At 66.3% G+C, this 57,671-nt stretch carries 48 protein-coding genes and 1 pseudogene (1 of these 49 running past the window's edge); 24 read left to right on the forward strand and 25 right to left on the reverse strand.

Annotated features, from left to right (window positions below; genetic code table 11):
* Window positions 1-214, reverse strand: the 5' end (the start) of a protein-coding gene (locus WI26_RS19965) for a LysR family transcriptional regulator (protein WP_069226931.1). It extends 710 nt beyond the left edge of the window; 214 of the gene's 924 nt are visible here — the first part of the coding sequence; it begins with the start codon at window positions 212-214; its stop codon lies beyond the left edge, outside the window.
* A gap of 74 nt (window positions 215-288) precedes the next feature.
* Between WI26_RS19965 and WI26_RS19970 the strand changes: the two genes are divergently transcribed.
* Together WI26_RS19970 and WI26_RS19975 are read left to right on the forward strand one after the other, a co-directional pair.
* A complete protein-coding gene (locus WI26_RS19970; RefSeq protein ID WP_059466179.1) occupies window positions 289-855 on the forward strand; it encodes a cysteine dioxygenase in 567 nt (188 codons plus the stop codon).
* A gap of 109 nt (window positions 856-964) precedes the next feature.
* The gene (locus tag WI26_RS19975) at window positions 965-2,590 is read left to right on the forward strand and encodes a rhodanese-related sulfurtransferase (RefSeq protein ID WP_069226932.1); all 1,626 of its coding nucleotides are present in this window, start codon (window positions 965-967) and stop codon (window positions 2,588-2,590) included.
* Window positions 2,591-2,647: 57 nt separating this feature from the next.
* Here WI26_RS19975 and WI26_RS31495 read toward each other — a convergent pair.
* Window positions 2,648-3,147, reverse strand: a pseudogene (locus WI26_RS31495) (glycerophosphodiester phosphodiesterase family protein); the annotation flags it as partial.
* Between the two features lie 210 nt (window positions 3,148-3,357).
* On the opposite strand from WI26_RS31495, the gene WI26_RS19990 reads away from it, so the two are divergent.
* Window positions 3,358-4,422, forward strand: a complete 1,065-nt coding sequence (locus tag WI26_RS19990; protein WP_069226935.1) for a phytoene/squalene synthase family protein — start codon at window positions 3,358-3,360, stop codon at window positions 4,420-4,422.
* A gap of 497 nt (window positions 4,423-4,919) precedes the next feature.
* Window positions 4,920-6,137: a porin gene (locus WI26_RS19995; protein WP_059466175.1), complete on the forward strand. Its 1,218-nt coding sequence runs from the start codon at window positions 4,920-4,922 to the stop codon at window positions 6,135-6,137.
* Between the two features lie 154 nt (window positions 6,138-6,291).
* On the opposite strand, the gene WI26_RS20000 is transcribed toward WI26_RS19995, so the two are convergent.
* From WI26_RS20000 to WI26_RS20035, 8 genes are all read right to left on the reverse strand, one after another.
* On the reverse strand, window positions 6,292-7,782 hold the full coding sequence (locus tag WI26_RS20000) for an efflux transporter outer membrane subunit (RefSeq protein WP_069226936.1): 1,491 nt from the start codon (window positions 7,780-7,782) through the stop codon (window positions 6,292-6,294).
* 10 nt (window positions 7,783-7,792) lie between these two features.
* Entirely contained in the window at window positions 7,793-8,947 is a 1,155-nt protein-coding gene (locus WI26_RS20005; protein ID WP_069226937.1) for an ABC transporter permease, read from the reverse strand.
* Window positions 8,944-9,915, reverse strand: coding sequence for an ABC transporter ATP-binding protein (locus WI26_RS20010; protein WP_069226938.1), 972 nt, complete (start codon window positions 9,913-9,915; stop codon window positions 8,944-8,946). Before WI26_RS20010 ends, WI26_RS20005 begins: the two co-directional genes overlap by 4 nt.
* Window positions 9,912-10,877 carry an HlyD family secretion protein gene (locus WI26_RS20015; RefSeq protein WP_155768793.1) on the reverse strand — a complete coding sequence of 322 codons (966 nt, stop codon included), beginning with the start codon at window positions 10,875-10,877 and terminating at the stop codon, window positions 9,912-9,914. Before WI26_RS20015 ends, WI26_RS20010 begins: the two co-directional genes overlap by 4 nt.
* Window positions 10,874-11,572: a TetR/AcrR family transcriptional regulator gene (locus tag WI26_RS20020; protein ID WP_059595464.1), complete on the reverse strand. Its 699-nt coding sequence runs from the start codon at window positions 11,570-11,572 to the stop codon at window positions 10,874-10,876. The genes WI26_RS20015 and WI26_RS20020 overlap by 4 nt, the downstream gene beginning before the upstream one ends.
* Window positions 11,573-11,856: 284 nt before the next feature.
* Window positions 11,857-12,279: a cupin domain-containing protein gene (locus WI26_RS20025; protein WP_059466170.1), complete on the reverse strand. Its 423-nt coding sequence runs from the start codon at window positions 12,277-12,279 to the stop codon at window positions 11,857-11,859.
* 13 nt (window positions 12,280-12,292) lie between these two features.
* Window positions 12,293-12,730 (reverse strand): carboxymuconolactone decarboxylase family protein, encoded by a 438-nt coding sequence (locus tag WI26_RS20030; RefSeq protein ID WP_059466169.1) that lies wholly within the window; start codon window positions 12,728-12,730, stop codon window positions 12,293-12,295.
* 95 nt (window positions 12,731-12,825) lie between these two features.
* Complete coding sequence (locus WI26_RS20035) at window positions 12,826-14,307, reverse strand: PLP-dependent aminotransferase family protein (RefSeq protein ID WP_069226939.1); 1,482 nt, start codon at window positions 14,305-14,307, stop codon at window positions 12,826-12,828.
* Between the two features lie 159 nt (window positions 14,308-14,466).
* Here WI26_RS20035 and WI26_RS20040 point away from each other — a divergent pair, with 159 nt between their 5' ends.
* Together WI26_RS20040 and WI26_RS20045 are read left to right on the forward strand one after the other, a co-directional pair.
* Complete coding sequence (locus WI26_RS20040) at window positions 14,467-15,384, forward strand: LysR family transcriptional regulator (RefSeq protein WP_059466167.1); 918 nt, start codon at window positions 14,467-14,469, stop codon at window positions 15,382-15,384.
* 146 nt (window positions 15,385-15,530) lie between these two features.
* The gene (locus WI26_RS20045) at window positions 15,531-16,280 is read left to right on the forward strand and encodes an SDR family oxidoreductase (protein WP_069226940.1); all 750 of its coding nucleotides are present in this window, start codon (window positions 15,531-15,533) and stop codon (window positions 16,278-16,280) included.
* Between the two features lie 71 nt (window positions 16,281-16,351).
* On the opposite strand, the gene WI26_RS20050 is transcribed toward WI26_RS20045, so the two are convergent.
* Both WI26_RS20050 and WI26_RS20055 read right to left on the reverse strand, forming a co-directional pair.
* Complete coding sequence (locus tag WI26_RS20050) at window positions 16,352-18,007, reverse strand: glycoside hydrolase family 32 protein (RefSeq protein WP_069227801.1); 1,656 nt, start codon at window positions 18,005-18,007, stop codon at window positions 16,352-16,354.
* A gap of 166 nt (window positions 18,008-18,173) precedes the next feature.
* Entirely contained in the window at window positions 18,174-19,760 is a 1,587-nt protein-coding gene (locus tag WI26_RS20055; protein ID WP_069227802.1) for a glycoside hydrolase family 68 protein, read from the reverse strand.
* 167 nt (window positions 19,761-19,927) lie between these two features.
* Here WI26_RS20055 and WI26_RS20060 point away from each other — a divergent pair, with 167 nt between their 5' ends.
* From WI26_RS20060 to WI26_RS20080, 5 genes are all read left to right on the forward strand, one after another.
* Window positions 19,928-20,962, forward strand: coding sequence for a substrate-binding domain-containing protein (locus WI26_RS20060; RefSeq protein ID WP_069226941.1), 1,035 nt, complete (start codon window positions 19,928-19,930; stop codon window positions 20,960-20,962).
* Between the two features lie 405 nt (window positions 20,963-21,367).
* Complete coding sequence (locus WI26_RS20065; RefSeq protein WP_059915817.1) at window positions 21,368-22,054, forward strand: type 1 glutamine amidotransferase domain-containing protein; 687 nt, start codon at window positions 21,368-21,370, stop codon at window positions 22,052-22,054.
* Window positions 22,055-22,198: 144 nt separating this feature from the next.
* Entirely contained in the window at window positions 22,199-23,308 is a 1,110-nt protein-coding gene (locus WI26_RS20070; RefSeq protein ID WP_069226942.1) for an NADH:flavin oxidoreductase/NADH oxidase, read from the forward strand.
* A gap of 155 nt (window positions 23,309-23,463) precedes the next feature.
* Window positions 23,464-24,534: an AI-2E family transporter gene (locus WI26_RS20075; RefSeq protein WP_069226943.1), complete on the forward strand. Its 1,071-nt coding sequence runs from the start codon at window positions 23,464-23,466 to the stop codon at window positions 24,532-24,534.
* Window positions 24,535-24,756: 222 nt separating this feature from the next.
* On the forward strand, window positions 24,757-25,131 hold the full coding sequence (locus WI26_RS20080) for a hypothetical protein (protein WP_069227803.1): 375 nt from the start codon (window positions 24,757-24,759) through the stop codon (window positions 25,129-25,131).
* Between the two features lie 40 nt (window positions 25,132-25,171).
* Here the strand turns inward: WI26_RS20080 and WI26_RS20085 are convergent, their stop codons facing one another.
* Window positions 25,172-25,966: an SDR family NAD(P)-dependent oxidoreductase gene (locus WI26_RS20085; RefSeq protein WP_059510307.1), complete on the reverse strand. Its 795-nt coding sequence runs from the start codon at window positions 25,964-25,966 to the stop codon at window positions 25,172-25,174.
* Window positions 25,967-26,509: 543 nt separating this feature from the next.
* Here WI26_RS20085 and WI26_RS20090 point away from each other — a divergent pair.
* The 10 genes from WI26_RS20090 (at window position 26,510) to WI26_RS20110 (ending at window position 37,417) form a co-directional block, all read left to right on the forward strand.
* Window positions 26,510-26,737, forward strand: coding sequence for a PAAR domain-containing protein (locus tag WI26_RS20090; protein WP_419465528.1), 228 nt, complete (start codon window positions 26,510-26,512; stop codon window positions 26,735-26,737).
* Between the two features lie 19 nt (window positions 26,738-26,756).
* Window positions 26,757-29,255 carry a type VI secretion system Vgr family protein gene (locus tag WI26_RS20095; RefSeq protein WP_069226945.1) on the forward strand — a complete coding sequence of 833 codons (2,499 nt, stop codon included), beginning with the start codon at window positions 26,757-26,759 and terminating at the stop codon, window positions 29,253-29,255.
* Window positions 29,256-29,275: 20 nt separating this feature from the next.
* On the forward strand, window positions 29,276-31,642 hold the full coding sequence (locus WI26_RS20100; RefSeq protein WP_069226946.1) for a peptidoglycan DD-metalloendopeptidase family protein: 2,367 nt from the start codon (window positions 29,276-29,278) through the stop codon (window positions 31,640-31,642).
* Window positions 31,639-32,340: a hypothetical protein gene (locus WI26_RS32305; RefSeq protein WP_155768794.1), complete on the forward strand. Its 702-nt coding sequence runs from the start codon at window positions 31,639-31,641 to the stop codon at window positions 32,338-32,340. The genes WI26_RS20100 and WI26_RS32305 overlap by 4 nt, the downstream gene beginning before the upstream one ends.
* A gap of 112 nt (window positions 32,341-32,452) precedes the next feature.
* Window positions 32,453-33,397: a hypothetical protein gene (locus WI26_RS32310; protein WP_155768795.1), complete on the forward strand. Its 945-nt coding sequence runs from the start codon at window positions 32,453-32,455 to the stop codon at window positions 33,395-33,397.
* 186 nt (window positions 33,398-33,583) lie between these two features.
* Window positions 33,584-34,042 carry an XAC2610-related protein gene (locus tag WI26_RS33440; RefSeq protein ID WP_420480795.1) on the forward strand — a complete coding sequence of 153 codons (459 nt, stop codon included), beginning with the start codon at window positions 33,584-33,586 and terminating at the stop codon, window positions 34,040-34,042.
* The gene (locus WI26_RS32315; RefSeq protein ID WP_155768796.1) at window positions 34,023-34,196 is read left to right on the forward strand and encodes a hypothetical protein; all 174 of its coding nucleotides are present in this window, start codon (window positions 34,023-34,025) and stop codon (window positions 34,194-34,196) included. Before WI26_RS33440 ends, WI26_RS32315 begins: the two co-directional genes overlap by 20 nt.
* Entirely contained in the window at window positions 34,193-34,894 is a 702-nt protein-coding gene (locus tag WI26_RS32320; RefSeq protein ID WP_155768797.1) for a hypothetical protein, read from the forward strand. Before WI26_RS32315 ends, WI26_RS32320 begins: the two co-directional genes overlap by 4 nt.
* A 112-nt stretch (window positions 34,895-35,006) precedes the next feature.
* Window positions 35,007-36,245, forward strand: coding sequence for a type VI secretion system protein TssL, long form (gene tssL / locus WI26_RS20105; RefSeq protein ID WP_069226947.1), 1,239 nt, complete (start codon window positions 35,007-35,009; stop codon window positions 36,243-36,245).
* Window positions 36,246-36,568: 323 nt separating this feature from the next.
* A complete protein-coding gene (locus tag WI26_RS20110) occupies window positions 36,569-37,417 on the forward strand; it encodes an AraC family transcriptional regulator (RefSeq protein WP_069226948.1) in 849 nt (282 codons plus the stop codon).
* A gap of 96 nt (window positions 37,418-37,513) precedes the next feature.
* Here the strand turns inward: WI26_RS20110 and WI26_RS20115 are convergent, their stop codons facing one another.
* The 7 genes from WI26_RS20115 to WI26_RS20145 form a co-directional block, all read right to left on the reverse strand.
* Window positions 37,514-38,110 carry a LysE family translocator gene (locus WI26_RS20115; protein ID WP_069227804.1) on the reverse strand — a complete coding sequence of 199 codons (597 nt, stop codon included), beginning with the start codon at window positions 38,108-38,110 and terminating at the stop codon, window positions 37,514-37,516.
* Between the two features lie 94 nt (window positions 38,111-38,204).
* Window positions 38,205-39,635: a heavy metal sensor histidine kinase gene (locus WI26_RS20120; RefSeq protein WP_069226949.1), complete on the reverse strand. Its 1,431-nt coding sequence runs from the start codon at window positions 39,633-39,635 to the stop codon at window positions 38,205-38,207.
* Window positions 39,632-40,327, reverse strand: a complete 696-nt coding sequence (locus tag WI26_RS20125; RefSeq protein WP_059450219.1) for a heavy metal response regulator transcription factor — start codon at window positions 40,325-40,327, stop codon at window positions 39,632-39,634. The genes WI26_RS20120 and WI26_RS20125 overlap by 4 nt, the downstream gene beginning before the upstream one ends.
* A gap of 21 nt (window positions 40,328-40,348) precedes the next feature.
* Complete coding sequence (locus WI26_RS20130; protein ID WP_069226950.1) at window positions 40,349-41,866, reverse strand: efflux transporter outer membrane subunit; 1,518 nt, start codon at window positions 41,864-41,866, stop codon at window positions 40,349-40,351.
* Window positions 41,863-43,095 (reverse strand): efflux RND transporter periplasmic adaptor subunit, encoded by a 1,233-nt coding sequence (locus WI26_RS20135; RefSeq protein ID WP_059539409.1) that lies wholly within the window; start codon window positions 43,093-43,095, stop codon window positions 41,863-41,865. Before WI26_RS20135 ends, WI26_RS20130 begins: the two co-directional genes overlap by 4 nt.
* Window positions 43,096-43,127: 32 nt before the next feature.
* Window positions 43,128-46,295 (reverse strand): efflux RND transporter permease subunit, encoded by a 3,168-nt coding sequence (locus WI26_RS20140; RefSeq protein ID WP_059595474.1) that lies wholly within the window; start codon window positions 46,293-46,295, stop codon window positions 43,128-43,130.
* Between the two features lie 226 nt (window positions 46,296-46,521).
* Window positions 46,522-47,289: a Crp/Fnr family transcriptional regulator gene (locus tag WI26_RS20145; RefSeq protein ID WP_059539407.1), complete on the reverse strand. Its 768-nt coding sequence runs from the start codon at window positions 47,287-47,289 to the stop codon at window positions 46,522-46,524.
* 196 nt (window positions 47,290-47,485) lie between these two features.
* On the opposite strand from WI26_RS20145, the gene WI26_RS20150 reads away from it, so the two are divergent.
* The gene (locus WI26_RS20150) at window positions 47,486-49,138 is read left to right on the forward strand and encodes an acyl-CoA synthetase (protein ID WP_059467890.1); all 1,653 of its coding nucleotides are present in this window, start codon (window positions 47,486-47,488) and stop codon (window positions 49,136-49,138) included.
* 39 nt (window positions 49,139-49,177) lie between these two features.
* Here WI26_RS20150 and WI26_RS20155 read toward each other — a convergent pair whose 3' ends face one another.
* From WI26_RS20155 to WI26_RS20170, 4 genes are all read right to left on the reverse strand, one after another.
* Window positions 49,178-51,160, reverse strand: coding sequence for a methyl-accepting chemotaxis protein (locus WI26_RS20155; RefSeq protein WP_069226951.1), 1,983 nt, complete (start codon window positions 51,158-51,160; stop codon window positions 49,178-49,180).
* Between the two features lies 1 nt (window position 51,161).
* The gene (locus WI26_RS33445) at window positions 51,162-51,422 is read right to left on the reverse strand and encodes a hypothetical protein (protein WP_069226952.1); all 261 of its coding nucleotides are present in this window, start codon (window positions 51,420-51,422) and stop codon (window positions 51,162-51,164) included.
* Between the two features lie 37 nt (window positions 51,423-51,459).
* The gene (kch, locus tag WI26_RS20165; RefSeq protein ID WP_069226953.1) at window positions 51,460-52,635 is read right to left on the reverse strand and encodes a voltage-gated potassium channel protein; all 1,176 of its coding nucleotides are present in this window, start codon (window positions 52,633-52,635) and stop codon (window positions 51,460-51,462) included.
* Window positions 52,636-52,762: 127 nt separating this feature from the next.
* Entirely contained in the window at window positions 52,763-53,410 is a 648-nt protein-coding gene (locus WI26_RS20170) for a LysE family translocator (RefSeq protein ID WP_069226954.1), read from the reverse strand.
* 283 nt (window positions 53,411-53,693) lie between these two features.
* Between WI26_RS20170 and WI26_RS20175 the strand changes: the two genes are divergently transcribed.
* A complete protein-coding gene (locus WI26_RS20175; protein ID WP_006755380.1) occupies window positions 53,694-54,176 on the forward strand; it encodes an Lrp/AsnC family transcriptional regulator in 483 nt (160 codons plus the stop codon).
* 657 nt (window positions 54,177-54,833) lie between these two features.
* Here WI26_RS20175 and WI26_RS20180 read toward each other — a convergent pair.
* Entirely contained in the window at window positions 54,834-56,489 is a 1,656-nt protein-coding gene (locus tag WI26_RS20180) for an IclR family transcriptional regulator (RefSeq protein WP_069226955.1), read from the reverse strand.
* Window positions 56,490-56,666: 177 nt separating this feature from the next.
* Here WI26_RS20180 and WI26_RS20185 point away from each other — a divergent pair, with 177 nt between their 5' ends.
* Complete coding sequence (locus WI26_RS20185) at window positions 56,667-57,626, forward strand: MBL fold metallo-hydrolase (protein WP_059467896.1); 960 nt, start codon at window positions 56,667-56,669, stop codon at window positions 57,624-57,626.
* Window positions 57,627-57,671: the final 45 nt, after the last annotated feature.

Here is a 57,671-nt window from a genome sequence, read left to right on the forward strand (position 1 = left end):
GGATCGCGCGGCATTGCTCGAACACCTGCAGGCCGATGTCGGTCGGGCGCGGCGGCTTCGTGTTACGGTCGAGCAGCGTCGCGCCGAGCGCTTCCTCGAGGTTCTGCACGCGCCGCGTGATCGCCGGCTGCGTCATCCCGAGCTCGGCCGCGGCCTGGCTCAGCGTCTGGCAGCGGACGACCGCTGCAAAAGCGTCGATATCGCTAATTTTCATGTTTGTTCTGCATGGTATTTCGGGTGCATCATGACGATTCATCATATTCGGCATCATATTCGAGGAGGCAGCCGGTGAGTACGCTTTCGTTGCATCAGACGCCGCTGCGTCCGTTCGTCGACAGGCTGGGCGCGCTGCTCGCGTCCGGCGCGAACGAGGCGCGCATCCTGGACGAGGGCGGCGCGCTGCTGGCCGCGCTCGTCGCGCACGACGACTGGCTGCCCGACGCGTTCGCGCAGCCCGATCCGGCGCGCTACCGCCAGTACCTGCTGTATCTCGATCCCGACGAGCGGTTCTCCGTCGTCAGCTTTGTGTGGGGGCCCGGCCAGACGACGCCGATCCACAACCACACCGTATGGGGGCTGATCGGGATGCTGCGCGGCGGCGAGTTCTCGCAGCCGTACCGGTTCGACGCGACCGGCCGGCCGGTGCCGTCGGGCGATGCGGTGCGGCTGCGGCCGGGCGACGTCGAGGCCGTGTCGCCGCGCATCGGCGACGTTCATCGCGTGACCAACGCGTTCGCCGACCAGGTGTCGATCAGCATCCACGTGTACGGCGCGAACATCGGCAAGGTCGAGCGCGCGGTATTCCTGGACGACGGCACCGTGAAGCCGTTCGTGTCCGGCTATTCGAACGCGTGACGCCGCAAGTCGCGGGCGGCCCGTTCCGAGCGCGCGCCCGCGGGCTCGAGATTCACCCGCTTTCCGTTTGTTTCCTTCACCGACTGCAACAGAATCCAGCAGAGACATCGTGACGCAATCCGTTGATTCCACTTCCCGTTTCCCCGTCGCGTCGTACCAGGACGTACGCGCGCGCCTCCTGGCCCGCGACGAGCTCGCGCTGATCGACGTGCGCGAGGAAGATCCCTACGCGCAGGGCCATCCGCTCTGGGCCGCCAACTTTCCGCTGTCGAAGCTCGAACTCGACGCGTGGACGCGCATTCCGCGCCGCGACACGCCGATCGTCGTGTACGGCGAAGCGGGCGGCGAGGATCTCGCGCCGCGCGCGGCCGCGAAGCTCGCGCAGCTCGGCTATACCGACGTGCGGCTGCTCGACGGCGGTCTCGCGGCCTGGCTCGCCGCGGGCGGCGAGCTGTTCATCGACGTGAACGTGCCGAGCAAGTCGTTCGGCGAATGGGTCGAGGCCGAGCGCCATACGCCGTCGCTGTCCGCGCAGGAAGTGCAGGCGCTGATCGACGAGAAGGCGGACGTCGTGATCGTCGACGCGCGCCGCTTCGACGAATACCAGACGATGAACATCCCGACGTCGACGAGCGTGCCGGGTGCGGAGCTCGTACTGCGCGTGCGCGCGCTCGCGCCGAACCCCGCAACCCGGATCGTGGTGAACTGCGCGGGCCGCACGCGCAGCATCATCGGCACGCAGTCGCTCGTGAATGCGGGGCTGCCGAACCCGGTCGCGGCATTGCGCAACGGCACGATCGGCTGGACGCTCGCCGGCCAGGCGCTTGAGCACGGCGCCGCGCGACGCTTTCCGGACGACATCGAACCCGCGCAGCGCGAGGAAGCCCGTCGCGCCGCGCGCGCGGTGGCCGAGCGTGCCGGCGTGCCGCGCATCGCGCTCGCGGACGTCGCGGCGCTCGACGAGCCGGGCCGCACGCTGTACCGCTTCGACGTGCGTACGCCGGAGGAATACGAGGCCGGCCATCTGCCAGACTTCCTGGGCACGCCGGGCGGCCAGCTCGTGCAGGAAACCGATCATCATGCGGCCGTGCGCGGCGCGCGCATCGTACTCGCCGACGACGACGGCGTGCGCGCGGACATGACCGCGTCGTGGCTCGCGCAGATGGGCTGGGAGGTGCGCGTGATCGAGCCGGCCGGCGCGGCGGCGTTCACCGAGCGCGGTCAGCCGCCCCGCGACGTGCCGGCGTCGCCGCAGGTGGCCGAGGTGTCGCCCGCGACGCTCGCGGGCTGGCTGAACGAGGCGGCCGCGGGCGAGATCGCGGTCGTCGACGTGACGACCAGCGCGAACTACGTGAAGCGGCATATTCCCGGCGCATGGTTCGTCGTGCGCGCGCAGTTGCGCGACGCGCTCGCCGCGATTCCGCCAGCGAAGCGCTATGTGTTCACGTGCGGCTCGAGCCTGCTCGCGCGGTTCGCGGCGGACGACGCGCGCGCGCTGCTGCCGGCTGGCGCGGCGATCTCGGTGCTGACCGGCGGCACCGCCGCGTGGATCGACGCGGGGCTGCCGCTCGAGCACGGCGAGACGCATCTGGCGTCGCCGCGCGTCGACCGCTACCGGCGCCCGTATGAAGGCACCGACAACGCGGCCGCCGCGATGCAGGCGTATCTCGACTGGGAATACGGGCTGGTCGACCAGCTGAAGCGCGACGGCACGCACCACTTCCACGTGATCTGACCGCGACGCGGCAACCGGTGTGCGGCACGACATGCGCCGCGCCCGGTTGCCGCGCGTTCAGCGGCGCATCGCATTCGACGCTCGGTACGCTCGGCGCTTGAACGTATCGACGGCCGTGCGGCCCGTGGCCGGATCGTCGGTGAAGAAGCCGTCGCGCCCGCGCGCAGGTATGCCTGGATCTCGCGAATCGAGCCCGCGGTGTTGCGCGTGGCGGGCGTGCCGCCATCCTTCGGCGACGCGGGCAGGAAGTTGTTCTCCGGACGGAACGTGTACGCATGCACGACGAGGCCGGCTTCGTGCGCGTGGCGCACGTGCGGCGTCGGCTGCTGCAGCGTGTCGTCCGCCGGCACGGCGATGAGCGACGTCTTGTACGGGCGGACGCCGTTCGCGTAGCACACGATTCCGCGCATTCCGCGCATTCCGTCGCACGTCGACAGGTCGCACGCAGGTGCGCTTGTCGTTCGCGTTCACGAAGTCGTACGACGCTGGCCGGCTTCGTCCATCGACTGCACGAGCTTCCAGTTCGGCGGGCCCGGCTTGATCCGGTTGCGGAGCGCGGGATGGCTGGAAAGCGCGATCACGCGCGCGGCGCGTTCCGGCCGTCGCCGGGAGCCGGCGCGCCGGATGCACTAAACTTGCGGGACTTTTGCATCGCCGCGCCGGGCCGACGCCCGTCCGCGCGCGACGATGCGGCGACTCGCGGGCCGGCGCGGGCGCCCGGCGCCGATGTGCGTCCGGGGCCCGCGCCGGCCGATTTTTGCTGACCCATGACGACTCATACCAATCCCGCCTATCTGCTCGGCGACCTGCTGAAGAACGTTTCCCGCTCCTTCTACCTGACGCTTCGCGTGTTGCCCGACGGCATGCGCGCCCCGGTCGGCCTGGCCTACCTGCTCGCGCGCGCGGCCGACACGATCGCCGACACGGCGCTTGTCGCACCCGATCGCCGCGCGGCGCTGCTGACCGATCTGCGCGACGACGTCGAGCGGCTCGGCGACGGCGCGGCGCTGTCGCGTGCGCTGGAGGACGTGACGCGGATGCAGACGGATTCGCACGAGCACGTGCTGCTCGGCTCGATGCAGCCGATGCTCGCGCTGCTGCGCGCGCAACCGGAGGCCGATCGCGCGTCGATCCGCAAGGTCGTCGCGACGTTGACGTCGGGGATGGAATTCGACCTGCGCACGTTCCCCGACGAGCAGTCGGGCGAGGTCGCGTCGCTGCCGGACCGCGACGTGCTCGATCGCTACACGTATCTGGTCGCCGGTTGCGTCGGCGAATTCTGGACCGACATGACCGGCGCGCACACGCGGGCCGCGCGCGGCTGGGACCTGGCCGACATGCGCGAGAAGGGCATTCGTTTCGGCAAGGCGCTGCAGATGACCAACATCCTGCGCGACTGCGCGAAGGATCTGCGGATTGGCCGCTGCTACCTGCCGGACGACGTGCTGGCCGCCCACCGCGTCGGCGTTGCCGACCTGATGTCGCCCGACGCGTCGGCGCGTGCGCGCGGCGTGCTCATCGACCTGCTGCGCGTGGCGCTCGATCAGTATCGCGACGCATGCCGGTACACGCTGGCGATTCCGCGCCGCTTCGTGCGTCTGCGGCTTGCGTGCCTTTGGCCGATCATGATCGGCCTCGAAACGCTCGAACTGCTGGCCGGCCATGACGCGTGGCTCGATCCGGCGAGGCCGGCGAAGGTGCCGCGCAAGCGGATCTACCGGATCATGGCGTCATCGCTTGCGCTCGTTGGCTCGAACGGAGCGATCCGCGCGCGCATGAACGCGCTCGTCGATGCGGTGAACGCGCGGATCGAACAGCCGTCCGCGCACTGAATCGTGCTGAACGATGCCGGCGCGACACGCGCGGGCATCGCCCCTGGGCCCGCGTTCGCCGGGCCGCTCCCGTCTTCCTGTCTGATTCTCGCCACACGAACTGAAACGTTTTCATGATTTCGTTTCCCGAAACGTGGGTGTCATGAATGTCAGCGATCCTGCGCGGCGGCGTGAAGCGCGGCACCGACCGCGATCGCGCATTTGTAAGAAGGTTGTCGCCGAAGGCGTCTGACGACATTGGACGGTCTCGATGCACCAGTAAAAATGTAAAGCTAGGGTTTTCACCGTGAAATTCCGGAGAGGCCCGCCGCACAAGCGTTTTCAGGTGTTATGTAACCGTTTGGTGAACCCCTGCGTTGCGTCGATCATACGATGACCGACTGCACATGTTGGGAAACGATTGGTAATCCGTCAGAATCGCACCGGCATGTACTCGCACATGTGTCAGTCATAAAACCACACCAGAAAAGAAATCATTCTTTGAGGACGGAGAATCAATGAAAAAGCGCGTCGCTTTCGCCATGACGGCAGCGGGTCTCGCAGCCGCTACCGCCGCCCACGCCCAGAGCAGCGTGACCCTGTACGGTATCGTCGATAACGCTATCGCCTGGCAGAACAACTCGTCGGCAACCGGCGCGACCTCGGGCGGCCACTCGAAGGTGCAGATGGCCACCGGCATCTGGGCAGGCAGCCGCTTCGGCCTGAAGGGCAGCGAAGACCTCGGCGGCGGCACGAAGGCGATTTTCCAGCTGGAAGCCGGCTTCAACGCGAACAACGGCTCGTCGCAATGGACGAACGGCATCTTCACGCGTCAGGCATGGGTCGGCATGACCAACCCGACGTACGGTACGCTGACGGCTGGCCGCCAGTACACCGCGTACTACACGCTGCTGTCGCCGTACAGCCCGACGACGTGGCTGACCGGTTACTACGGCGCGCACCCGGGTGATATCGACTCCCTGGACACCAGCTACCGCGCGAACAATTCGCTCGTCTACATGTCGCCGAAGTTCTACGGCTTCACGGTCGGCGGTTCGTACTCGTTCGGCGGCGTCGCAGGCAGCGTGAACCGCGGCTCGACGTGGAGCGCGGCGATCCAGTACCTGAACGGCCCGGCAGGCATCGCCGTCGGCTACCAGAAGGTCAACAACGCGTCGCTCGGCGGCGGCGCGTGGGGCGCGAACTCGACGGTCCAGAACGGTCTCGACAGCAGCGGCAACGGTGCTGAACCGGCAGTGTCGTCGATCAACAACGGCTACAAGTTCGCACAGTCGCAGCAGCGCCTGGCTGTGACGGCTGGCTACCAGTTCACGCCGGCGTGGGACATCTCGGTGTCGTACTCGAACGTCCAGTACATCCCGGGCACGCTGTCGGGCTTCAAGAACACGGCGATCTTCAACACGGCAGGCGCCGTGCTGCACTGGAAGGCAGCGCCGCAGTGGGACTTCGCGGCAGGCTACTCGTACACGGCGGCAACGCAGTCGAACGGCATCTCCAGCTCGGCCAAGTACCACCAGGTTACGCTGTCGCAGTACTACAGCCTGTCGAAGCGCACGGGCCTGTACGCAGTTGAGGCTTACCAGCACGCGAGCGGCAACACGCTGACCCCGACGGGCGGGATCGTCGCAGCGACGACCTCGACCGGCGACGGCGTGGGCGCGGGTTCGAAGCAGAACCAGATCGCCGCAGGCGTCGGCCTGATCCACCGCTTCTGATGTCGCGCGGCGCGCGAGCGCCGCTCACGGCATGCGGTATGAAAAAACCGGCCTTCGGGCCGGTTTTTTTCGTGGGTGCGCGCCGCGCGCATGGCGCGGGCGCCGTCGTCGGCCGAGCAGCGTCCTGCAACGTGTGCCCAGGCAGCCCCGACCGTCACCGGGCCGAATCATCCGGCCAGTTCCCCGCCAGCGACTGAAAAAGCGCTGCCGTATCGGCAAGCCGGTCGGCCTGCGCGCGCGTGCGATCGAGTGCGGTCTGCAGTGCCTGCCGTTGCGCGTCGAGCAGCGCGAACGTGCTGATCCCGCCTGCCGCGTAACGTTCGCCGGCGATCGCGTTGCCTGCCGCCGCTTCTCGCGCGGCCGTGTCTCGTGCGTCCAGTTCCGCCGCATCGTGTTCGACCGCGCGCATCGCGTCGGCGACCTGCTGGAGCGCCAGCAGCACGGTTTCCCGATAACTTGCGAACGCGGCGTCGTATGCAGCTTTGGCCGCCCGCTTCTTCGCGCGCAGTTCGCCGCCGTGAAAGAGCGGCTGCGTCAGGCCGAGACCGATATTCCAGACATTGAGCCCGCTCACGATATCCGCGATGCGCGTGCGTTCCGAACCAATCCCGGCTGAAATCGAAAAACGCGGATACAGGTTCGCGGTCGCCACGCCGACGTTCGCGCTCGCCTGGTGCAGCACGGCTTCCGCCGCGCGGATGTCGGGCCGTTCGCGCGCGAGCGTCGACGGCAGCGCGACGGGCAGCGTGCGCGGCAGCGCGAGCGAATCGAGCGTGAGATCGGGCAGTGCGGCGTCGGACGGCGGCGCGCCCAGCAGGATCGCGAGCCGGTGGCCGGCCTGCGCGTGGCGTGCCGCGAGCGGCGGCAGCGACGCCTGCGTCTGTGCGAGCAGCGTGCGCTGCGCATGCACGTCGGCCTGCGATACGCCACCCGCCGCGAAGCGCGCTTCGACAATGCGCAGCTGCCGCGCCTGCGCGTCGACGAGCTGGCGCGTGAGCGCGATCTGCTGCGCGAGCGACGCGCGCAGGATCGCGGTCGCGACGACGTTGCCCGCGAGCGTCAGGCGCGCGGCGTCGAGCGTGTACGCCTGATAGTCGACCTGGGCGCGCAGCGCTTCGAGTGCGCGCCGGTTGCCGCCGAACACGTCGAGTACGTACGACACGCTCACCGACGCGTCGTAGAGCGTGAATGGCCCCGGATTCGGCACGTTGGCGGGCAGCCCGAACGCGGCGATGTCGACCTTCTCGCGCGTGGCGGACAGGTTCGCGTCGACGCGCGGCAGCATCGTCGCGCCGGCTTCCGCCGCATGGTTCTGTCGCGCTTCGTCGAGCCGTGCGCGCGCCTCGGCGAGCGTCGGGCTGTTTTGCCATGCGGTATCGACGAGGCGGTTCAGCGGCGCCGAATCGAAGCTGGTCCACCAGCGTTGCAGCGTGTGCGCGGCCGGTGCGAAAGTCTGCGCGTTGCCGGCCGGGCCGCTGGCCGCCGCCGTCGCCGACGGCGCTTCGTCGCGCGTGTAGCGCTGCGCGGACGGCGCGTCGGGCGCGCGGAAATCCGGCCCGACCGCGCATCCGGCGACGAGCAGCGCAACGGCTGCCAATGCGCTGCGGCGGGCAGTGTGGAAGGCTCGACGCGAAGTCGGTTTCATCGCGCGGCCCCTAGTCGAGCGTGCGCCGGTAGAAGCGCAGCGCGATGCCCATCACGACGAGCGTGAACAGCGCGACCGGCCACACGGACGGCCACAGGTCGGCCCAGCCGTTGCCTTTGAGCAGGATGCCCCGCACGAGGCGGTTGAAGTAGGTGAGCGGCAGCAGGTTGCCGATGAACTGCGCCCACTTCGGCATCCCGGCGAACGGGAACATGAAGCCCGACAGCAGGATGTTCGGCAGGAAATAGAACACCGCGAGCTGCATCGCCTGCAGCTGATTCTGCGCGAGCGACGACAGCGTGATGCCGACCGTGAGGTTCGCGGCGATGAACAGCAGCGCGGACAGGTAGATCGCGAACATGCCGCCGACGAACGGCACGTCGAACACGTAGCGCGCGGCGGCGAGGATGATCGACACCTGGATCAGCCCGATGAACACGTACGGGACGATTTTGCCGGTCATCACCTCGAGCGGCCGCACGGGCGTCGCCAGCAGGTTCTCCATCGTGCCGCGCTCGCGTTCGCGCGTGATCGCGAGGCCCGTCATCATCACCATGGTCATCGTCAGGATCACGCCCATCAGGCCCGGCACGACGTTGTACTGCGTGATGCCTTCGGGGTTGTACAGGCGGTGCAGCACGACGTCGAACGCGGCCGGGCGGCCGTTCAGGTGCGCGAGCGGGCCGGTCAGGTCCTTGTCGGCGACGGGTTGCACGAGGCCCGGCAACGCGCCGATCGCGGACGCGGTCGCGACGGGATCGGTCGCGTCCGCCTCGACGAGCAGCGACGGGCGCTCGCCGCGCAGCAGCCGTTTCGAGAAATCGGCCGGCACGCTCAGCACGAACTGCACGTCGCCGCGCGCGAGCGCATGCCGGCCGGCCGTTTCGTCGGGCAGCGTCGCGACGATGTCGAAGTATGCGGAATTGCGCATCGCGGCGACGAAGCTGCGCGCGAACGGGCTCGAGTCGGCCACGATCACCGCGGTCGGCAGATGCTTCGGGTCGGTGTTGATCGCGAAGCCGAACAGCGCGAGCTGGATGATCGGCACGCCGACGATCATCGCGAACGTCACGCGGTCGCGGCGCAGCTGCAGGAATTCCTTCAGCACGATGCTCCACCAGCGCGCGACCGAGAACGATTCGCGCAGGCCCGCCCACGCGTTCATGTCGCCGCTCCGCCGGGCGGCGCGGACGCGCGGCCCATCATGTAGATGAACACGTCCTCGAGCCCGGTGTCGATCGGCGCGACCTGCAGCGGTGCGTGGCCGTTTGCCTGCGCGTTCGCCTCCGACGCGACCTGCGCGAGCGTCGCATCGAGCAGCGCGCGATCGCGGCCGCTCACGTGCAGCGTCGAACCGAACACGACCGTCTGGTCGACGCCCGGCATCGTGCGCAGGCGCGCGGACAAATCGGCCAGGTGGCCGCCGCTGACCGAACGGGTCGACAACTGCTGCGACGCGACGATTTCCTCCGACGTGCCCTGCGCGAGCAGTTCGCCGGACGCGATGTACGCGAGCTTGTGGCAGCGTTCGGCTTCGTCCATGTAGTGCGTGCTGACGAGTACCGAGATGCCTTGCGCGGCCAGCCGGTGCAGTTCTTCCCAGAAGTCGCGGCGTGCGGCCGGATCGACGCCGGCGGTCGGTTCGTCGAGCAGCAGCAGTTCCGGCTCGTGGAGCATGCACGCGGCGAGCGCGAGACGCTGCTTCCAGCCGCCCGACAGCGCGCCCGTGAGCTGGTCCGCGCGGCTCGCGAGGCCGAGCCCGTCGAGCGCGCGCGACACGGCCGCCCGGCGGTCGGGCATCCCGTACACGCGCGCGACGAAATCGAGGTTCTCGCGGATCGACAGGTCTTCCCAGTACGAGAAACGCTGCGTCATGTAGCCGACACGCCGCTTGATCTGCGCGCTGTCGCGCACGATGTCGTAGCCGAGACAGGTGCCGCTGCCCGAGTCGGGCGTGAGCAGGCCGCACATCATGCGGATCGACGTCGTCTTGCCGCTGCCGTTCGGTCCGAGGAAACCGAAGATCTCGCCGCGCGCGACGCGCAGCGATACGTCCTTCACGACGTGCTTGTCGCCGAAGCGCTTGTTCAGGCGGTCGACGTCGATCGCGTACGGAGCGGGTGGCGCGTTCATCGCATCCTCACGGCGACGGGCTGGCCCGGATGCAGCTTCTGCGCGTCGGCGACGGCAGGGCGCGCTTCGACCATGAACACGAGCTTGCTCCGGCTCTCGTTGCTGTAGATCACGGGCGGCGTGTATTCGGCCTCGCGCGACACGTAGGTGACGCGCGCGGGCACGTCGGCGGGGCAGCCGTCGCAGTGGATCGCGACGGTGCGCCCCGGCGCGATCGACGCAACGGCGGCCTCCGGCACGAAGAACCGCACCTTCAGGTTCTGCGGCGGCAGCATCTGCACGACCGGGTTGCCGGCCTGCACCCATTCGCCGACGCGATACAGCGTGTCGTACACGCGCCCGGCGGCGGGCGCGGCGACGCGCTTCTGGTCGAGTTTCCATTGTGCTTCGGCGACGGCCGCCTGCGCGGCATCGACTTGCGCCGCCTGGGCGGCCACCTGCTGCGCGCGTCCCGGCAGGCGCGCGACGTCGACCTGGTTCTGCAACTCGCGTACCTGCGCGGCGGTGGTCTGCGCGGCCGTGCGCGAATCGTCGAGCTGCTGCTTCGACAGGCCGCCTGCCGCGTACTGGCGTTCGTCGCGCGCGCGTTGCGCGGCGGCCCGTGCGGCCTGGGCGGTGGCCTGCGCGAGCTGCGCGCGCGTGACCGCGACTTCCGGCGGACGCTTGCCGGTCTGCAGGTCGGCAAGTTGTGCGCGTGCGGCCGCGAGCTGATGCTCGGCCTGCCGCAATGCGGCTGTTTCGTTGATGGCTTCGAGCGCGAACACAGGCATGCCGGCCGCGACGGCCTGACCGCGTTCGACCGACAACTGCGTCAGCGTGCCCGCTTGCGACGACGACAGGTACACGAATTCGCCTTCGACATAGCCTTGGTAGGTCGCGACGTCGTTCGCCGGCCGTCCGCAACCGGCGAGCAGCGCGACGGCGGCGGCCGGCACGAGCGGCAGCGCGCGGAACACGTTCACGACGGCCTCCGGGGCGAATGTGCGCCGCTGTCGAGCGCGGCGGCGGGCGGCTGCAAGCCGGAGCCGAGCAGCGCGCGCACGTGGCGATGCAGCACGTCGCGATCGATCGGCGGCAGGCCGCGCGCGCTCTGCCACAGCTTCGCGGTCGCGAGCGGCAGCATCACGAGCGCGATGATCGAATGGAACAGGAATGCGGGCTCGAGCGCGGGGTTCAGCGTGCCGGCCTGCTGCGCGGCGCGGATGCGCTCGGCAAAGCGCCCGACGTGCTCGAGCGGAATGCGCCGGATCATCCGCTCGCGCAGCAAGCCGCCTTCATGAACGATCTCGCGCAGCCAGATCGACGGCAGCCAGGGCATCCGATGCGTGACGTCGAAGAAGCGGTCGACGAGTTCGGTGACGAGCGCGAACGGATCGTTTTCGATCTGCGGGGCGGTCGGCCGCCACACGAACGCGATGACCTGTGCGAGCCGCTCCTCGACGATCGCATCGAGCAACTGCTCGCGATTCGTGAAGTAGTAATGGACCATCGCCGATGTGACGCCGGCGGCTTCGGCGATCTGCGCGACCGTCGTCGCCGCGATGCCGCGCTCGGCGAACAGTTGCATCGCGACATCGAGCATATGGTCGCGCAGGTCGAAGTCGTCCACCGACGGGCGGCGCCCGCGCGGCCTGGCGACGGTGGATTTCGCGTTCATGCAGACGACGTTAATTGACGCGTTAGTTAATTTCAAGGAAGGGTTTTCGCCCGAGTTGATCGGGATCAGCCATGTGTCGAACGGCTGTGCGGGCGAGCGGGGAAGCGGCGCGGCACAAAAGCCGTCTGCCGGCGGTGGAGTGTAGGAAGCAGTTAATGGTGAAACGATGGAGGCACGGTGGAGCGCGCTCCGCAGGCCGGCGACGAAGCCGCGCGTCACGAGCCGGGAAGCCGTGCCGCGCGGCATGGGTGCGTGCGCGACACGTGACGCACCCGCAAACGTCGTTACTGATCGATCGGCGACTTCAGCGGCTGGTGCTCGCCCGTCAGCCCGAACACGACGAGTTGCGCGGGCTCGGTCGCGCTCGCGTTGCGCGATACCTGGTGGCGCGAGCCGGGCGGCTCGTACCAGCCTTCGCCGGCGCGATAGCGGCGCACCGGGCCGCCGTTCACCTGCGACAGCACTTCGCCTTTCGATACGACCGCGAACACGGAGCCGAGGTGCTTGTGCGCTTCGGACGCCTGGCCAGGCGCATAGTCGACGGTCGCGACGACGGCGAGCTTGCCCGGCGCTTCGGGCACGGCCTGTTGCATGATCGCGTGCACGTTGTCGCTGGCATCGTGCGCATGGGCGGCGGTCGGCAGCGCGGCGACGAGCGCGAGCGACGTGCACAGCATCGCGCGGTGGCGCGTGAGGCAGGAGCGCATGATCGTCGCCTCCTTACTCGGGCATCTTGCGGAACGCGATCGCGAAGCGATTCCACGAGTTGATCGTCGCGATCAGCATCGACAGATCGAACAGTTCCGTATCGCTGAAGTGCGGCTTCACGGCTTCCCACACGGCATCGGGCACGTGGTTGTCGGCGATCAGCGTCAGCGCTTCGGTCCACTCCAGCGCCGCACGTTCGCGCGCGGTGAAGAACGGCGTTTCGCGCCACGCGACGACGGTTGCCAGGCGGCGGTCGGTCTCGCCGCCCTTGCGTGCATCGGTGGTGTGCATGTCGACGCAGAACGCACAGCCGTTGATCTGCGACGCGCGCAGCCGGACGAGTTCGGCGAGCGGCTTCTCGATCGAGCTTTTCGCGATGAATTCCTCGGCATTGCGCATCACCTTGATGGCGTTCGGGCTGGCGGTATAGAAGTTCAGGCGTGGTTGCATGACGGGTCCTTTTCGGTTGAGCAGCGCACGGTGGCGCGACAGGACCCACTTTAAGCGCGGCACTGGCCTGCTTGAATGTCCAATTTTGGGAAAAATCAGGTAACCAGTGTCGCGCCGTCCGCACTTCCCGAATCCAGCAGCGCAGCCAGTTTCGCGAGCGCGGCGTCGATGCGCAGCGCGTCGATCCCGCCATAGCCGAACAGCAGCCCCGCACGCGCCGCCGAGCCAACGTGGAACGCCGAGATTCCGTACAGGCCGATGTCGTGCGTGCGGGCAGCGCGGACCAGCGCGGCTTCATCGAGTCCCGGTTTCAGGTGCGCGGCGAGATGGATGCCGGCGGTCGGCACGATCGGGTCGAACCACGGCGCGAGGCTGCCGCGCAAATGCGCGAGCAGCATCTTGCGGCGCGCGTCGTAGTGCTTCTGCACGCGCCGCAGGTGCCGCGCGAAATCGCCTTCGTGCATGAAGCGCGCGAGTGCCGCCTGCGTGAGCGTGCAGGTATGCCAGTCGACGATCTGCTTCGCCTTGGCGAGCGCGCCGCGCAGCGCGCGCGGTGGAATCGCGTAGCCGATCCGCAGTTCAGGAAAGATCGTCTTCGAGAACGTGCCGACGTACGCGACGAGGCCCGTGCGGTCGAGGCTCTTCAGCGACTCCACCGGGCGGCCCTCGAAGCGGAATTCGCCGTCGTAGTCGTCCTCGATGATCACCGCGCGGCGGCGCTGCGCCCATTCGAGCAGCGCGACGCGCCGGTCCAGCGTCATCGGCATCCCGAGCGGGAACTGGTGCGACGGCGTCACGTAGACGAGGCGTGCGTCGTCGGGCAGCCGCTCGATGACGAGGCCATGCGCATCGACCGGCACGCCGATCACCGTCGCGCCGAGCGACGCGAACGCGGCGCGTGCCGGCGGATAGCCGGGATTCTCGACGGCGACGACGTCGCCCGGCCGCACGACCACGCGCGCGATCAGGTCGAGCGCCTGTTGCGCGCCTTGCGTGACCAGCACGTCGTCCCAGCCGCACGCGACCGCGCGGCTGAACGCGACGTAGCGCGCGATCGCGCCGCGCAACTGCGGATCGCCGGCCGGATCGTGGTATTGGCCCGGCCCGCGCGCCTGCTGACGCAGCGCGTGATGCAGGCAGCGGCGCCACGCGTCGAACGGGAACAGCGTCTTGTCGGTCACGCCGCCGCGGAAGTCGAACGCGGGTGTGTCCTGCGGCGCAGGCATCGCGAGGGCGTCCGGTATGTCGTCCCACGGCGCACGCACGTCGACGGCATGGACGCGCGGCGTGTCCTCGACGAGCGACGGCGTCGAGGCCGCCGCATGCGGAACCCGCGCGAGACCGTCGGCGACGAACGTGCCGTCGCCCGCGCGCGTGTTCAGGAAGCCCTCGGCGACGAGACGCTCGAACGCGTCGAGCGTCGTCTTGCGCGACACGCCGAGCTGCTTCGCGAGATCGCGCGTCGACGGCAGCCGGGCGCCGCCTTCGAGCCGCCCGTCGACGATCGCGGTTCGCAGCTGCCGAAAGATTTGCCCGGTCAGGTCGTGACGGCCTTCGATGCGGATCGCGATGTCCATCGCAGTGGTTACCTCGAATCTAGCGATCTGATGCCGATGAGCATACCGGAAGTTCGTGGCCGGTTCGGCATCCGCCGAACACGTGGCACGGCGCCATTCGATTGGACCGCCGCCCGCCTGTGCCTTACGATCCATCCAACCCCCGACCGGAGCGCCCCCATGCTGTCCGAAGACGAACTCGCGCTGCTCGATGCGATCCGCGCCACCGGCAGCCTGTCGCGGGCGGCCGCGCGGCTCGGCAAGGCGCCGTCGACCGTATCGCACGCCGCGCGACAGCTCGAAACGCGTTTCGACGCGCTGCTGTTCGACCGGCGCGGCTACCGGCTGCAGCTCACGCCGGCCGGCCAGTTGCTGACCGACGAGGCGTCGCGCCTCGCGCTGGACGTCGCGCGGCTCACGCAGCGCGTGCGGCAGGTCGCGAGCGGCTGGGAGGATCGGCTGTGGATCGTCAGCGACGAGGTGCTGGAGTTCGATACGCTGCTGCCGGTCGTCCGCGCATTCGATGCGCTCGATTCGGGCGTGTCGCTGCGCTTCACGCACGAAGTGCTCGGCGGCACCTGGGAAGCGTTGCGCGACGGTCGCGCGGATCTGGTCGTCGGCGCGACCAACGAGCCGCCGGCGATTCCGGGTTTCAAATGGTTCGAGCTCGGCGCGATGGAATGGCTGTTCGCCGTATCGCCGCGCCATCCGCTGGCCGCGGCAAGCGAGCGGCTGACCCGCGACGCGATTTGCGCGCATCGCGCGGTCGTCGTCGCCGATTCGTCGCGGCGGGCCATCGGCCGCGCATACGGGCTGCTCGGCGGGCAGGCGGTGCTCGCGGTGCCGTCGATGCGCGCGAAGATCCTCGCGCAGCGCGACGGGCTCGGCGTCGGCTGGGTGCCGCGCCGGCGGGTCGCGTCGCTGCTCGCGCGCGGCGAACTCGTCGAGAAGGAAACGGCCGATCCGCGCGAACCGAACGTGCTGTACGTCGCGTGGCGCGGCGACCGCGACGGCCGCGCGCTGCAATGGTGGCTGGAGCAACTGCGCGAACCTCGGCTCGCGCAGCGCCTGCTCGACGGGATCGACGTCTCGGGCTGAGTGCGTCGGCCGCGCAACCGACGGACAGGCCGCGACAGACACGTTCGAAGATTTCGAACATGTCTGCCGCGTCGGTCGTACGGCAAGGCCGGGCGCGGCGCGCATCCTGTGCTCACGGTCAACTCACCGGTTCACAGGAGAACATCATGCAACGCTTCGAAGGAAAAACGGTCCTCGTCACGGGCGGCAACAGCGGCATCGGCCTGGCGGCCGCACGGGCATTCGCGGCCGAAGGCGCGCGGGTCATCATTACCGGTCGCGACGAGCAGACGCTCGCCGCCGCGCGCGAGTCGCTCGGCGACGGCGCGCTCGCGATCCGCAACGAGGCCCGCAGCGTCGCGTCGGCGCGGGCGCTGGCGGACGCGATCGCGGCCTCCGGCGCGCGGCTCGACGCCGTGTTCATCAATGCGGGCGTCGCGAAACTCGCGCCGTTCGCGGATATCGACGAGGCGTTGTGGGACCTCGTGTTCGACACGAACGTGAAGGGCGCGTATTTCCAGATCCAGGCGCTCGTGCCGCTGCTGAACCGCGGCGCGTCGATCGTGATCAACGGCTCGATCAACGCGCATATCGGGATGCCGGGTTCGTCCGTGTACGCGGCGAGCAAGGCGGCCGTCAATTCGTTCGCGAAGACGTTGTCGACGGAGCTGCTGCCGCACGGCGTGCGGGTGAACGTGGTGAGCCCCGGCCCGGTTCAGACACCGCTGTACGGCAAGCTCGGGCTCGACGCCGCGACGCTCGACGAGACGGCGGACAAGATCAAGGGCCTCGTTCCGATCGGCCGGTTCGGCACGCCGGACGAAATCGCGTCGACCGTGCTGCACCTGAGCGCGCCGGAGTCCGCGTTCATCGTCGGCGCGGAAATCATCGCGTCGGGCGGGATGGGTTTGCTTTGAGCGCATGACCGGTGGGGCGCGCGTCCCGACGCGACGTCGGGCCGCGCAGCCCCCGCCGTGCGATTGCATCGCTAGCGCGATGCACAGGCGTCACGAACCTCGTCGGCGCGATCGGGACCGTGAAGCTGCGTCACCGTCAGCCCCGAGAATGTCGCGCTGCCGTGCTCGGCGAATACGGCGACGCGGTCCGCATCGAGCGGCGGAAAGATCAGGTCCGTCAGTGCGACGCGGCCGCCGTTCGCGAACACCTCGACCGACCCGCGATCGACGACGATTTCGAGCTGCAGTTGCCCGTGCTCGAGCGGCAGATCGACGATGTGCTCGCGGCTGAACGTGCCGGCGAAATCCGTTGCGCCGGAGCGCGAGCGATCGAGCGTCAGCGTGTGCTTCGCCGTGTCGTACACGATCCGGGTGCCGATCGAGCCATCCGCCGATCCTCGCACGATCAACCCCGCGCGAGCGGCGCGCCGCGGCGTGATCGTCACCGTGATGCGCTGGACGACGCCGCGCGTGGCGTCCGACAGCACGCGGGTGGCGGACTCGACGTTCAGGTCGCCTTCATGCACGGCGGGCCGCCCGTCGGCCCATGCATCGAACGCGGCGGCCGGCGTCACGACGAGCGTCGGTTCGCCGCCGATCGTCTTCAGCGCGAATTCGCGCGGCAACGTCGCCGCGCCGCGCCAGGGCGCAGTCGGCGCTTTCGCCGCGTAATCCCAGTTGCTCATCCACGCGATCGCGACAGGCCGTGCGCCCGGCGCGCCGGAGAACGTGCCGGCGGCGTAAAAATCGGCACCGTGATCGACCCAGCGGAATCGCGCGGGATCGGAACCGGCCGGCGCGACGCGGTCAGGCGTGAACGTGCGGCCATCGAAGTCGCCGACGAAATACATCGCGCCGGAGCCGCCGGCGATCGACCACGGGTTGACGTTCACGATCATTACCCACTTGATGTGTCGCGGATCGTCGTCGACGGGCATCGGCACGAGGTCGGGCATTTCCCACAGCACGCCCGCATGCGGCACGTCCGGCAACGTGAAGTCGCTCAGGAACGACCAGTGAATCAGGTCATCGGATCGATAGAGCTTCACGACCTGCGCGTCCGCGACGACGGTCGTCATCAGCCAGTAGCGTCCCGGCGCGTACCACGACACCTTCGGGTCGCGGAACTGCTTCGACTCGGGATCGAGCGTGAGCACGGGGTTGTGCGCGTAGGGCCGCCACGTCGCGCCGTGGTCGACGCTGTAAGCCAGCGATTGCGCCTGCGTGCCGGGCGCGTGACCCGAGCCGTCCTTGTAGACGCTCGTGTAAAGCGCCACCAGCGGCGTCTCGCCCGGCGCGCCGAGGCCGGACGTGTTGCGCGTGTCGGCGACGATCGAGCCGGAGAAGATTTCCTCGGTCGCGTTCGCGCGCATCGCGACCGGCTGCTCGCGCCAGTGGACGAGATCGGCGCTCGTCGCATGGCCCCACGACATGTTGCCCCAGTCATGACCGAGCGGGTTGTACTGATAGAACAGGTGATAGCGGCCGTTCTCGTAGACGAGCCCGTTCGGATCGTTCATCCAGTTGCGTTGCGGTGTGTAATGCACGACCGGTCGCCATTGCGGCGTGCCGGGTTCGTGCGGTCTGCCGCAGGGCGCGGCAGTGGCGTGCGTGCAGGCCGCGCTTGCCGCACATGCGAGCAACAGCCGGGTAATCCGGAAGGAAAAGCGAAAAAACGTCGATCTCATGCGGAGTTCCGTGCTTCGGCGCGCGAAGCGGGAAAGGAGGGCGCATGCCGCTTGCAGCGGCGGCATGCGCGATTCTGCGAAGGAGGGAGGCGGCACACACGCGACACGCGCGATGTGCGCCGCCTCGACGCTGGCGGGCGGCGCCCGCAGCGTCCATGCGGACCCGTTACGGACGGGTGCCGGGGCCGCCGTTGTGATCGGCGCCCGTCGCGGGCAGATTCGCCGGGATGTCGCCGTAACCGCCGAGGCCGCCGCGTCCGTATGCGCGGTCGACCGCCGTCGACGTGCCGTTGATGTTGACCTTCACCGTCGGCGCGAGCGTGCCGCCGCGACGCGGGCCGATCGCATCGATGAACGACTCGACGAGCCCGCCCGGCATCACGTAGTGCGAATACGACTGGAACTCGCGCGGGTTCTGGTTCGGGTCCTGCGAATAGGGCGCGCCGGCCGGTGCGGAGAAGTCGGTCGGGTTGCCGAGCACGAGGCCGCTGCCGCCGTTCAGCGGCAGGAAGTCGCTACGGATGCCGTTGCCGACGAAGCCGTAGACACCGTCCGGCCCGTCGACGCCCGCGGCCATCGTCGTGCGGTGGCTGATCGTGAACAGGTAGTACTTGCCATCCTTCAGATAGATCTGCGGGCGCTCGGTCTGGTCGTCGACGCAGTTCGCCGACAGGATCGGCGGCAGGAACTTCCATTCGGTCAGTTGCGGGTTCGTCGCGACCGCCAGGCCGACGTTGGCCTTTTGATACACTGCGCCCGAGTTCATGACGGCGTTGAGATCTTCCCGGTACGGATCGTTCGGCGCGTAGCCGAGGTCGGCCTCGGTGCAGGTGCGGGCGCCGCGCTGGCCGCCGGTGTTGCCTTCGAACACCATGTAGGTCTTGCCCGGATGCGCGGGGTCGGTGAACACGAACGGATCGCGGAACGAGAAGTAGGTGTTCTGCTGACCGGTCTGGTAGTAGTTGCCGTCCGGTTGCAGCAGCGCCTTGTGATCGTCGAAGCCGCTGAACCACACGTGCTTGTCGTCGGCGTGGATGTGGCCGTCGGCGCGCGTGATGATCGCCTGCGGCGGCGTGATGTCGGCGCCGCCGGGCGCCGAACGGTTGAACGAGGTCGCGGTGTAGTACAGGCTGACGTTGTCGCCGTGCGTGAGCCGCGCGGAGCCCGACCATTCGGCGTTGTTGGTCATCGGCGACGTGCCGAACACCTTGACGCTCGCGCCGTCCGGAAACAGGTGGCCGCCCCAGGTCCAGCCGCCGTTCGCGGGACGCTGCGACGCGGGAATGCCGGCACGGCGATAGAAGAAGCCGATGCGCGCATGGACGTGACGATCGTCGAACGTGTAGCCGGCGTGCGGATCGGCCGTGAGCGAGAAGATCACCTCCCAGCCCTTGTAGCTGAGCTGGTTCGCGCGCAGGTCGGCCAGCGGCCAGGTATCCCAGACCCACACGTTCGAGTTGATCAGCGGAAAATCCTGCGGGATGTCGGGCATCGTCAGCGACTGCGGCAGCGAGTTCTTGTCGGCGCCGGCCGTATGCGACTGCGCGACGATCTGGCGGATGTCCGCGCGGGTCCAGCGCATCGTGAAGTTGCCCTCGGGATCGTAGGCCTGCTGCGTATGCGGGGTGGGCGCGGGGGCGCCGGTGCTTTGCGCATGCGCGACGAATGACGCGGACGCGAAGGCGGCCAGTGCCGCGCCAGCGAAGAGCAAACGTTTGGCCGCGGTCGCGCGGTAAAAAGGAAAGTAGGTCATGTCGGCGTTGTTTCCGTTGACGGTGAAAGGGAACTGCTGAGATGGCATTCGAATCCAAACCGGTTTGGATGCTATTTCAAACCGGTTTGGGAGTCAAAAGATAAATATTTGACGGTAATAACTACCATTCGGAAATAATTACGGGATGGAGGGGCTGGACGAATGGCATGCACAACGCGAGGAACGACGTGAAGGTGAATCTGAAGGCGCTGTCGGATGCGCTCGGGCTGTCGCGCACGACGGTCAGTCGGGCGCTGAACGGCTACGACGACGTGAGCGAGGCGACCCGCGAGCGCGTGATGAAGGCTGCGCGCGAACTCGGTTATGTCGCGGATCCGACCGCGCGGCGGCTGGCGACGGGGCGCGCCGATGCGATCGGCATCGTGTATCCGTTCGGCGCCGGCGATCTCGGTGATCCGCGCTTCGGTGAAGTCGTCGCCGGCATGACCGAGCGGCTCGGCGAGCGCAATCTCGACTTCATCATCGCGGCCGCGCGGCCGAATGCCGAGCTCGATACGTATCGCCGGCTGGTCGACGGCAGGCTCGTCGACGGGCTGATCGTCGCGCGCACGCTGGTCGACGATCCGCGCCTCGCGTACTTGCGCTCGAATGCATTTCCGTACGTCGCGTACGGCCGTACGCAAGCCGCCGAGCCTTACGCATGGTTCGATTTCGACAACGAAGCGGGTGCGCGTGATGCCGTGCGCCGCCTGATCGCCTTCGGTCATCGCCGGATCGCGATGATCAGTGCGCCGCTGTCGCTGAATTTCGCGATGCAGCGTCGCGCCGGTTATCTCGCGGCGCTGCGCGAGGCCGGCATCGAGCCCGATCCGGCGCTGCTGGTCGAGTGCCCGTTTACGCTCGACGGCGGGCAGCAGGGCGCGCAGGCCCTGCTTGTGCTGGCCGAACGGCCGACGGCGCTGCTGGTCGACAACAATATCGCGGGTGGCGGTGCGTTCCGGGCGCTGGCCGACAGCGGCTTGCGGCTGGGGCGGGACATGTCGCTGATCGTCTACGACGGCGTGCCGCCGGACGTCGCGTATCCGCATCGGGTAACGGCGGTGGTGCAACCGACCGGGCATGCGACGGGGCGAGCGCTGGCGGACCTGATGCTGGGCCTGCTCGCCGACGGCGTTCGCCGCCATCGGCTCGAGATGCCGGTGATCGAGGCTGGCGATACGGACGGGCCGTTGCCCGGCTAGCCGCTGCGGCGGCACGCACGGGGCGCGATCGGCGACGAACGTTGCGGACGTGCCCCGGCGCAAAAGCCATGACGGTGACAGGGCTGAATGCCAGTTTTCTAGACGACCGGTCTAATCGGGGGCTATCATCCGGTCTCATGACGCGACGCCGCTCCTGCCAGCAGACGCGAAAATGCCATATCGCGCTGCGATGCTGGTGCAGGAGACGCCGTCGTTTTTTTCGCATCCTCTCTAGACGACTGGTCTAATAGGTCGCGCAATATTTTTCGGTACGGAGCCGGCACGTTGACGCGCGCCAGCGGCCTAACCGGCAGGCACGCCGTCATCGCTGCGGTACGCGGCGTGCGTCGCATTGGCTGCCGCCGCGTCGCGGCCCCGTTCCCCCATTTCGAAGGAGTGTCGATCATGAAGATTCTGGTTGTCCTGACCTCGCACGATACGCTCGGCGACACCGGCAAGAAGACCGGCTTCTGGCTCGAGGAACTGGCTGCGCCGTACTACGCGTTCAAGGATGCAGGTGTCGAGCTGACGCTCGCGTCGCCGAAGGGCGGCCAGCCGCCGCTCGATCCGAAGAGCAGCGATCCGTCCGCGCAGACTGACGCGACGCGACGCTTCGACGCCGATCCGGCGGCCAAGGCCGCGCTCGCGGCCACGCACAAGCTGGCCGACGTCTCGGCCGACGATTACGACGCGCTGTTCTATCCGGGCGGGCACGGCCCGCTATGGGATCTCGCCGAGGATCTGCAGTCGATCGGTCTGATCGAGCGCGCGCTGGCGGCGGGCAAGCCGGTCGCGGCCGTGTGCCACGCGCCGGGCGTGCTGCGCCACGTCAAGGACCCGAAGACCGGCGAATCGGTCGTGCGCGGCAAGCGTGCGACGGGTTTCACCAACAGCGAGGAAGCGGCTGTCGAGTTGACGGAGGTGGTGCCGTTCCTCGTCGAGGACATGCTGAAGACCAACGGCGCGCAATTCGAGCGCAGCGCCGACTGGGCGCCGCATGTCGTCACCGACGGGTTGCTGATCACCGGGCAGAACCCCGCGTCGTCGGAACCCGCCGCCGAGGCGCTGCTCGCGAAGCTCGGTCGCCAGTAAGCCGGCGCGGCGCCGGCGTGACCGGCACCTGGCCGTTTCCGTCGTCGGGCGCGACCGGCCCGGCGGCGGCCTGAATCGTTCCGTCGTGCGCACCGCACGACGGCTCATCCAGTCGTTTCGCAGAACCAAGCAAAGGAGTGGTGGATGTCTGCCCTGTTCGAACCGTTCAAACTCAAGGATGTCATGCTGCGCAACCGCATCGCGGTGCCGCCGATGTGCCAGTACGTCGCCGAAGACGGCGTCGTCAACGACTGGCATCACGTGCATCTGGCCGGCATCGCGCGCGGCGGCGCGGGCCTCGTGATCGCGGAGGCGACGGCCGTGTCGCCGGAAGGTCGCATCACGCCGGGCTGCGCCGGCTTGTGGACCGATGCGCAGGCCGAGGCGTTTGCGCCGTCGGTCGCGGCTATCAAGGCGGCCGGCGCGGTGCCGGGCATCCAGATCGCGCATGCGGGCCGCAAGGCGAGCGCGAACCGTCCATGGGAAGGCGACGACCACATCGCCGACGGCGATCCGCGCGGCTGGCAGACCATCGCGCCGTCGGCCGTGCCGTTCGGCGCGCATTTGCCGAAGATGCCGCGCGCGATGACGCGCGACGACATCGCACGCGTGCAGGCCGATTTCGTCGCGTCGGCGAAGCGCGCCCGCGACCTCGGCTTCGAATGGCTCGAGCTGCATTTCGCGCACGGCTATCTCGGCCAGAGCTTCTTCTCCGTGCATTCGAACCGGCGCGACGACGAGTACGGCGGTTCGGCCGAAAACCGCGGCCGTTTCCTCGTCGACACGCTGAAGGCCGTCCGCCAGGTGTGGCCGGAGCACCTGCCGCTGACCGCGCGTCTCGGCGTGATCGAATACGACGGCCGCGATGAAGAGACGCTCGCCGAATCGATCGCGCTCACGCGGCGGATGAAGCAGGAAGGCCTCGACATGCTGAGCGTATCGGTCGGCTTTTCGACGCCCGACGCACGCATTCCTTGGGGGCCGGCGTTCCTCGCGCCGATCGCGGAACGCGTACGCCGCGAGGCTGGCCTGCCGGTGTCGTCCGCGTGGGGGATCGACACGCCGCAACTGGCCGAGCGTGTCGTCGCCGAACAGCAGCTCGACCTCGTGATGGTCGGCCGCGCGCATCTGGCCGATCCGCACTGGCCGTATTACGCGGCCAAACAGCTCGGCGTCGAGCGTCCGTCGTGGACACTGCCTGCGCCATACGCGCACTGGCTCGAACGCTATCGCGTCGCCGACAAGGTGGCCTGAGCGCACGTCGCACCGCGCGCGCGACGTGCGCGGCACGCATTTGACAATGCTTGGCATCGCGTTCGCGTGCCGTGGCGGTATCGATGGATAGAATGGCGGTTCGCACCGGCCCTCGGCCCGCGCGAACCGCCATTTTTTATTTCGACAGAGGTGCCATGCGCGCACATGTCTCGCCTTCCCAGGATCCCGCCGCGCGGCCGCGTGCCCAGCAGGTCGCCCGCGCCGTGCTGTATGCGGCGCTGCTGGTGCTCGCGCTGTGGGTGATCCGCGATTTCCTTCCCGCCATCGCGTGGGCCTGCGTGATTGCGATCGCGTTGTGGCCATTGCTGAAGCGCTTCGAATCGGACCGCTGGTTTCGCGATCGGCCGACGCTGATCGCGACCGCGATCACCTCGGGCGTGTCGCTGCTGGTCGTGCTGCCGATCGCCATCGCGCTGGGCCAGGCGATCTCGCAGGCGCATGACCTGCGCATCTGGCTGCACTCGATCGAGGACAACGGCATTCCGCTGCCGGACGTCGTCGGCCGGCTGCCGTACGGCGCCGCTCAGGTCACCGAGTGGTGGCAGGCCAATCTCGGTCATCCGCTGCACCCGGGCACCGCGATGCACGGTGCGAGCGGCGAGAAGTTCATCGCGTTCGGCCGGCAGTTCGGCACGAAGCTCGCACATGCGCTGTTCGAGTTCGGCCTTATGCTTGTGACGCTGTTCGTGATCATGAGGGCCGGCCACAAGTTGTCGGGCGCGTTGCTGCAGGGCGCGCAGCGTGCGTTCGGCCGTGGCGGTGCGGCCCTGATCGAGCGGATGGTCGCGGCCGTGTACGGCACGGTGACGGGGCTGGTCGTCGTCGGGCTCGGCGAGGGTGCCATTCTCGGCGTCGCGTATGCACTCGCGGGCGTTCCGCATGCGGCGCTGCTCGGCCTCGTCACGGCCGTCGCCGCGATGCTGCCGTTCTGCGCGCCGATCGTGTTCTGCGGCGCGGCGCTCTGGCTGTTCGTGCAGGGTGCGACCGCGTGGGCCGTCGTGGTGTTGGCGCTCGGCTTCGTGGTCGTGTTCGTCGCCGAGCATTTCGTGCGGCCGGTGCTGATCGGCAGCTCGACCCGCCTGCCATTCCTGCTCGTGCTGTTCGGCATTCTCGGCGGCGCCGAGACGTTCGGGCTGATCGGCCTGTTCGTCGGCCCGGCGCTGATGACGGTGCTGACGATGCTATGGGCCGAATGGGTCGCTTGACGACGATGCTCGTTGCGCCATCCGGGCCATCCGCACAACGGCATTGACGCGTGTGCGAGACCGCGCGGTGCGCTCACGGTTCGGGCCGATCGGGCGTGTGGCGGGCCGCGTCGAGTGCAGCTTCGGACACAAGTCTCTACATTTCTTTTCGATCCGGACCCAAAGGTCTAGTAGCATGGGGCTTTCGATCACGCCGGCATGGCGCAGCAGATTTTTCCAAGCATGCGATTGATTCCGATGTCCCGTCCGGCAACGACGCTTTCCGTGGCCGCCACGTGCCTGATGCTGCACGGCTGCGCGTGGTTCGACTCGTGGTTGCCGTTCTCGTATTCACGCACCCCGCTGGCGCGGGCCGCGTCGCGGCATGGCGCGACGCGCGCCGACGTCGTTCGCGCGGCCGGCAACCCGCGCAGCGTGTGGATGGTCCGTAACGGCAGCGGCGTCTGCTACAACTACTTCATCGAGCACGGCAACGATCACCGGGCGTACTTCGTCGTGTTCGACAAGGCAGGTGCCGTCACGCAACGCGGGTTCGATACCTGCATGGATGCGGATCGCAAGGGCACGCTGAAGTCGGACAAGGCGGCTTCGCGATAGCGCTGCCGCCACGCCCCCGCGCGAGCGTGTCACGCAGTCGTCACGCGATCGTGTCGACCACGCCGCCGTCGACGCGCAACGCCGCACCCGTCGTCGCCGAGGCCTGCGGCGAACATACATACACCACCAGATTCGCGACTTCTTCGGTCGTCGCCGGTCGCTGGATGATTGAGCTCGCGCGCTGACTGCGCACGAAGTCCACCGCGACGTCGTCGATGCTGCGGCCCGTGGCGTCGGCCGTTTCCTTCAGCAGCGCGCGCACGCCTTCCGACATCGTCGGCCCCGGCAGCACCGAATTGACGGTCACGTTGGTGCCGGCCGCGAGTTTCGCGAGGCCGCGCGCGATCGCGAGCTGCGCGGTTTTCGTGAACCCGTAGTGAATCATGTCTACCGGGATGTTCAGGCCCGATTCCGACGAAATGAACACGACGCGGCCCGTGTTGCGTGCGAGCATCCCCTTCAGGTAGTGCCGCGCGAGACGCACGCCGGACATCACGTTCATCTGGAAGTAGTGCGCCCATTCGTCGTCGTCGATGTCGAAGAACGCCTTCAGCCCGTAGATGCCCGCGTTGTTCACGAGGATGTCGGCCTCCGGCGTGTGCTGCGTGATGCGCGCGGCGCCGGCGGCGTCGGAGAGGTCGGCGGCGATGCCGTCCACGTCGGCGCCGGGGACCGCACTGCGCAGCAGCGCGAGCGCGGTATCAACCGACTTGTCGCTGCGGCCGTTGACGACGACGCGTGCGCCAGCCTGCAAGAGCCCTTCGGCGATCGCCAGCCCGATGCCGGCGGTGGAAGCGGTCACGACCGCGGTCTTGCCTGTCAGATCGATGTGCATGAATGTACCGGTTGAAAGAGGGAACGGAACCCGCCGCGTCTACCGTGGCGGCCAAACTAAAAGCTTAGGTAAACGTTTCGCCTCGTGGATTGATATCCGTTGCGGCGAGCATGTGTACAGACAAGATCCTTGGAAGACAAAAGGAATGACTCAGGTAGGGGCTGATTTGCATTATCAAGACAGGCATGTACGACCGCTTGACCGAATGTGAATGTTGGACACGTCTGAGTCGGCACCAAAAGACAATACGGAATTAAGCAAAACTGCACGCATGATTCCGTTTTGGATGGGATTTCGATGATCTCAGTAGAGAGCAAATTGGCCGGGATCTGATGAGGCTCCGTCGGTAATAAAGGCGAATTCATTTATATGAGACCAATTTTCAGATTAATCCGATTGTGCCCTGAGAAACAATGGAGAAATATTTGGGGCACGCTTCAGCCGGCCATTTCGTGAAGTCGTTTAGCTCGTTCCGCGAGCGCTTTATTGGCTGGACAGTCATGCCAAAGGGAGGTTTACATGAAAGATGAACACTGTCGCGAGATGGCGCAGCTTGGCGATACGACCGATCACGGTGGCAAGATCATCGAGGCGGCCCCCGATTTGAGGCACCGGGGTGTCGCCGTCGCGCTTGACGGCCATCGCGTTGCGTGCCCGAAGTGCGGCGGTATCTTCCCTGTCATTGCCACCGGCAAGCGAACTCATCACGGCGTGCGCGTCGCCCGCCTGGGCGACAAGACCGCTTGCGGCGCGATCCTGATCCGCGGTTGATTTCTGCAAGGATCCATCCATGCCAGACTTTCTCCAGTCCCGCACGCTGGCCGTTGCCGGCGCGGCATTGCCGGTATTCAACGGCAAACCCGTTCTGGTGCCGGCACGTCTGTCGGGTACCGAAACGCTTGGCGAACTGTTCTGCTACACGCTCGAGCTGAAGACCGTCGATATGCTGGCGTTCTCGCCAAGCATCACCGCCAACGTCGATTTGGACAAACTGATCGGTACCGAGGTCACAGTATTAGTCCAGATCGAGGGAATCGGTATCTTTGTTCCGGGTATGCCAGGTAATACCGGTACGGGCAATATCGGCGCTGGCACGCGCGAGATCACCGGCCTTGTCACCTCCGCGCGCTTCGTACGCGAGGAGGGGCGCGCGATGGTGTACGAACTTACACTGCGCCCGTGGCTGTGGCTGGCCACCAAGAATCAGGACTGCCGCCTGTTCCAGGACATGGATGTGATGGAGATCACGGATGCCGTGTTATCCGCCTATATGTTCCCGGTCGAGAAATGGTTGGTCGGGAATTACCCGAGGCGCGATATCCAACGGCAAAACTGGGAGAGCGATTTCGGATTCGTCTGCCGCCTGTGGCAGGAATGGGGCATCTATTTCTGGTTCGAGCATGGCAATGGACATCACCGGCTGATCCTATGTGACTCGATTGGCGCACACCGACCGCATGGCGAGGCCTACCGTGCCATCCAATACAAGGCGCCTGGTGCGAAACGTATCGATCAAGAGCACATTCATGAACTGTCGGTCGAAAACCACCTGACAACCGGACGCGCCACGAGCGTCGATTACGACTATACGACGCCACGCGCAGACCTCACGAGCCGCGATGAGGATCCGCGCGATACCTCGCATGCGGGCCAGGAGCATTACGGATGGGGCGACTACGCGCAGCCGCAAGCGGGCGTGAGCGGATTGTCGGGCGAACATAACGACGCGCAGCGCGAAGCGGATTATCTCGTGCGGGTGCGCATGGATGCGCTTCGCTGCGCCGGCCTGCGCGTGAAGGGAACGGGCAATATGCGCGGCCTAGTGACCGGGCAGACCTTTACGCTGGAACATCACCCGCAACAGGCAGCCAATTGCGAATACCTGGTTGTTTCCAGCGCGCTCACGATTGAGGAGGTGGCCCAGGCGAGCGGTGTCGGCCAGCACTACCGTTGCACGACGGAATTCGAAATCCAGCCTACGAGCGAGATGTTCCGCCCGGCGCAAACACTCACGAAGCCGCGCACTTCTGGGCCGGAATACGCGATCGTAACAGGACCCGCGGATCAGGAAATCTGGACCGACGCGTATGGCCGCGTGAAGGTCCGTTTCCTCTGGGACCGATCCGGGGCTCGCGATCACACGTCAAGCTGCTGGGTGCGCGTGTCGTCGCCGTGGCAGGGCAACCAGTTCGGTGCGACGCACCTGCCGCGCATCGGCCAGGAAGTGCTGGTGGAGCATATCCACGGCGACCCTGACCTGCCGGTGGTGACGGGGCGGGTGGTGAACGCGTTCAACCAGCCAGCCTGGGCGCTGCCGGACAACCAGGCGCTCTCGGGCTTCCGCAGTCGTGGACTGAAATGCGGCCAGTCGAACCACTTCGTGCAGGATGATACAAGCGGCGAAATTCAGACGCAGTTGTCAAGCGACTACGGCACCTCGCAACTGAGTCTCGGTTTCGTGCGGCGCATCCTGGGCAACAAGGGGCGGCAAGACGCACGCGGCAAGGGCTTTGATCTTCGCACCGATTTGTGGGGAGTCGTGCGCGCGGCGATGGGGCTGCTGATCACGACTGAAGCGCGCAACGGTGCGCAGTCGCACGCGAAGGATATGGGCGAGACGGTCCAGCGCCTGACGCGGGCGCGCGACATTCACGTGAGCCTGACCAGGCTCGCGCAGAAGCATGACGCGCAACAGGCGGACGCCGACCAGAGTGAGGTCACGAACGCGATCAAGGCGCAGAACGATGCCATCCGGGGCGGCACGCCGACCAGCGATGATCCGCATCCCGAGATGAGCACGCCGCACGTGGTGGTCGCCAGTCCGGCCGGTATCGAAACCACCACTGCCGGCAGCACACACATTGCGAGCGACGAAAATCTTGCGCTCACGACGGGCGGCCACGTCGGCATCGCCGCGCGCAAGTCGCTCTATGCAAGTGTCGCGGAGGCGTTCTCGCTGTTTGTCCATAAGCTGGGTATCAAACTGGTCGCGGCGTCGGGCAAGGTGCGTATCGAGGCACAGGGCGACAACGTCGAGATCGTCGCGAAAAAGGTACTCGAACTGATGAGCACGACTGACTGGATCAACGTGACTGCCAAGCACGGCATCCGACTGAACGGTGGCGGCACTGAACTCGAAATCAGCCCGAAGGGCATTCTCGGTTTCACGGACGGCCAATTTCTCGTCCATGCGAATGACCATGCGACGGACGCGCCACAGTCGAAACCTGCTGATTTTCCGTCTTTCCCGTCCGGGAAAGTGAATCAGGCATTCCCGTTTTCGCTGTGACCATCGAGGAATCTTAACCAATGATCATCAGCCCACCGTTCCTGCCATCCGAACCGTCCGGGACCGGGCATGAAATGAACTCGGCCCCCGCCGGGAACACCGTTGTGCCGGAGCACAACATCTGTCAGTCGGGCATGCAGGAATGTGCGCCCGGTAACGGCGCTTATCCTGTCAGCTACAGCCTCGGTTGGCACGGTGGGCCTCATCTCGTCGCGCCCAAGGCTGCGAATGGCCAGTCCGAGCCGGTACGCGCAATTGCCGACGGTGAAGTCGTCTACGTCCGCGAGACCGACGCAAGCGAGAAGCCCGCGCTGCAATACCGCAATGTCCGCACTGACGATGGTTGTGTCGTGATCAAACATACGACCGAGATTGGCGAAGGCGATAGCGCAAAAGTCACCTTCTACTCGATCTACATGCATCTGCAAAGCGTCACGGTCAAGCCCGGCAAGCTTGTCTACCGCAAGGACCTGCTCGGTATGCCCGGACAGATCTATGGCCAGCGCGGCCAAATGCATTTCGAGATTGTCTGCGACACGGCCAACCTGAAGAAGCTGGTGGGACGGACGACCGGACCGCTCACTGCAACGCAGGGCCGCACCGATGCGATCTACGGCGATATCTGGTTCAAGGTGCCCAAGGGCCTCAAGTTCTTTGCAAATCGGCCACATCCTTACCGGCGCGACGACACCGAACCGCCTCAAGGGCCGCACCCTTCGGTGCAGACACAGCCGGCTGCCGGTACGACGAAGGTTGATCTGCTTATCCAGATGCATTACGAAAAAGGCGATTGCACGCTCACGACCTTTACGCTTGCCAGCGATGGTCGTTGCGTTCGGGTTGGCGAACCGGTGAAAACACACGGCTACGAGTACAGCCTGTACGCCGAAGCCATGCGTCTGAATGGGCGGTACCGCGATGGCAGCACCAATCCCGCCGCACCCGCGCCTGCGGCGCCTGCGCCCAGCCTGATTTACGAAATGCTGCGCCTTGGCCGTGCGATTGGCGAGCCGATGCCCGCAAACGTGAAATTCGGCCACTGGCGCAAGATTGCCACGCCTGATGGTACCGGTTGGATCAACCTGAACGCGCCAAAAAACGAAGGTCACTACGGTGCCACGCCGTATGCGGGAATCAGCGTCTACAGCGACGCGGATTTTCCGCACTGGGCGGGCTGGAGTCTGATCGACGACGATGCGACACCCGACAGCCTGTGTGAGTCGCCGACGATCAAACGCTGGCTCGATCTGGACGGCGATGGTGAGGTTACGCATGCGGAAGCGAAAGAAGCGCTGCATCGCGGTGACGTGCGGAAACGCATGGCACAGGCGATCTGCAAATTTCCTGTCGAGTGGAGCAAAGAGAATATCGACGCGCGCTGGGGATGGCTGAAGTCGCCGCATGAGGCGCTGGCGGCACCGGTTATTGGGGAAGACTTCAACACACTGAAGGATCATATCGAAGCGCTCGCGTTCTGGGAGGACATTCAGGCTTCGGACCTGCCTTCAGCCGATGACTGCTGGCATTTTCCGCCCAAGGCATTTATCGAGCACCTGAGAAGGTGCAAATGGCTGAGCGAAAGCGAGTTCAGGCAACTTGTCCCGAAATACGCGATGCGCAAGCACAATGGGACCATGTTGTGGGAGCTGGTGATAAATCCTTATAGCATTGAGCTTGGAGCACTCCCCAGAAGACAGCTTGTTCCAATCAATCGAATGTTGCGCACCTTCGGCATCAATACACCACAGCGGATGGCGAGTTTTTTCGGCAATGCGGTCCAGGAGACGCAGTGGCTAACGAAACTGGCAGAAGGTGCGACAACAGCCCGCTACGCGCCGTGGGACGGTCGAGGATTCCTGCAATTGACCTGGCCGAAAAACTATCTCGATTACTGGGATTTCAGGGGACGGTCCACGCAGATTCCCAACGCTGCGCGTGCCTCATTGCTGCCTGCGCAACAGCAGGCTGCCGCTACACGAAACAACGCGCCACTGCGTGCAGCGGATCACGAACTGACTTCAGACATGCTTCGCTGGCGAGATGACGTTGCTGATTCGAAAAAAGTTGATGCAGCCTGGAGTGCGGGCTTCTACTGGGCCAGCCTGAACATGGTTAGTCATGCTGATGAGTCACACGTTCTGGAACGGGTGATTGTCGAGACCAATGGCGGACAGAAGTGCTATTACCGTAGCCCCAGCTTCTGGAAGGCGTCAGCAGCGGTAAATCTGCCCGGAGCCATTGGCAATCTGTACTCGGCCCGTCTGAACGGCTTTGAGGCCCGCTGTGTGGCCTATGCAGTCGCGTTGTCGGTGTTAGGCGAAACAAAGTTCCCGACGCAAGGGCAGCCAGGCGAGACGCCTGAAAATCAGATATTGAGGCGCGTATGACAAAGCGAAAACAGGTTGCACCAAAGCCCCTTCAAATGATCAGGGCTGGGATTACAGCGGTGGTTGGATTCTGCCTGACGTTTAGCTGGGCCATCTCCGTACATGCGGAGCAGCCGACCAAGGTAGTCAAGCAGATTGTCGTTACCACGGATGGCGTTCAATGCCCTATCAGACTTGTCGATCCTTATGACGCCCGTGTTACCGAAACGAGATATGTACTCGACCATTTTCCGTATCGACGAACGGGGCTCGGGGAACTTTATCTACAGTTTGAGTGTGTGAATTCTAATGACGCTGAGGCAATACGAAGTATCGTTCCAGCGTCATTTGACGAAAACGGAAAGCAATGGAAAGAGGATTTTTCTGCGTTGTCTGCTGAAGATCTGGCCTTGCTGAAGCCAGTCACTCGGATATTTCCTCTGGAGGCGGCAAATAGTAGGGGCATTGCCGCCACTCAAGAGCAGGTAAACGGTGATCCAAAGACGCGTGACCGCCGCTTTGCGTTTTGTTTGCGCCATCCCCCGGTCATGCTATGCGGCGGCACACCCCAAATCGCTCGTCCCTTTTACCAGGGAAGCGACCTCTTGCCTTTCGCTCTAACCGTAGTCAAATCGATAGAGTTCATCGGCGCGTCAGACGATGGCGCTCGCGCTGCATCGGCAGTGATTCCATCACCGGCAGTCATTCCGCCCAAATGACCTTAGGTTCAAGGCTGCCAGTGTCGCGTTTTTCCCGCTGCGTTTCGACAATCCATCAAGAGAGCCCGTGTTGCGTGCCTGACCGCGCCCGGCGCTGTACGCATCTGAAACCATGAACACGCAACCCAGCGAAGCCTCAACACCACCAGACGCGCCCAAGGAGATTGCGCAGCCCGACTTATTCAGCGAACGCCTGGCAGCGGTTCGCACCCACCGGAATCCATTGCTCGAAGCGGCCCGGCCGCTGCTGCGCGTCGTGATAGATGTGCCGGAACATCTTGATACGGACGCGACTCTCGCGCTGCGCTCGATGTTTGAGCAGGAGATGCGCATAAACTTCACCGCTAGCGACGGAATGACGGTTGAAATTGCCGAGAAGGTGAAAAGAGCTATTAATGGATCGGTCGCCGGCCTGGAAAATAGCCGTTGCCACTCATTTCGGATATGCAGTGTCGTTAGGGGGGGCATGAATATATTGTTACGTATCACGCTTTTGATCGCGTATGCGTGTATTTTCCCGTCGGGGGCGCTGGGTAAGACGGCTTATCCTGTCGTTCTTTATTGTGATGGGTTCGTTGGTTTTATATATCCGTTCAATCTATACAAAAAGATCGAACCGGCTATCGAGCCTGCGTCCGACGGAAAGTTTAGCTTTTACGATTTGGTGAGATATGCTAACAACATTGTCGATTCGATAGCTGTCTGCGGAGATTCATTGTCTACATGTGCTAGAACTGAAAATCAAGCCAAACCTTACTGGCTCGACGTCGACACCGGCCGCTTAGCCATATTTCATACAACCTCGACAGTAACGCATCGCGAAATTCACGACGGAGACGTGTACGAAGCTTTCCCGCTATGTCCATCAACGGACAAGCGCGGCAGATCCGATCCTTATGGCGGAGAGTGCTACGCAGCGGTTAAGGCAGCCGGGAATAAAACTTACTCCCTCGTGTACTGGCTGGGTTCGAGTGAGAGCGCGCGGAGCAGGCCGGCACGTACGCAAGCGGTCAATCGTGCTCGGATGATTATCGATTCACTTGGTCGACCGAAGTGAAAGCAGTGCAGGCGTTAACGGATATTATTCTTGATGGAGTCGGCTCCGTGGCACAGTGCTAGTGATTTATAAGTGAGCAAAATTATTTCTATCGCTCTTTTCGTGACATTGCTCGCGACTTCATTTTCAGTGGAATCCACAAAGGGGGCATCAATTGTTACGGAGGTGTCGGATGATGCGGTGTTTGTGATAACTCCGCCAGGACAGTCTCAGGTACTCCACGTATCACATCTGGTTTCGAAAGATGATATCTCATATGAAGACCTGAATTTTGACGGATACATAGATATAAAAGTATTTAGGTCTGCGGGTAACGTCGAGAAATTTTACGACGTGTATTTGTTCGATGCGGTAACAAAAAGATACGAGCTTAGCAAAGACTTCAGCAATGTTCCTTGCGTAGCGGCCGATCCGAAGGTGCGTCAGGTCATTGGAGCATGCTTTCACACTAGTGCATGTGAGAACTGGATAGAGCGCTATTCGGTGGATCGTCTGAACCGACTGCATCTTCGCAGCAGGCAGGGCACATACTGCGATCCGTCAACGGGTGACGCATTCTCCTACATCGATCTGTTAAGAAATGGAAAGCGTATCTCGACAAAGAGTACCCGGCTACACAACGATCGTGAAAACGATCGCCAGTAAAGACATTCTGGACTTTTTGTCGCGGCATTTTGATTTTGATACTCGCCGTGTGGCCTATACGGTTGCGTTGTCGGTGTTAGATGAAGCCCAATTTCCCGCAGCACAGGGGCAACCGAACGAGATGCCGGAACACCAGATTTTGAGGAGAACATGATGAATGTGAAGCGGTTTGTATTGCGGGTTCGCGTGCGGACTGGCGGCGTGATTGCGGCGGGGGCAGGATTCTTTCTGGCGCTTAGTTTGCCCGCGCCGACACATGCGGGCCAGCCAGTCACGGAAGTAAAGCAGGTTGTCGTTCAGACCGATGGAAATAGCTGCCCCATCAGGATGACCGACCCCTACGGAGGGCGGCTTACGGAAACTGGGTACGATCTCATTGGATTACCTTATCGGAAAACCGGTCTCGAAGCACTATCGCTATATTTCGAATGTGTGAGTTCGGACGATGCCGAAACAATCCGGCGCTATGTCCTGGCGAAATACGACGAACGCAGAATGCAGTGGAAGACAGATTTCTCGTCGCTTTCGGCTGACGACTTGGCCCTCCTAAAACCGGTGACCCGGATGGCTCCACTGCAAGCGGCAAATAGCGCAGGGGTGAGCGTAACGCAAGACGCGATTAACGGAGCCCCAGAAACGCGTGACCGTTCTTTCGGCTTCTGCCTTCGTCACCCACCCGTCATGTTATGCGGCGGGTCGCTAGCAATCGCGCGTCCCTATTCCAACAAGGCCGGTTTAATGCCTTACGCGCTTGCAATCATCAAATCGATAGAGTTCATCGACGCGCCAGGCGATGGCGCTCGCGCTGCATCGGCAGTGATTCCATCACCGGCAGTCATTCCGCCCAAATGACCTTAGGTTCAAGGCTGCCAGTGTCGCGTTTTTCCCGCTGCGTTTCGACAATCCATCAAGAGAGCCCGTGTTGCGTGCCTGACCGCGCCCGGCGCTGTACGCATCTGAAACCATGAACACGCAACCCAGCGAAGCCTCAACACCACCAGACGCGCCCAAGGAGATTGCGCAGCCCGACTTATTCAGCGAACGCCTGGCAGCGGTTCGCACCCACCGGAATCCATTGCTCGAAGCGGCCCGGCCGCTGCTGCGTGCCCAAGCAGACATGCCGGAGTATCTTGATACGGACGCTATCCCCGCGCTGCGCTCGCTGCTCGAACAGGAGATGCGCACATTCCAGAAGCTGTGCGAGCACGCGAATATTCGGCGCGATCACATGATCGGCGCGCGTTACTGCCTGTGTACGGCGCTCGATGAGGTGGCGATGCAGACGACCTGGGGGCAAAACCGCGAAAGCGGGGCGGCGTGGATCACGAACAGCCTCGCGGCAGTCTTTCACGAAGACCGTCAGGGTGGCGACAAGATTTATCTGCTGATCGGGCGGTTGATGAATGATCCGGGCGAACACCTTGATCTGCTCGAAGTGATCCATCGTGTACTGAGTCTCGGCTTCGAGGGCCGCTACCGCCTCGAAACGGACGGTCACCGCAAGCACGAGGCCGTGAGGCAGCGGCTCTACGATGAGATCATGTTGCGGCGGGAACCCTTGCAGGTGGAACTGTCGCCGAACTGGCGACCGGATACGAATGGCAGGCGCGTGTCGTTCTACAACTTCCCCGTATGGATCACAGTCGCGGTGCTGTCGGCGATCCTGCTGGCCATGTATGGTTACGACAAGTACCGGCTTGCGACTCGCGCGGCCGAAGTCGGGAAGCAGTTCGCCAACATTGGCCACATGAGGCCGTCATCCGCATCCCAGGCCCTGCACCTGAAACAGCTGCTGAGAGACGAGATCGCAGCGGGCATCGTGAGCGTCGATGAGGACGCGCACCATAGTTCGGTGACGTTCCAGGGCGATGCGATTTTCCCGCCCGGCAGTGCGTCAGTGAAGGCGACGATGGGCCCACTGATCGCGAAGATTGCAGGCGAGATCGCCAAGGTGCCGGGCCAGGTGACGGTAACCGGCTACACGGACAGCATACCGATCCGCAGCCGCCAGTTCGCGTCGAATCAGGCACTGTCGCACCAGCGTGCGACACAGGTGATGCAGATGCTGCAAGCTGCTGGCATCCCGGCCAATCGTCTCGAAGCCGTCGGCAAGGGCGATGCCGATCCGGTCGGCGACAACAAAACGACCGATGGGCGTTCGCAAAACCGACGCGTTGAGATTGTCGTCACGCGGCAGAGCTAAATCGCAATGCCTGTACGTTGAGGGGGCCACGTGTTGTTCACGCAGAGATTCGGACGGTGGCGGCTGCAGGCGAATCCAGTGGCGCTTTGCGAGTTGGCCGTGACCGCCGCTTCTGGATTCGACGACATGCTGCGATGCCGTTGGCCGCGCAGATCGATGTGCTGGGTTACCGATTGGAAGAGGGGAACGGAACCCGCCGCATCTGCCGCGGCGGCCGGACTAAAAGCTTAGGCGATCCAGCCGCGAAGCGTCGGGTCGCGGTTGCATCCCGCCGCGCAGTCTTGTACGGTGTGCGTTCGCCGTCCGATCCAGGAGCCCGTCGCGTGAGCCGTTCCGCCAATACCCTCGCCGTGCCGTCGCCGTTCTGGCGCGACGCCGCGCTGCCGTTCATCGAGGCGCGCACCGTCGACGACGGTCGGACCATCTGCTACGCGAAGCACACGCACGACACGTTTTCGGTTGGCGCGATCGTCGGCGGCACGAGCACTTACCTGAACGGCGCGACGAAGGAGCACGTCGGGCGCGGCGTGCTCGTGATCATCGATCCGGAGCAGGTGCATGCGTGTAATCCATATGGCCCCGCCGCGTGGGCGTACCGGATGGTCTATGTCGACGTGCCGTGGCTCGCACGATTGCAGCATGCGCTCGGGCGCGATCCGAACAGCGATTTTCGCGGCTTTTCGCAGAAGTTGACGGATCGGCGTGACCTGTTCGCGCAATTCGGCGGCTTTTACCGCACGCTCGTGACACCCGGCGTCGATCCGCTCGGCAAGGAAAGCGCGGCGGTCGAATTCTTCACGCGGCTGCACGGTGCGCTCGATCGCGTGTCGCCCGACGACGCGCGGCGCGGGGCCGACAACACGAAGCTCGCGCGCGCGGCCGACTACATCGCCGCGCATTGCCGTCAGGCCATCACGCTCGATGCGATCTGCGCGGCCGCCGACCTGTCGCCGTCCTACCTGATCCGCGCGTTCAACGCCCGCTACGGGATGACGCCGCATGCGTTCCTGGTCGACCGTCGCGTGCAGTACGGCCGCGCGGAATTGCGCCGCGGCCGGCCGATCGCCGAGGTTGCGCTTGACGCAGGCTTTGCGGATCAGGCGCATTTCCAGCGTGCGTTCCGGCGCATCGCGGCAGCCACGCCAGGCCAATATCGAAGCGCCGCGAACTGAGCGGGGGAGCGGCCGGCGCCTTGGCGGTGCCGCAGCGGCCGACGACGACCCGCACTGTAGCCGGCCGCCACAAACACACCGTTCGAAGCGACAACGCTAGACATCGAGCAGATAAAGCGCGCTGCCCGCGAGCAACACCGCCATCGCGCGATTGAACAGCCGCATCCGGCGCGCATTCGCGAGCCAGTGCCGCAGCGACGCACCCGCATACCCCCAGCACGAGATCGACACGAAGCAGATCACCAGATACAGCGCCGCGAACTGCCACACCTGCGTGCGATCGCCATCGGCCGCATATGCACCCATCGCGGCCACGCATGCGAGCCACGCCTTCGGATTCAACCATTGCATCGCCGCACCGGCCGCCGCCGACGGGCCGGCAACGTTCGACGCGTCCGGATCGTCCGACAGCCGCCCGTCATCGAGCGCCAGCCGCAGCGCGAGGTAAAGCAGGAACGCAATCCCCGACCATTGAGTGGCCGTGGTCAGCATCGGCCAGCGCGCGAGCGCCGCGTGCAGCCCGAGGCCGATCAGCAGGAACAGCGCGACGAAGCCGAGCGTCGCGCCGGCCGCATAGCGCAGGCTCGCGCCGAGACCGTGGCGCGCGCCCGCGCCGAGCGCGACGATGTTGACGGGACCGGGCGTGATCGACGACGCCAGCGCGAACGCGGCCATCGAAACCAGCATGCTCATCATGTGTCTCCATGCGAATGTGAAAGTCGCATCGAGACTAAAGAAGCGGCGCGGGTCCGTATTGAAGAAAACTGCCCTCGGCGGCGCGGTGTCGTCAGTGCATCGCGCGCAGCGCGTGCGGGTCGCCCGCATCGGCCGTGCGCAGCGGGCCGACGCTGCAAGCCTGCGTCGACACGGAGAAGCCGAACGTATTGACACCGCCCGAGCAGGCGACGAACACGCTGCCGCCGTGCATCTCCGCGACGGCCTTGACGATCGACAGCCCGAGCCCGTGGTTCTCCTTGCTGTTCGCGCGTGCTTCCTCGAGCCGGTAGAAGCGCTCGAACACGTGCGAGCGCCGCACGGGGTCGATCGGCTCGCCGGGGTTGGCAACCGACACGTCGACGAGCGTGTCGCGCGGCGTGATCGTCACGTTCAGCGTCGCGCCGGGCGCCGAATGCTGGATTGCGTTGATCAGCAGGTTGGTCATCGCGCGGCGGAACAGGGAAGGATCGACGGCCGCGCGCGCATCGCCGTGCAATTCGGCGCGCAACTGCGCTTCGTCGAGCGGAATCTCGAGGAAGTCGAGCATGCGCCGCACTTCATCCGCGAGCGATACGTGCTTCAGGTCGGTCGCGCGCTCGCCGCGATCGCTGCGCGACAGGAACAGCATGTCGTTGATGATCACGCGCAGCCGTTCGAACTCCTCGAGGTTCGACTGCAAAGTCTGGCGCATCCGGTCGACCGAGCGGTCGCGGCTCGTCAGCGCGACCTGGGTCTGGCCGATCAGGATGCTGATCGGCGTGCGCAACTCGTGTGCGACGTCCGCGTTGAACGCCTCGAGCCGCGCGTAGGTCTGCTGGATGCGTTCGAGCGCGCCGTTGAACGACGCGGCCAGGTCGCGCAGCTCGGTCGGCAGCGCGTCGGTATGCAGCCGCTGGCGGCGATTGGTGGCGTTGATCGCCGCCGCGTCCTGCGACAGCCGTTCGAGCGGCGCGAGCCCGAAGCGCGCGACCGCGCGGCTCAGCAGCAGCGCGACGACGGTAGCGATCGCGATCAGCGCGGCGAGCGTCCACACGAACCGGCGCAGCATCCGTTGCGTGCGCTCGCACGACGACGCAACGATCAGCTTCACATCGGGGCGCTCGCCGCTGCCCGCGATCGGGACGGTCTTCGTCATCACGTCGTAGCTGCTGTGATTGAGCGCGTACTGCTGGAATGCACCGAACGGTTTGCCGACGGGCACGCCGTCGACCGGATGGCCGAAGCGGAAGTCTGCGTCGGGGCTGTCGATCTGGTAACGCGTCGACCCGTCGGGTGGTTCGAGGTCGGCGAGCTTTTCCTGCATCAGGCGGCCGCGTGCGGCCGTGGTCGCGTGCGACACGATCATCTGCGCGACCTTCGCGCGCGTGTCGATCGTCGCACGCAGCTCGGCGAACAGCTGGCGCTCCATCATCACGAACAGCCCGCAGCCGACCAGCGTGAACACGAGCAGCGACACGATGCCGAACATCGCCGACAGACGCAGGGTGATCGAGCGTTTCATGCGTGCCTCTCGCTGTCGGCGTCCTCGCGCGCCTCGAGCACGTAGCCCATGCCGCGGATCGTGTGCAGCAGCTTCTCCGCGAACGGGCCGTCGAGCTTCGCGCGCAGGCGTTTGATCGCCGTCTCCACGACGTTCGCGTTGCTGTCGAAGTTCACGTCCCATACGAGTTCGGCGATCGTCGTCTTCGACAGCACCTCGCCGCTGCGCCGCGCGAGCACGCCGAGCAGCTGGAATTCCTGCGCGGTCAGGTCGAGCCGCGTGCCGTCGCGGGATGCGCGCCGGCCGATCAGGTCGACGCGCAGGTCGCCGATCGAGATCAGCGTCGATTCCTGCACGCGCGCGCGCCGCGTGAGCGCGCGCAGCCGCTCGATCAGCTCGAGGAACGAGAAGGGCTTGGTCAGGTAGTCGTCGGCGCCGCCGCGCAGCCCGCGAACGCGATCGTCGACGCGGTCGCGCGCGGTCAGCATGATCACGGGCGTCTGCTTCTGCGCGCGCAATGCGCGCAGCACGCCGAAGCCGTCGAGCTTGGGCAGCATCACGTCGAGCACGACCACGTCGTATTCGAATTCGACGGCCTTCCACGCGCCGTCCTCTCCGTCCAGCGCGGTATCGACGACCCAGCCTTCCTCGGTCAGGCCGCTCTTCAGGTATTCGACGACTTTCGGTTCGTCTTCGACGATCAGGACTTTCATGGGCGTGTCCTTGTAACCGGGTTAGGGGCCGACGCTCGCGGCGGGCCGGAGGTTTGCCGTTGCGACGTCGGTTGGCGTGGCGCCGCTCGTCGCGCCGCCGTCCCAGCCGCCGCCGAGCGCCTTCGCGAGAAACACGACGAGCGCCGCGCGCTGGCCCTGGATCTGCACGGCCTGGCGTTCGCTCGTCAGCAACTGCTGCTGGGCCGTCAGCACGTCGATGAACGGCGTGAGGCCGCCCGCGTAGCGGTCCTGCGCGAGCGACACGAGCTTGCGCGCGTCGTCGACGGCCGCCGATGCCTGCTGCGCGGCTTCGGCCAGTACCGCCAGGCCCGTCACCGCATTCTGCACCTCCTGGAACGCGGTGAGCACGGTCTGCCGGTAATTGGCCTGCGCGGCCACGTAGCCGGCCTGCGCGAAATCGACGCCGGCCTTCAGCCTGCCGCCTTCGAACAGCGGCTGGCTGACCGACGCGCCGACCGACCACAGCAGGGCCGGCACGGTGAACAGCCCGGAGAAGCGCGTCGCGTCCCAGCCGATGTCCGGCGACAGCGCGATGCGCGGGAAGTACGCGGCGCGCGCGACGCCGATCTGCGCGTTCGCGGCGGCCATCGCGCGCTCGGCCGACGCGACGTCGGGGCGGCGCTGCAGCAGGTCGCTCGGCATGCCGGTGGGCAGCGCGGGCGCGGTGATCGGCACCACGCGCGGTGGCAGCGCGAAGCCGGGGGCCGGCGTGCCGACCAGCGTCGCGATCGCGGTCTCGACCTGCGCGCGCTGTTGGATCAGCAGCTGCGCCTGCGTGCGCGTCGCGTCGAGCTGCGCGCGTTGCTGCAGCAGGTCGAGGCCGGACACGGCGCCGAGATCGTGGCGCGCGCTCACGTAGTCGAGCGCTTTCTGCTGCAGATCGATCGAGCGCTTGACGACGTCGATCTCGCTGTCGAGCTCGCGCAGCGCGAAATAGCTCGACGCGAGATCGGCGGTCAGCACGAGGCGCGCGTTCGCGAAATCGTCGCGCGCCTGCTCGGAGCTGGCCTGCGCGGATTCGACGCTGCGCCCCACGCGGCCGAACAGGTCGAGCTCGTAGCTGACGCTTGCGCCGACCTGGATTTCGTTCTGCACGGTCGACATGCTCCGCGTCGCGTAGCTGGTTTGCGGCCGGTCGCCGGAGATCTTGAAGCGCTGGCCGCTCACGTTCAGGCCGACGGCCGGATATTGCGCGGACGCGACCGATGCGAGCGTCGCCTTTGCCTGGTCGTAGCGCGCGGCGACGGCCTTCAGGTTCTGGTTGTTGCGCAATGCGTCGGCTTCGAGCGTATCCAGCTGCGCGTCGCCGAACGCGGTCCACCAGGCTGGATCGAGCGGCGCGCGGGCCGGCGCGGCCGGGTGCCAGTACGCGTCGGCGGGGTCGAGGCGCCACGTGGCCGGCGTGTCGACGCCGGGGCGCCGGTAGTCCGGGCCGACGGTGCAGCCGGCAACGGCAGCGACCGCGCCCAGGATTGCCGTGATTGCGGTGGGGCGCAAGCGGGCGCGCGTTGCGCTCACGACTTCGCTCCCTCGGCGGCCGACGCCGGCTTCACGACGGGGGGCGCCTGCACGATGACCATGTCGCCGTTCGCGAGCGCGTCGCTCGGGTTCGCGACGAGGCGGTCGTTCGGCGTGAGCGGGCCGTCGACTTCGAGTGTCTGCCCGATCGTGCGCGCGATCGTCACCGCCTTCAGGTGCACCTGGCCGTTCGCGTCGACGGCCGCGACTGTCGGTCCTTCGGCGCGGAACAGCAGCGTGTTGGCCGGAATCTGCAGGCGGCCGACCGGCGTCATAGGTAGTGTCGCCTGCACGTACGCGCCGGGCAGCAATCGTCCGTCCGGGTTCGGCAGCGTGATCTCGATCTGCAGCGAGCGCGTCGCGACGTCGATGGCCTGGGACGTGCGCGTAATCGTGCCGTCGAAGGTCTGGCCCGGCAGCTCGGCCTGTGCCACGCTCACGTGCTGGCCGACCTTCACCTGCTGCGCGTACGCCTGCGGCACCTGCACGTATAGCCGGAGCCGATCGGCCTGCACGACCGTGAACAGCGAGCGTCCTGCATTGCCGGAGTTCACGAGGTCGCCGACGTCGACGTTGCGCTGCGTGACGATCCCGTCGATCGGCGCGACGATCCGCTGGAAGCCCTTCAGTTCGGTGAGCCGGCGCATGTTCGCATCGGCCGCCGCGAGATTCGCGCTGCCCTGGTTGAACGCGCCTTGCCGGTCGTCGAGCTCCTGCTGCGACACCGCATCGCGCTGGCGCAACTGCTGCGCGCGGTCGAACGACGTCTTCGCGAGCGCGAGCGCGGCCTGCGCCTGCTGGCGCTGTGCGGTGGCCTGCGCGAGTTCCTGGTTCAGCTCGGGCGTGTCGAGCTCGGCGAGCAGTTGCCCCTGCTTCACGCGCGCGCCGATGTCGGCCTGCCAGCGCAGCACGTAGCCGCTCGCGCGCGCATAGATCGGCGCCTCGACGAAGCCGCGCAGCGTGCCGGGCAACGTCAGCTTGCCGCCGGTGGCCGCATCGACCGGATGCACGACACTCACGTACTGGCGCGTGTTCTGCTCGGCCACCGCGTCGAGGCGGTGGCGGTTCAGCACGTTGACGACGATCGTGCGTGCGGCGCCCGCGGCCAGCAGCACGCCGATCACGATCAGCACGACCCGCCCACGCCGCGACACCGACGTGCGCGTCGGCAGGTGCATGCCGTGTTCGTCCACCTGGATGCCGACGGAGCTGTGATGTTTCTCTTCCATGAATTGACCGGTTTATAGGCTAGGGGCGAAAGTCAGTGTCCGGCCTGGCGCGCGCGTCGGCGGGCCAGCCGCGAATGCACGCCGCCGAATACCAGCGGCACGAACAGCAGCGTCGAAACGGTGGCGAACAGCAGGCCGCCGATCACCGCGCGGCCGAGCGGCGCGTTCTGCTCGGCGCCTTCGCCGAGACCGAGCGCCATCGGCACCATCCCGATGATCATCGCGAGCGCCGTCATCAGCACCGGGCGGATCCGCGTCGCGCCGGCCTCCAGCGCGGCCGTGAGCGGCGGCGCGCCGGCGGCGAGGCGTTGGCGCGCGAACGAGACGACCAGGATGCTGTTCGCGGTCGCGACGCCCACCGTCATGATCGCGCCCGTCAGCGCGGGCACGCTCAGGTGCGTGCCGGTGATGAACAGCATCCACGCGATGCCGGCGAGTGCGGCCGGCATCGCGCTGATGATGATCAGCGGATCGAGCCACGACTGGAAGTTCACGACGATCAGCAGGTAGACGAGCACGATCGCCATGGCGACGCCTGCGCCGAGACCGATGTACGACGTGCGCATCGTCTCGACCTGGCCGCGCACCGTGAGATCGGTGCCCCGCGGCAGCGTCGCGCGCGCATCGGACACGATCCCGTCGATCGCGCCCGAGACCGAGCCGAGGTCGCGGCCCTCGACGCTCACGTACAGGTCGATCGCCGGGCGGATGTTGTAATGCGTAATCACGGCCGGGTTCGAGACGGGATGGATCCGCACGAGATTGCCGAGCAGCTGCAGCGGCATGCCCGTGCGCCCGCTCGCGGAAATCGGCGTGCCGAGCAGGTCGTCGATCGACGCGATGTTGTATTGCGGGGTCTGGATCTGCAGCGGGTACTGGACGCCGGTGCGCGGGCTGATCCAGAACGACGGGGTCGTCTGGGAACTGCCGGACAGCGAGATCAGCATGTTCTGCGCGACGTTCTGCGCGGAAAGGCTGAGCTGCTGCATGCGCGTACGGTCCATGTCGGCCACCAGGGTCGGTTCGTCGTTGCGCTGCAGTACGTGCACGTCGACGGTGCCGGGGATTTGCCTGATCTTTTTCATCAGGCTGCTCGCGATAGCCATGTTACTCGCGAGATCGTTGCCGAGCACCTGCACGTCGATCGCGGCCGGCTGGCCGAAGTTGAGGATCTGCGTGATGATGTCCGACGGCTGGAAGAAAAACTCGACGCCGGGGAAGCGCTGCGGCAGCAGCGTACGCAGCGTCTGCACGTAGTGCTGGGTCGAGCGATGGCCCGGCTTCAGCGCGATCATCAGTTCGCCGTCGAGCGTGCCGATCGTGCCGCTGTTGCTGTACGACAGGTTGATGCCGCTCACCGGCAACCCGAGGTTGTCGACGATCGCGCCGAGCTCGTCGGGCGGAACGGCTTCGCGGATCACGCGCTCGACCTGGTCGGCGAGGCGGGCGGTCTCCTCGATCCGGTAGCCGGTCGGCGCGCGCATGTGCAGCCGGATGTTGCCGGAATCGGCGTTCGGGAAGAAGTCGCGGCCGAGCACGAACACGAGGCCGGTAGACAGCACGCAAAAGCCGAGGAAGCACGTCGCGTAGAAACGGCGGCGCACCAGCAGGATGCTGAGCAGCACGATGTACCACGCGCGCAGCCGCTCGAACGCGGCGTTGAACGCGTGATGCAGGCGCGCGAAACGCGACGTCGATTGATCGGGGCCGGTGCTCGCTTGCTGCGGGCGGAACAGCAGCATCGCGAGCGTCGGCACGAGCGTGCGCGACAGCACGTAGGACGCGAGCATCGCGAACACCACGGCTTCGGCGAGCGGCACGAACAGGAACCGCGCGACGCCCGTCAGGAAGAACATCGGCACGAACACGATGCAGATGCACAGCGTCGACACGAACGCGGGCACCGCGATCTCGCCCGCACCTTCGAGAATCGCATCGTGCAGATTGGTGCCGAGATGCAGGTGTCGCTCGATGTTCTCGATCGTGACGGTCGCGTCGTCGACCAGAATGCCCACCGCGAGCGCGAGCCCGCCGAGCGTCATGATGTTGATGGTCTCGCCGAGCGCGGCGAGCGCGATCAGCGACGTGAAGATCGACAGCGGAATCGAGATCGCGATGATCAGCGTGCTGCGCCAGTTGCCGAGGAACAGCAGGATCATCATCGCGGTCAGCACGGCCGCGATCAGCGCCTCGTGGATCACGCCCTGCACGGCGGCGGTGACGAACACCGACTGGTCGAACAGCGGCGTGATCGTGAGCCCTTCGGGCAGCGTCGGAATCACCTTCGGCAGCAGCGCTTTCAGGTCCGACACGACCTTCAGCGTCGACGCGTCGCCGGTCTTCAGGATCGACATCAGCACGCCGCGCTGGCCGTTCTGGCGCACCACGTTGGTCTGCGGCGCGAAGCCGTCGCGCACCGACGCGACTTCGCGCAGGTAGGTCGTCGCGCCATTGACGGTCTGGACCGGCAGGCCGCTGATGTCGGCGACCGTGTCGGCCGACGCGTTCGTGTCGATCCGGTATTCGGTCTGGCCCATCTTGGCGGTGCCGGTCGGCAGCACGAGGTTCTGCGCGTTGACCGCGTTCACGATGTCGGCGGGCGTGAGGCCCTTCGCGAGCAGCGCTTGCGGATCGAGGTCGATCGCGACCACGCGCGTGCGGCCGCCGTACGGGAACGGGATCTGCGCGCCCGGGATCGTGATCAGTTGCGGCCGCAGGAAATTGAGCGCGATGTCGGCGAGCGACTGTTCGCTGAGCGTCTTGCTGGACAACCCGAGCTGGATCACCGGAATGCTCGACGCCGAATAGGTAATCACGAGCGGCGGCGTCGCGCCCTGCGGCATCTGCCGCACGATCGCCTGCGCGGACGAGACCGTCTGCGCGATCGCGGTCTGCACGTTCGCGCCGGGCTGCAGGAACACCTTCACGACCGCGATGCCGGGCAGCGACGTCGACTCGATGTGCTGGATGTTGTTGACGGTCGTCGTCAGGATCCGTTCATGGACGGCCGTGATCCGGTTGGTCATCTCCTTCGCGGAGAAGCCGTTGTAATTCCAGATCACGCTGATGACGGGTATGTTGACCGCCGGCAGGACGTCGACTGGCGTGCGCATCAGCGCAAGCGGGGTGGCCAGCACGATCATGATGGCCATCACGATGAACGTGTAGGGGCGCCTGAGCGCGAGATTGACGATCCACATGGAGGCAGCGGGACAGGCGGTGGTCAGGCGGCGGTGAAGGGAACCCGAATGATAGGCGTCGCGGCGGAACGGGTCACTGACGCGAAACTGGCGGAATTGTCAGGTTGGGGCGGGGCAGCAAAAGGCCGATTCGTCGGATGAAAGGCGCGGGGACGCGGGCATCCGGAAACCGTCGCCGCACCACGCGCATGCCGCGCCGGCGACGGTTCCGCGCATCGGACGTCGCTCAGATCTGCTCCATCCCGACCCGCGCGAGCGCGGCCAGATCGACGACCTCGATCTGGTTGTACGCGAGCCGCAGCACGCCGAGTTTCTCGAGCTGCTGCAACGCCTGGTTGATCCGCTGCCGCGACACGCCGACGAGCATTCCCAGTTCCTCCTGCGAAATCGCGAGCGACGGGCCGGTGTCCGGGTACAGCGCGGGGTTGAACAACTGCGCGAGCGCCTGCGCGACGCGCGCGTCGACATCGAGCAGCCGGCTGTTCTGGATCGACGCGATGAACTCACCCATCCGGTTGTTCAATTGATGGATCACGAACCGCGTGAACGGCAGGCTCGTATCGAGCAGCGCATGGAACGTGTCGACCGGGACGAACAGCACGACCGAGCGCTGGACGGCGACGACTTCGTACTTGCGCAACTCGCGCTTGATCACGCTGCCTTCGCCGAACCAGCCGCCCGACGGCACGCCGGAAAACGTGCAGCCGCGCCCCGACGCGTTGAAGATCGCCAGCTTCAGCAATCCGCGATGCACGCCGATCCAGTATTCGGACGGCGCGAGCCGCTGCGCGATCACGTCGCCGGCTTCGTGCCTTTCGGCATGGGACTGCGCGAGCACGAGCGCCTGGTGTTCCGGCGCCAGCGCGCGGAACCACGCGCACTGGCCGAACAGCACGGACAGGGCGGGCAACGGGCCCGGTTCGAGCGGCGTGTCGGCCGGCGGGTGATCCGGCATGGCGGCCGCGTCGGGCGGCGCAACGGGGTGATCGTGCATGGATGCGGGTTTGCGAGGATAGGGATAACGCGCAGCGTTCATCGGGCACTCTGTCGTTTCGATGACAGACGGCTCACAATAGCGCCCGTTAGGCTATCGGCAATTGAACCACATCAAAACCGATCGGGGTGCATGCACGCCGGCCGGATACGAGACCGACGCCCGCGCCGGTCGACAGAAAACGGGAGACAGGATCATGACGCAGATGTTCGAGGCCGGACTCGGCCGCCGCGATGCCAACTACGTGCCGCTCACGCCGATCGACTTTCTGGTCCGCGCGGCCGAAGTCTACGGCGCGCGTCTCGCGATCGTGCACGGCGACGTGCGGCGCACGTGGGGCGAGACGTACACGCGCGCGAAGCAGCTCGCCAGCGCGCTCGCGCAGGCGGGCGTCGCCCGCGGCGAGACGGTCGCGGCGCTGCTGCCGAACATCCCGGCGATGGTCGAGGCGCACTTCGGCGTGCCGATGGCCGGCGCCGTGCTCAACACGATCAACACGCGGCTCGACATTGCGTCGGTGCTGTTCATGCTGCGTCACGGCGAAGCGAAGGTGCTGATCGTCGATACCGAATACGCGGAGCTCGCGCATCGCGCGGCGCTCGAAGTGCCGGGCCTGAAGATCGTCAGCGTCGCGGACGCGATGCCGGCCGACCCCGCCCGCTTCGCCGGCGCGATCGACTACGAGGCGTTCGTCGCGGGCGGCGACCCCGACTACGCATGGACGCTGCCCGCCGACGAGTGGGAGGCGATCGCGCTGAACTACACGTCCGGCACGACCGGCGACCCGAAGGGCGTCGTCTATCACCATCGCGGCGCGTATCTCGCGGCGATCAGCAACATCCTCGAATGGGACATGCCGAAGCACGCGGTCTATCTGTGGACGCTGCCGATGTTCCACTGCAACGGCTGGTGCTTCCCGTGGGCCGTCGCGGCGCGCGCGGGCGTGAACGTGTGCCTGCGCAAGTTCGATGCGAAGACTGTGTTCGACCTGATCCGCCGCGAACGCATCACGCATTACTGCGGCGCGCCGATCGTGCAGAGCGCGATCGCGAATGCGCCGGCCGAGTTCCGCGCAGGCATCGATCACACGGTGCACGCGATGGTCGCCGGCGCCGCGCCCGCGCCGGCCGTGATCGCGAAGATGAAGGAGATCGGCTTCGACCTGCTGCACGTGTATGGATTGACCGAGGTCTACGGCCCGGCGACCGTATGCGCGAAGCAGGCGCACTGGGACGCGCTGCCCGACGACGAGCGCGCGCGGCTCAATGCGCGCCAGGGCGTGCGCTATCACCTGGAAGCGGGCGCGACGGTGCTCGACCCGGACACGATGGCGCCGGTGCCGGCCGACGGCGAGACGCTCGGCGAGATCATGTTCCGCGGCAACATCTGCATGAAGGGCTACCTGAAGAACCCGCACGCGACGGACGAGGCATTCCACGGCGGCTGGTTCCACACGGGCGATCTCGGCGTGCTGACGCCTGACGGCTATATCCGCATCAAGGATCGCCGCAAGGACATCATCATTTCCGGCGGCGAGAACATCTCGAGCATCGAGGTCGAGGATGCGCTGTACCGGCATCCGGCCGTCGAGGTTGCCGCGGTGGTCGCAATGCCCGATCCGAAATGGGGCGAGGTGCCGTGCGCGTTCGTCGAGCTGCGCAACGGAATGAGCGCGACCGAGGAGGAGATCGTCGCGCACTGCCGGCAGTTGCTCGCGGGTTTCAAGGTGCCGAAGGTCGTGCGCTTCGGCGAGCTGCCGAAGACGTCGACCGGCAAGATCCAGAAATTCCAGTTGCGCAACGCGGTCGGCTCGGACAAGGCGATCGACCTGGCGGGAGACAAGAAGTAACCGACGCGACCGGGCGGTTGCCCGGTCGTTCGTCGTCGGTCACGCGTCGCGGGCCAGCCGGAACACGCTGACGGCTTCCGACAATTGCGCGGCCTGGTCGCGCAACGCGACGGCCGCGCGTTCGGCATCCGAGATCAGCGCCGCGTTCTGCTGCGTCGCCTCGCCGATCTGCGTGATGGCCTGATTCACCTGCTCGATGCCGGTCGATTGCTCGCGCGACGCGGCGCTGATTTCGCCGATCAGCGTGCTGACCTGGTCGACGCGCTGGACGATCTCGCGCATCGTGCCGCGCGCGGCGTCCGCGATCCGGTATCCCTGTTCGACGGTCGTCGACGATTCGGCGCTCAGCGCGTCGATTTCCTTGACCGCCGCCGCACTGCGCTGCGCGAGCGCGCGCACTTCGGCCGCGACCACCGCGAAGCCCTTGCCGTGCTCGCCCGCGCGCGCGGCCTCGACGGCAGCGTTCAGCGCCAGGATATTGGTCTGGAATGCGATGCCTTCGATCGTGCCGGTGATTTCGGCGATCCGGCGCGTCGCACGGCCGATGTCGTCCATCGTCGCGACCACGCGTTGCACGGCCGTGTCGCCGTCGGTCGCGGCGGCCGATGCGTCGGCGACCAGCGCGTTCGCCTGCACCGCGTGTTCGGCGTTCTGCTGCACGGCGGCCGTGATCTGCTCCATGCTCGCTGCCGTCTGTTCGACACTGCTCGCCTGCGTCGCGATCCGCGCGGCGATGTCGCCGCTGCCGGCCGCGATGCCGACCGTGCCGCGTGCGATGTCGGACGAGCTGCTGCGCACCTGCGCGACGATCCGCGCGAGGCCGTCGCCGATTCCGTCGACCGCCTGCACGAGCCGGCCGATCTCGTCGTTGCCCGTTGCGTCGCGTGCAGCGGCGCCGTCGCGGATGCGGATGCTGAGGTCGCCGGCCGCGAAACGTTCCGATGCACGCGCCGCCGCATCGAGCGGTCGGCTCACCACGCGTCGCACGACGACGACGAACAACGCCGCGAACGCCGCGACGAGCACGGCCGCAATCATCAGGAAACGGTTACGGACGGTGCGCATGCCCGCCAGCAGTTCGTCGTCGAGCGCGATGCCGCCGACCAGCCACTGCCATTGCGGAATCGTCGTGAACGACACGAATTTCGCCGTGGGCCCGGCGTCGTGCGCGGCCGGATCGGCCGACGTGTACGCGAGCCGGCCCTGGCCGGCGGCGAGCATTTGCGTGTACGGCGCGCGCGCGTCGTCCGCGCGCTGGCCGGATGCGTCGGGATGCACGACGAAGGTGCCGCGCGATGCGCCCGACGATGCATCGAGCACGAAGTAATAGCCGTTTTCGCCGATCTTCAGCGCCCGGATGCCGTCCTGCACGACTTGCAGCTCGGCTCCGACGTCGAGGCCGACGAACAGCGCGCCGATCACGCGGCCCGCCGCGTCGGTGACCGGCTTGTACTGCGTGATGTACGGCCGGCCGAACAGTTTTGCGAGGCCCGTATAGCTGCGTCCGGCGACGAGCGGTGCGTAGGCGGGGCCGGCGCGATCGAGGCGCGTGCCGACCGCGCGCGTGCCGTCCTGCTTCTTCAGCGACGTCGTGATGCGGACGAAATCGTCGCCATCACGCGCGAAGATCGTCGCGATCGCGCCGCTTTTCTTCAGGAACTGGTCGGGAATCGCGTAATCGAGGTCGAGCGCCTGGCCGCCCGCCGACAGTGTCGGCGCGGCGACCCCGCCGATGTCGACGGTGCGGGCCGGGTCGAGCGCGAAATCGGCCGGCAGGAAACTGGCGAACAATGCCATCGAGCGGGTGGCTTCGGCGGACAGCGCCTTGTCGAACATCTCGACCATCGCACGGATCGACTGCTCCTTGTCCGCGATGCGCGCATGGGCCTCGTCGGCGAGTTGCTGGCCGGCGAAATGGGCGAGCGCCCATGCGAAGGCGGTAAACAGCAGCGCGACCAGCACACACGCCAGCGCGGCCAGGCGCGCGCCGACGCTCGCCCGGCCCAATTGGGTCAATCTCATATCATTCCTGAGTGGGGAGGGAGAGAGGCGGAACGCACGCGCCACCGCATACTGTAAGGAATACGGCAGCTTCGGAGAATTCTTTAGCGGTGCGAAGCCGGAGGGGCCGGCAGTGTCGGTGCATCACGCGCCACGCGACGGCCAGATGCCGCCCGGCCTTCGCGATCGTCACGATCGCGACGCAGGTCGGCAGCGGCTCGCGCAGCACGTCGGCGACCACCGACACGATGAACAGGCCGCCGTCAGCGAGCAATTCGGACATCGCGCGATTGTATCGGCCGCACACCGGCCGGCACGGGTCACGCGGCGGCGTCGGTGCCGAACAGCAGATGCGAGATCACCGACTTGTCGACCGGCTCGTCGTTGAGCGTGCTGGCGAGCAGTTCGCCCGCGAGCTGCTGCGGCGAGAACACCATGTCCGGCTTCAACAGGCGCAGCCGCTCGAGGTTGCGCTGCTGATTCACGAGCGCGACGGTACGCACCGTCGACGCGATCTCGCGGATCGCGAGGATGATGAACGCATTCTCGGCATCGTCGGAGCGCAGCGCGAGCACCGCGCGGGCCGTCGCCGCGCCGGCGTTTTCCAGCACCGCGTGGTCGGTGGCGTCGCCGACGATCAGGTCGGTCGTACCCGGATAGTTGTGCTCGACGCCGGCCGGCACGATGACGGTCACGGCGTAGCCGCGCTTGCGCAGTCCGTCGTGCACGGCATGTGCGACCGGCGTCGCGCCGACGATCAGGAAATGATGCTTGCGAATCACGTTCGAAATGCCTCCCTTGACGATCCGTTTCAGGTTGCCGCCGATCACGGGCCCGACGACCGCGCTGATCGACGTCGCGAACACCGTGATGCCGAGCACGATCACCGACGCGGTGAAGAGGCGCGCGGTGGGCGCGTGCGGGACGATGTCGCCGTAGCCGACCGTCGACATCGACACGATCGAGAAGTAGACGGCCGTGGCGAGGTCATGCACCGGCGGCGTGAATTCGTCGCCGAGATACAGCACGCCGAAAGTCGCGTAGATGAGCAGCGACACGATGCTGAGCAGCGCGAACAGGCTGCTCGCGGCGACGCTCGCGCGATCGAAATGCCGCCAGTAGTAGATCAGCGTGACGGCGAGGACGGCCGTGTACACGAACACGGCGTTGCTGCGGTAGCCGCCGAGGATGCTGATCGCGGCGGCGGCGACCAGCAGCAGGATCGACAGCACCCACGCGACGCGGGCACGCAGCACGATGCCGATGGCCATCGTCGCGAGGCCGGTCGCGACGACGACCTGCGGCAACACGACGAGGCCGGCGTTATCGACGAGGTTCAGCGCATCGGTGAGCCATGCATGATGCACGCCGAGCTTCGCATGGGCGACGACCGGGCGCAGCACCATCAATGCATCGAGTGCGAGGAGGAGAGCGAGATACCAGTGCAGGCCGATCGGCGCGAACAGGCGCCGCAGGCGGGTAGTGACGTGCTTCATGCAATCGCCCGCGCGAGCCGGGCATGTCCAACGAACCAGCCGCTACCCTAAAGCATTCGGCGATCGGCTGCTTTTTCGAGGGGATGACCGCGGGTGACACGGCAGCCGCGCATGCGGCCGCTCGCTCTCAGTTCCAGCCGACCATGATCGCGCCCATCCCCACCAGCAACCCGCCCGTCACGCGGTTCATCGCGCGCATCCGCGCCGGACGTTGCAGCGCACGGCTCAGCCGGTGCGAGAAGAGCGCCATCGACGCGACGCCGCCGGCGAACAGCAGCGCGAAGGACGCCGCGAGCAGCAGGAATTGCACGTTCAGGCTCCACTCTGCGTTGGGAACGATGAACTGCGGAAAGAACGACGGAAAGAACAGCAGCGTCTTCGGATTCAGGCCGGATGTGGCGACGCCGCGCCAGAACAGCGCGCGTCCGCTGTCGGTGTTGTCGGGCGCAGCGCTGCCGGGCTGGGGCGACGCGGCGGCCGCGGCGACCGGCGCGCGGCCGAGCCATTGCTTGCAGCCGAGCCACACGAGGTAGGCGGCGCCGGCCCAGCGCAGCACGGTCAGCGCGTGTTCGTCGAGATGGACCAGGGAATTCAGGCACAGCGAGGTGAGCGCGAGCTGCAGCAGCACGGCGAGCGTGCCGCCCCATACGCACGGCAGCGCGCGGCGCCAGCCGGTGCGCAATGCCTGGTTCATCGTGAGGAGGTTGACGGGGCCGGGGGCGTAGATGAGGACGGCGGACGCAGCGAGGAACGACAGATAAAGCCTGAACGACATGACGGGAGGTACGGAAACGGAGGACAGGCACCGGCCCGTGCAACCGGATAGGCGCGCGGGAGGCGGGACATTGCATGCCTGCGTGTCCGGCGCCGCAACTCGTGATTGCGGCCGGGCGTCCCGCTGCGAAGGGGTGGTCGCGGGGAGCATGCCAGACAACAGGCATGGAGAAAATGTATCAAGCGCGCCGGTTAAAAGGCTTCCTGTTTTCCAGTAAAACTCGGCCGAAACCGGAATCCTGTTCATATAGAATGCCGATTTTCAGTAGAAGATTCTTTCCATCATGGCTACTCGCGAACGCACGCCGAAAACCCTCGACAACCAGGACCGCAAGATCCTCGGTGCGCTGCAGAAAAATGCCCGTCTGTCGAACGCGGAACTGGCGGAACAGATCGGCATGTCGACCACCGCCTGCTGGAACCGCACGCGACAGCTCGAGCTCGACGGCTACATCGACGGTTACGTCGCGCTGGTGAACCAGCGCATGCTCGGCTACGCGGACATCGTGATCCTCGAGGTCACGCTCGATCGCCACGAGGACGACGCGCTCGCGCGTTTCGGCGCCGAACTCGCGGCGCTGCCCGAAGTCCTCGAGGCGTACCTGGTGTCGGGCGAATACGACTACTGGATCAAGGTCGCGGTGGACGGCACGGCCGGCTATGAGCGTTTCCTGCGCGAGAAGCTGTACAGGATTTCGAGCATCCGCCACAGCCGCTCGATGTTCGCGCTGCGGTGCATGAAAGATGTGCCGTCGATTCAGGTGTGACGGCAGGCGAGACGGGCCGCGGATCGTCGTGACGACGAGATTCGCGGTTTGCCGAAGAAGATCGGAAATCGGGCTGTCGCGTCGACTGGGCGCGGCCCGCAGCCGTTGACAGGCGGACAATGCCTGCGGGGCGGGAAAACGGATGAATCTTCCGTCGTGTTTTGCGACGTTCATCCGCCACGCCGATGCCGGGCGCGGCGGCCTTTCGGCGCGCGTTCCGGCAGGCGGGTCGGACGGATCGCTTGCCGCCGGGGCGGCGGCGTGACGCTGCGCTCAGCGCGGCAGACGTGCGTGCGCTTCAGCGATGACTTCGCAGTTCTCGAGGTGCAGTGCCCAAGCTTCCGCAAGCAGCTCGCCAACACGTGCGAGCCAGCCAGAGGATTGGGTGGAACGATCGGAGACATTAGACGTTTGCATGACGAAGCCCCATATAGGTGGCGAGTTAGGGATAACCCTAATCATAGAGGAACATCACCACCTTGTGAAATGCGATTTTGTTATATGAGAATTACTGACAATTTCCGTTGCTGTTACACAACATGAACGCGCATGCTTCCGCGCGGCGGACGGGCGTGACGAGGCCGTGGCAAGCACGGCCTCGCATTGGCGGGAAGAAAGGGAAGTCAGGCGGGGAGAACGGGCGCGGCGCCGCGGCGATTACCCGCCGATCCACCCGAAGCGCCACGACAGGCGTCGTGTCGCGGCGAGCAGCGCATGCGCGAGCTCGCTGTCCGGACCGCGCGGGAAGCCGCGCGACGAACCGATGATCGCGATCACGAGCCGGATGCTGCCGGTGTGATCGAACACGGGCGCGGCGATCGTCCCGATGCCCGGCACCGGCGCATCGAACGCGAAGTCGAGCCCGTCCGCACGGATCGCCGCGAGCCGCGCCCGGAATGCACCGTCGACCTCCTGTGTGGCGCGGCCGGCGAGGCGCACCCGCTCGTCGGCCAGCAGGCCGGCCAGCACGTCGTCGGACATGCCGGCCGCGAAGATCCGCCCGATCGCGGTATTCACGAGCGACATCACCGTGCCGACCTGCAGGCTCACGTGCTGCGGCCGCGCGGATTCCTCGAGGCGGATCACGGTCGGCCCGAGCGGGCCGAGCGTCGCGGCAGCCACGCTCATGTCGGTCGCGCTCGCCAGCGCGACGATCTCGGCTTCGGCATCGCGCGTCGGCGAAACGCGCTGCATCGCGATCAGGCCGAGCGCCTGGGCGAGTGGCCCGCCGCCGAAGCAGCCGGCGTCGTCGCGGCTCAGCAGGCCGATCTTCTGCAGGCTCACCAGATGCGGAAATGCCTTCGCGGCCGGCATGCCGGCCGCCGCCGCGAGGTCGCGCAGCGGCAGCGCACGGCCCGCCGACACGAGTGCCAGCAGCAGCTCGCCCGTGCTGTCGAGCGCGTTGATGCCGCGTTGCGCTTTCGTATCGTCGGCGAGCGTGGGCGGCATGCGCTGCGTCGCAGGGGGCGTGCCAGGCTCGACGGGTGGGGCATCGCGTCCCGCGCCGAGGGACGTGGTCGCTTCGCGTGCCGCATCGCGCAGCGCCGTCGCGATCGGGCCGTCCCAGCCGACATCGATCGATCCGCTCGAACCGATCACCGTCAACGCCAGTTGCAAGCGTCCGTTGGCGTCGAGCACCGGCACGCACATCGCGCTGACACCGGGGCTCGGCCGATCCACGCCGCGCTCGATCCCCCGCGCGCGGATCGCGTCGAGTTCGGCCTGCCGCGCACCGGCGTCGGACGTGGGCTGGTCGCCTTCCGCGCCGGCGAGCGTGTTGCCCGCGCCGGCTTGACTGGCCGCCATTGCATCGAGTTGCGCGGGGTCGCCGAACGCGCGGAACACACGGCCGGTCGCCGTCGTGTCGAGCGACATCACCGATCCGACGTGCAGGTTCACGTGCAGCGGATAGCCACCATGCTCGATGCGCACGATCGTGGGCCCGAGCACGCCCGGCACCGACAGCGCGACGCTCAGGCCGACCGCTTCCGCGAGCCGCGCCGCATGGGGCAGCGCCGCGCGATAGGCCGGCTGGCGTTCGATCGACATCAACCCGAGCCGCAGCGACAGCGGCCCAGGCTCGTAGTTGCCGGTGAGCGCGTCGCGCTTCACGAGCGCGAGCCGCGTCAGGCTGACGAGATAGGTGTGCGCCTGCGCGGTCGACAGATCGGCCGCTGCCGCCAGCTCCGACAACCCGAGCGGCTTGCGCCGGCGCGCGAGCGCATCGAGCAGCCGCCCGCCGACCTCGACGCTCTGGATCCCGCGCTGCGCCTTGGGCGGCGCGTCGTCCGCGCTGACTTCGTGGTTCTGCACGCGATGATTCTTCCGTTGACGAAACCCCGCATGGTATCCGACGCCATTTGACGCGCCAGCCCACAGGTTTACCCGAATTAGACAATAGCAAGTCGATTTGTCATTGACAAATAATCGTCGCGAGCAGATGATCCGCTCACTCCCCTCAACACATGGCTCGCAGCCACGGAACGCAACATGGCCAAAGCATTCGCCTCCCAAGCCGATCTGGAAGAGAAGAAAGTCACCTGGACGCAGCTGTCCGAGAACGCGTACGCGTACACCGCCGAAGGCGACCCGAACTCGGGCGTGATCATCGGCGACGACAGCGTGCTGATCGTCGACACGACCGCGACGCCCGCGATGGCGCAGGACTTGATCGCGAAGATCCGCAGCGTGACCGACAAGCCGATCAAGCACGTCGTGCTGTCGCATTACCACGCGGTGCGCGTGCTCGGCGCGTCCGCGTATTTCGACGAGGGCGCGCAGCACGTGATCGCGAGCCGCGGCACGTACGAGATGATCGTCGAGCGCGGCGAGGCCGACATGAAGTCTGAGATCGAGCGCTTTCCGCGCCTGTTCGCGGGCGTCGAGACGGTGCCGGGCCTGACCTGGCCGACGCTCGTGTTCGAGCGCGAGATCACGCTGTTCCTCGGCAAGCTCGAAGTGAAGATCATGCACGTCGGCTCGGGCCACACGAAGGGCGACACGATTGTCTGGCTGCCGTCGCAGAAGGTGCTGTTCTCCGGCGATCTGGTCGAATACGACGCGGCCTGCTATTGCGGCGACGCGCAGCTCGAACAATGGCCGGCCACGCTCGAGGCGCTGCGCGCGCTCGGCGCGGAAAAGCTCGTGCCCGGCCGCGGTCCCGCGCTGCTGAATCCGGCCGAAGTCGACAAGGGCCTCGACTACACGAAGGATTTCGTGACGACGCTGCTCGCGCAGGGCCGCAAGGCCGTCGAGCGCAAGCTCGACCTGAAGGCGGCGATGGCGCTTACGCGCGAAGCGATGGATCCGAAGTTCGGCCACGTGTTCATCTACGAGCACTGTCTGCCGTTCGACGTGTCGCGCGCGTTCGACGAGGCGAGCGGCATCACGCATCCGCGCATCTGGACCGCGCAGCGCGACAAGGAAATGTGGGACGCGCTGCAGGACTGAGCGGCCCGCCATTTTTCTGACGGCGCCTGAACGGCGGCGGCATTG

Source organism: Burkholderia diffusa (assembly GCF_001718315.1).
Classification (GTDB): domain Bacteria; phylum Pseudomonadota; class Gammaproteobacteria; order Burkholderiales; family Burkholderiaceae; genus Burkholderia; species Burkholderia diffusa_B.

Bases quoted from the DNA above. Each gene is read 5' to 3' on its own strand.
- WI26_RS20000 (WP_069226936.1), bottom strand. From the start codon at position 7,782: ATGAAACCGACTTCGCGTCGAGCCTTCCACACTGCCCGCCGCAGCGCA.
- WI26_RS32310 (WP_155768795.1), top strand. From the start codon at position 32,453: ATGAACACGCAACCCAGCGAAGCCTCAACACCACCAGACGCGCCCAAG.
- WI26_RS20120 (WP_069226949.1), bottom strand. From the start codon at position 39,635: ATGAAACGCTCGATCACCCTGCGTCTGTCGGCGATGTTCGGCATCGTG.
- WI26_RS20080 (WP_069227803.1), top strand. From the start codon at position 24,757: ATGCGATTGATTCCGATGTCCCGTCCGGCAACGACGCTTTCCGTGGCC.
- WI26_RS20025 (WP_059466170.1), bottom strand. From the start codon at position 12,279: ATGCGCTCCTGCCTCACGCGCCACCGCGCGATGCTGTGCACGTCGCTC.
- WI26_RS20065 (WP_059915817.1), top strand. From the start codon at position 21,368: ATGAAGATTCTGGTTGTCCTGACCTCGCACGATACGCTCGGCGACACC.
- WI26_RS19995 (WP_059466175.1), top strand. From the start codon at position 4,920: ATGAAAAAGCGCGTCGCTTTCGCCATGACGGCAGCGGGTCTCGCAGCC.
- WI26_RS20075 (WP_069226943.1), top strand. From the start codon at position 23,464: ATGCGCGCACATGTCTCGCCTTCCCAGGATCCCGCCGCGCGGCCGCGT.
- WI26_RS20020 (WP_059595464.1), bottom strand. From the start codon at position 11,572: ATGAACGCGAAATCCACCGTCGCCAGGCCGCGCGGGCGCCGCCCGTCG.
- WI26_RS20045 (WP_069226940.1), top strand. From the start codon at position 15,531: ATGCAACGCTTCGAAGGAAAAACGGTCCTCGTCACGGGCGGCAACAGC.
- WI26_RS20150 (WP_059467890.1), top strand. From the start codon at position 47,486: ATGACGCAGATGTTCGAGGCCGGACTCGGCCGCCGCGATGCCAACTAC.
- WI26_RS20040 (WP_059466167.1), top strand. From the start codon at position 14,467: ATGCTGTCCGAAGACGAACTCGCGCTGCTCGATGCGATCCGCGCCACC.
- WI26_RS20155 (WP_069226951.1), bottom strand. From the start codon at position 51,160: ATGAGATTGACCCAATTGGGCCGGGCGAGCGTCGGCGCGCGCCTGGCC.
- WI26_RS20095 (WP_069226945.1), top strand. From the start codon at position 26,757: ATGCCAGACTTTCTCCAGTCCCGCACGCTGGCCGTTGCCGGCGCGGCA.
- WI26_RS20090 (WP_419465528.1), top strand. From the start codon at position 26,510: ATGGCGCAGCTTGGCGATACGACCGATCACGGTGGCAAGATCATCGAG.
- WI26_RS20115 (WP_069227804.1), bottom strand. From the start codon at position 38,110: ATGAGCATGCTGGTTTCGATGGCCGCGTTCGCGCTGGCGTCGTCGATC.
- WI26_RS20135 (WP_059539409.1), bottom strand. From the start codon at position 43,095: ATGGAAGAGAAACATCACAGCTCCGTCGGCATCCAGGTGGACGAACAC.
- WI26_RS20175 (WP_006755380.1), top strand. From the start codon at position 53,694: ATGGCTACTCGCGAACGCACGCCGAAAACCCTCGACAACCAGGACCGC.
- WI26_RS20070 (WP_069226942.1), top strand. From the start codon at position 22,199: ATGTCTGCCCTGTTCGAACCGTTCAAACTCAAGGATGTCATGCTGCGC.
- WI26_RS20060 (WP_069226941.1), top strand. From the start codon at position 19,928: ATGCACAACGCGAGGAACGACGTGAAGGTGAATCTGAAGGCGCTGTCG.
- WI26_RS32320 (WP_155768797.1), top strand. From the start codon at position 34,193: ATGATGAATGTGAAGCGGTTTGTATTGCGGGTTCGCGTGCGGACTGGC.
- WI26_RS20085 (WP_059510307.1), bottom strand. From the start codon at position 25,966: ATGCACATCGATCTGACAGGCAAGACCGCGGTCGTGACCGCTTCCACC.
- kch (WP_069226953.1), bottom strand. From the start codon at position 52,635: ATGAAGCACGTCACTACCCGCCTGCGGCGCCTGTTCGCGCCGATCGGC.
- WI26_RS20185 (WP_059467896.1), top strand. From the start codon at position 56,667: ATGGCCAAAGCATTCGCCTCCCAAGCCGATCTGGAAGAGAAGAAAGTC.
- WI26_RS20050 (WP_069227801.1), bottom strand. From the start codon at position 18,007: ATGAGATCGACGTTTTTTCGCTTTTCCTTCCGGATTACCCGGCTGTTG.
- WI26_RS20055 (WP_069227802.1), bottom strand. From the start codon at position 19,760: ATGACCTACTTTCCTTTTTACCGCGCGACCGCGGCCAAACGTTTGCTC.
- WI26_RS20140 (WP_059595474.1), bottom strand. From the start codon at position 46,295: ATGTGGATCGTCAATCTCGCGCTCAGGCGCCCCTACACGTTCATCGTG.
- WI26_RS32305 (WP_155768794.1), top strand. From the start codon at position 31,639: ATGACAAAGCGAAAACAGGTTGCACCAAAGCCCCTTCAAATGATCAGG.
- WI26_RS33445 (WP_069226952.1), bottom strand. From the start codon at position 51,422: ATGTCCGAATTGCTCGCTGACGGCGGCCTGTTCATCGTGTCGGTGGTC.
- WI26_RS20145 (WP_059539407.1), bottom strand. From the start codon at position 47,289: ATGCACGATCACCCCGTTGCGCCGCCCGACGCGGCCGCCATGCCGGAT.
- WI26_RS20100 (WP_069226946.1), top strand. From the start codon at position 29,276: ATGATCATCAGCCCACCGTTCCTGCCATCCGAACCGTCCGGGACCGGG.
- WI26_RS20005 (WP_069226937.1), bottom strand. From the start codon at position 8,947: ATGAACGCGTGGGCGGGCCTGCGCGAATCGTTCTCGGTCGCGCGCTGG.
- WI26_RS20125 (WP_059450219.1), bottom strand. From the start codon at position 40,327: ATGAAAGTCCTGATCGTCGAAGACGAACCGAAAGTCGTCGAATACCTG.
- tssL (WP_069226947.1), top strand. From the start codon at position 35,007: ATGAACACGCAACCCAGCGAAGCCTCAACACCACCAGACGCGCCCAAG.
- WI26_RS20010 (WP_069226938.1), bottom strand. From the start codon at position 9,915: ATGAACGCGCCACCCGCTCCGTACGCGATCGACGTCGACCGCCTGAAC.
- WI26_RS19990 (WP_069226935.1), top strand. From the start codon at position 3,358: ATGACGACTCATACCAATCCCGCCTATCTGCTCGGCGACCTGCTGAAG.
- WI26_RS20030 (WP_059466169.1), bottom strand. From the start codon at position 12,730: ATGCAACCACGCCTGAACTTCTATACCGCCAGCCCGAACGCCATCAAG.
- WI26_RS20170 (WP_069226954.1), bottom strand. From the start codon at position 53,410: ATGTCGTTCAGGCTTTATCTGTCGTTCCTCGCTGCGTCCGCCGTCCTC.
- WI26_RS20035 (WP_069226939.1), bottom strand. From the start codon at position 14,307: ATGGACATCGCGATCCGCATCGAAGGCCGTCACGACCTGACCGGGCAA.